This is a genomic window from Candidatus Accumulibacter sp. ACC012, assembly GCF_907163155.1.
Taxonomy (GTDB): Bacteria; Pseudomonadota; Gammaproteobacteria; order Burkholderiales; family Rhodocyclaceae; genus Accumulibacter; species Accumulibacter delftensis.
Genome location: NZ_CAJQUC010000012.1, coordinates 56,755 through 114,425 on the forward strand (window position 1 = coordinate 56,755; position 57,671 = coordinate 114,425).

Genomic DNA, 57,671 nt, shown 5'->3' on the forward strand with positions numbered 1-57,671 from the left:
TTCGACGATCCTGGTTCGCTTCCGCGAGATCTCCGAGCGCAATTTCGACAAGCGGATGAACGACCTGCGTCGCGAAATCCAGAACAAGGCCAAGTCCGAGCTGCCACCCGAGGCCAAGGATCCGCTGGTCATGGAGATCACCACTTCTAACGGTTTTCCGACGGCGTCGATTCTGCTTGTCGGTCAGGCCGACGACGAGACGCTACGTTTGAACGCGCGGCGCATCAAGAGCGATCTGGAGCGCATGAGCGGCGTCGACTCGGTCATCGCTTCCGGGTTGCGCGACCCGGAGCTGCTCATCAGTGCCAATCCACAGGCCCTGGCGGCGCGCGGCCTGACCAGCACCGACATCGCCGACAGCGTGCGCGACTGGTATCGCGATGTTTCCGGCGGCACCTTGAAAGGGCAGGGCAGCGCCTGGTCGGTTGGCATCAAGGGCGTGCTCACCGATCCCGAGTCGCTGGCGACACTGCCGGTGATGTCGTCGTCCCGACCGCGTATTTCGGCGCGGCTCGACGAGGTGGCGCGCATCGAAAGAGCGCGCGCGCCGGCGACGCAATACTCGTCGACCGACGGCCGCGACGCGATTTCGCTGGCCATCAACAAGAAGGCCGGCAGCAACACGCTCGAACTCGTCGACCGTCTGCGCAGCTTCATTGCCGAAGAAAACGCGGTGCTAGCTGCCAGCGGCCTGAAAATGACTCTCGCCGACGACCAGACGATTCCCACCCGCGAAGCGATTCAGGTCATGCAGACCAACGCCTTGTACGGGGTGATCATGGTGCTCGCGGTGTGCTGGCTGTTCCTCGGCGCCAAGATCGGCGTGCTGGTTTCGCTGGGCATTCCGTTTTCCCTGCTCGGCACTTTCGCCTTGCTGGCGGCCATGGGGCACACGGTGAACGTCTCGGTGCTGCTCGGCGTGGTCATCGCGCTCGGCCTGCTGGTCGATGACGCGGTGGTCATCGTCGAAGCGACCTACTACCGCATCGAGCGCGGCCAGCAGGCGCTGCAGGCCAGCCTCGACGCCATCGGCGAAGTCTGGGCGCCGGTGCTGGCGTCGGTGGCGACGACCATGGCCGCCTTCCTGCCACTGATGTTGCTGCCGGGAATCGTCGGCAAGTTCATGTTCATTATCCCGTTCGTGGTCACCCTGGCCTTGCTGATCTCGCTGCTCGAAGCCTTCTGGATGATGCCGGTGCACATCGTCGCCAGCAAGCTGCGTCTCGACCGGCTGTCGCGCCTGCAAGTCTGGCGCAACCGTTTCAATCGCCGCATTCGCCTGCGCTACGGGCAGGCGCTGGCGTACACCCTGCGCCGGCCGAAGCGCTTTGCAGCGCTGACCCTGGCCGCGGTCCTTGCCGCCGCGGCGTTGCTTGCCTCCGGTGTGATTCGTGTGCAGTTCTTCGCTTTCGATCCGATACGGATTATTTACGTGAACGTCGACCTGCCGGCGACGGCGACGCTCGAAGACACGCTGGCCGAAACCAGGTCCGTCGAGCAGGTGGTGCGCAGCCAGCTGGATGGCATCGGGCCGGGTGGCGAGGCACGCTCGGTCCATGCCAATGCCGGGGTCAAGTTCACCGATAACGAGCCACTGTATGGCGACCCCTACGGGCAGGTGATCGTTTCGCTCAACCCGCTGCGCAAGGGCGCGCGCGATGTTGGCGCGACGGTCGAGGCGATGCGCGCCAGCGTCGAAGCGGTACCCGGTCTCGGGCGCAAGAGCTTTACCGTAATCTCGGGCGGTCCCCCCGCCGGCAAGGCAATCAGCGTCAAGGTGCGCGGCGATGATTTCGCGCAACTGCAGGCCGCCGCCGACGCGCTCAAGGCGATCACCGCCAGGATCCCCGGCGCGCGCGACGTGCAGGACGACAACGTTCCCGGCCGCCCGCAACTGAGCCTGCGTCTCGACCGCGACGCCCTGCGCAAGGCCGGGCTGAACGCCGCGCAACTGGCCCGGCAGGTACGCATTGCCGTCGACGGCGAGGTGGTTGCTTTTACGCGTGACGAAGGCGACAAGATCGAGGTGCGCGTGCGTTCCGAGCGTACCCGACGCCTCGACCCGGCAACTTTCCTGAACGAGCCGATCGCCTTGCCCGATGGCCAGATCAGCCGCCTCGGCGCGCTCGTCGAAGAAGAAATCACGCCGGGCCGCGGCTTCATCCGCCACTACAACCTGCGCCGAACGATTACCGTTGAAGCCAGCCTCGACAAGACCCTCACCGATACCGCCGCGGCCAACGCCCTCATCGCCAGTGAGTGGGACACGATCCGCGCCGCGCATCCTGGCGTCAGCCTCGATTTTTCCGGCGAGCTGGAGGACATCGAGGAGAGTCTCGATGCGATGAAGATCCTCTTCCTCCTCGGTATTGGCCTGATCTATCTGATTCTCGCCGCGCAGTTTGCCAGCTACTGGCAACCGCTGATGATCCTGGTGACCGTGCCGCTGGCCTTCACCGGTGTCGCGTTCGGGCTGGCGCTGTCGGGCAACCCGCTGTCGCTATATACGCTCTACGGAGTGATCGCGCTGACCGGTATCGGCGTCAACTCGGCCATCGTCCTGATCGACGCTGCCAACGACCGGACAAAGCGTATGGGCGGCATGCACGCCCTGGTCCAGGCGGGTCGGCGGCGCGTGGTGCCGATCCTGATCACCACCACGACGACCATCGGCGGCCTGTTCTCGCTGGCTTTCGGCATCGGCGGCAAGAGCTTGTTGTGGGGGCCCGTCGCTTCGAGCATTGTCTGGGGGCTGCTGTTCTCGACGGCGCTGACCCTGTTCGCCGTGCCGCTGCTCTACCTGGCATTCATGCGCGAACGCAAGACCCGCCCGGGAGGCTCGCTGCTGCGCCGACTGCTGGCACGCGGGCGGAGTGCAGTCAGTTAGCTGCACGTAACCGCAAGTACCTCTGCGCCCGGATTGCTGAACGCCGTCGGTTCGGTCTATAGTCACAGCCTCGCCCTTTGCTTGCCGAGGTTCTCGTGGTCAACAGTGTCGCTGCTGCGCAAGCTTCCGTTCTGCGGACGGTCTTATCGCCCGAGCAGAGAGCGGCCCGTGTCGCCGAGCACCAGAAAGCGACGCCGGCTGAACAGCCGGCGCTTGTGCAGACCGGGCGACCAGCCGAAACGGGTGAGACAACCGCGACCGGTTTTACGGCCGTAACCGAGAGCGTGACGGCAAAAGCCAGTGCCATGGCGAGCGCCGCGAGTGGTCTTTCCGCGGAAGACCTGCGCCTGATCGATCAGCTCAGTGCAACCGACCGTCAGGTGCGTACGCATGAACTGGCGCATATGGCGGCGGGCGCCGGTTTGGCCGGTGGCGCCACCTTCACCTACCAGGTCGGGCCGGACAACCAGCGCTATGCCGTCGCGGGCGAAGTGAGCATCGACACCTCTCCCGGTGGCGACCCCGAGGAAACCATCGCCAAGGCGCAACAGATTCGCGCCGCGGCACTGGCACCGGCCGATCCCTCGTCGCAGGACCAGAAAGTGGCGGCCATGGCGACACAGATGGCCAGCGTAGCGCGCCTGGAACTGGCCGCCCAGGAACGCGCGCAGAAGCAGCCGCCAGCTCAGGAAAGCGTGGCCCGCGGCAGCGCAGCGAGCGCTGCCTATCAGGCTGTGGCGGCGGTGGGTGATGGCTCTGCCCTGGCTGGATCCGGCTCCGCAGGATTCAGCTCCGCAGGATTCCGCGCAGTCGCCTGACCGGCACGCGAGTCCGCTGGCCACCATCAGTACGAATGAAAAGCAGCCGCCCGCGAATTAATGTGAAAGTCGCGCACGCGACTCACAAACCTCCCTTCTCCCCTCGCGGGAGAAGGGTCGGGGAAGAGGGGAAACGGTCATGAATTTCATCATCCGGGGTATCTCGACTGTCATGACCGTTAGTATCCAGCCACCGTGCACAGCGTCTGTGCAAGCAAAGGAGAACTCAATTGGCTTACAAGCATGGTGCCCTGTTCGGCGCGAGCGTAGTGGCCGCCTTGGCCTTTCTGTCGGCGCTGCCCGCGCTGGCAGACAGTGCGGCGGACCAGGCGCGTGCCCAGCAAATCGTCGTCGAACGTTGCTCGCTTTGTCACGGCAAGGAGGGCGAAGCGGCGAGCGTCGTTTTCCCGCGCCTCGCCGGGCAGCATGCCGAATACGTCGCCAAGCAACTCGCCGATTTCAAGAGCGGCAAGCGCAAGAGCGAGACCATGAAGCCGCAGGCCGCGGAGTTGACGCCGGCCGAGATGCAGGCGCTGGGTGTCTTTTTCGAAAGCAAGAGCGTGCCCGCGAAAAAATCGCGCGATGCGGCGCTGCTCGGCGTCGGCCTGTATATCTTCAGCCAGGGAAACTCCTTCTCGGGCCTGCCTGCCTGCGCCAGTTGCCACGGCGAGCAGGGGCACGGCACGCCGCAACTGCCGCGCCTGGCCGGGCAACATCCGCGCTACATCGAGGACCAGCTCAAGCAGTTCAACACGCGCGAGCGCACCAACGACAATGCCGTGATGCACACCGTTGCCGCGAAGCTCACGGAGCTGGAAGCGCACGCGGTTGCCGAGTACATCGCGACCTTGCCGTAAGCCTTTCAGCCTGCGTTTGCTGACCACGGCCTATGACGCAACGGGGAGGGAGGCGTCGCACGCGGCGTCGACTTGCCTTCGTGCATCCGTGCATGGCGCGGCACCAGTATCTCCGGCGAGTACGGACTGCTGCCCTTGATCTTGCCGCGTTCGAGCGCGGCTGGGTGAAATGATCACCGCTGCGTGATCATTCGATGAGGACTCGGGGAGACTGGCTGCCTATCATCGTTCGTGCGAGTTCGGGTTTTCCGGCTCGTTTCCCATGCGCTTCTTTCCTCGAGGAGAACTCAGATGCACGAACGCCTTTCCATTCCTTTCCGCCTGGCTGCCGGCACCGCCGCGCTGGCCTTTTGCGCCAGTGCCGGCGCTGCACAGATTAAGGTGACCATTGAAAACCGCGTTCCGACCAGCGGTATCAGTTTTGCACCCTTGCATGTCGGTTTCGGCAGCGGCAGTTTCGATTCTTTCAACATTGGCCAGGCGGCCGGCGCCGAGATTATTTCCGTCGCCGAACTCGGTGGCGGTAGCGAATGGCAGGCGGCGTTCGCTGCCGCCGAACCGAATGCGACCCGTGGCACGATCGGTGGCGCCTTGCTGCCCGGTGCGAGCAGTAGTGCGACTTTCATGATCGACGCCACCAGCAATCCTTTCTTCACCTTTGCCGCCATGGTCTTGCCGAGCAACGATCACTTCATCGGCAATGATTCGCCGATGCAATACCGGCTGTTCAACGCTGCCGGCCAGCTGGCGATCACCTCGATCGTTCAGTACGCTGGCGACATCTGGGACGCCGGATCGGAAGTTTCCGATCCCAAGGCGGCGGCCTTCGTTGTCGGCAGCGTCGCGACCAACCGTACCGCGGAGAACGGTGTCGTCCGTTTCGATTTCGCCGGGCTGGAGTCGGCTTTCAACGGGCAAACTACCGCTGCCGGCTACATGCTCAACAGCGCCCTCAGCGCGGGCAGCGAAATCTATCGCATCAGTTTCCAGGCAGTGCCCGAGCCCGAAAGCCTGGCACTGATGCTGCCAGGACTGCTCGCGATCGGTTGGGTCGGCCACCGACGCCGCAAACAGAGCGCCGATTCGGCTCTCTCACCCGTGTGAAAGCGAGCGCCGGCCCTCTTCCCGTCGTCCTCCGGCGTCGGCGCCAGCAGCGCGCCGCGCCGCTAGTCGCATGAACGAGCAGCTGCTGCTCGTCGAGGACGACGATGCCATCGCCGGCGCCTTGCGCCTGCATCTCGAAGAGGCCGGCTATCGCCTGCATCGGGAGTCCGACGGACTGCGCGCGATGGCGGCCATCGACCGCCAGCGCTGGGACATGGTGCTGCTCGACCTGATGCTCCCCGGCGCTGACGGCTGGGATGTCTGCCGCCATCTGCGCGCTCGCCATGCCGACGTGCCGGTGATCATGCTCAGCGCGCGTTCGGCCGAGGCGCACCGCGTTCTCGGTCTCGAACTCGGCGCCGACGATTATCTCGCCAAGCCGTTTTCGATGCTCGAGCTGGTTGCCCGGGTGCGCGCCCTGCTGCGCCGCATCGAGCAATTGCGCGCCTCGCCGGCGCTGGCGTCGGAGTTACGCTTCGGCCCTTTCCGCCTCGACACCGTGCGTCGCGAACTGCTGCGCGGCGACGCCGCCGTGCCGCTGACCCTGCGCGAGTTCGATCTGCTGCACTTCCTGGCCCGTCACCCGGGCCGCGCCTTCAGCCGCGGCGAACTGCTGCAGCGCGTCTGGGGCGCCGGTTTCGACGGCTACGAGCACACGGTCAACTCGCACATCAACCGCCTGCGCACCAAGATCGAAGACGACCCGCGCGACCCGCGGCGCATCGTCACCGTCTGGGGTGTCGGCTACCGTTTCGAAGCGACTTCGCCATGAGCGGGGGAAACAGCGTGAGCGGCGACGCTGCCCGCTCGGCGCGGCGGACGCCACGTACGGAACGCTTGCGGCGGTCATTTTCGTCGCGCCTGACGATGACCATGGCCTTGCTCCTGCTCGCCTACGGGGCGCTGGTCGGCGTCCTTGGCTGGCACGTCGCCGCCGAGGACGAGCAGGAGTCGCTGCAACGCCTGTCGCACGGGCTGGCCCGGCACATCGTCGAACACTGGCCCGAGATTACCGTGAGCGACCGCGACCAGGCCGACCGCGCGGCGCGCGACGCGCTGCTGTCGATGCTGATGGTGGTTAACCCCGGCATCCAGGTTTACGTGCTTGACGCCGACGGTCGCGTCCAGGCCTACATCGGCGACCCCGGCATGGTGCAGCAGGAGCAGGTCGACCTGCGGCCGGTGCGCGCCTTCCTGGGTGGCGCCGCCTTGCCCTTGCGGGGCAGCGACCCGATGGGTTCGGGCCTGGCGCGCATCTTCAGCGCGGCGATGTTCCCGCCGCGTGCCGGCGACAGCCGCCCGCCGGGCTACCTGTACATCGTCCTCGACGGGCAGGCGCGCGAAGCGGTCAGCGGGCAACTTAGCCAGGGCCGCGTCTGGCAGAGTACCGCTCTGGTGGCCGGCCTGGGTCTGCTGGTGACCCTGGCGGTCGGCGCCTTTACCCTGCGTCGGCTGACGCAGCCGCTGCATCGTCTCGCCCGGCGCATGCGCGACTACAGCCTGCACACCCTGCATGCCGCCGCAGCCGGGCACAGTTCGTCGCCGAGCGCTGGCGATGAAGTGCAGGCCATTGGCGCCGCTTTCGACGAAATGACCGAACGCATCGAATCCCAGGCCGCGCGCGAGCAGCAACAGGCGAGCGCACATCGCGAGACCATGGCCAGCGTCGCGCACGATCTGCGCACGCCGCTGACCGCCCTGCACGGCCACCTCGAAGCCCTGGCCGGCAAGGCGCTTGCGGAGCCCGAGCAGGGCCAGCGCGTCATCGTCGCGGCGCTGGCGCAGAGCGACAAGGTGCGGCGCCTGTCGCAGCAGCTCTTCGAACTGGCGGCACTGCAATCGAGCGACCAGTTGCTGCATCGCGAGCGCTTCCGGCTCGACGAGTTGGTGACCGACGCGGTGCAGAAATTCGCAGTCAACGGCGGGCCGCCGCCGGTGACCCTGGCTGGCGAACCGCCGGGGAGCCTTGAACTGGATGGCGACCTGCAGCTCGTCGAGCGCGCGCTCACCAACCTGATCGACAACGCCCTGCGCCATGCCCCTGGCACTGCGCCGGTGCGCGTCAGCCTCAGCCACGACAAGGGGCTGGCGCGGATCACCGTCGAGGACGGCGGCGGCGGTTTGCCCGAAGAAGTATGGCTGCGCCTGGAACATGGCCAGTCGCTGCGCGACCCCCCGCTCCGGCGCAGCAGTGGCGGCATCGGCGGCCTCGGCCTGGCCATCGCCCAGCGTGTCGCCGCGCTGCACGGCGGCAGCCTGCGACCGCTGCCGTCGCCGGATGGCGGCACGCGCCTTTGCCTGGCGTTGCCGCTGGCGTAGGCGCAGGCGATTTAGGGTGTCGTCAGCCGCAGCTCCCCCTCTCCCCTGACCACTCTCCCACGAGGGGCGAGGGGCGATCAGCGGATGGCCCTGGATTACCGGCTTGGCGCTGCGGCAGTCGTGCGCGCGGCTGCGGTCACGACGGGAACGGCTCGAAAGCGAAGCCGACGCCGTAGATCGATCGGATCGGCTCCTCGTCGGGAAAGGCCGGGGCAAGTTTCCTGCGCAGGTTTTTCAGGTGGCTATCGATGGCACGTTCGGAGACTTCGAGGTTGTCTGCATAGAGGGCGTCGAGCAGTTGTGCGCGCGAGAAGACGCGTCCCGGTTTGCCGGCCAGGGTCTGCAGCAGCCTGAATTCCTTGGGGGTCAGGTCGAGGTTCTTGCCGGCGACGCGTGCCTGCATGGTGTCGGCGTCGATTTCGAGCGGTGATCCACTTGCGCTTGCGCTGCCGCTGGCAGCGCTTGTCGGCTGGGCGCGGCGCAGGACGGTCTTGACGCGGGCGACGACTTCGCGTGGTGAGTAGGGTTTGCAGATGTAGTCGTCGGCGCCGAGTTCGAGCCCGAGCAGGCGGTCGATTTCTTCCGTGCGCGCGGTGACCATGATCACCGGCAGCTCGGAGGTCTTGCGCAGTTCGCGCAGGATGGAAATGCCGTTCATGCCGGGCAGCATCAGGTCCAGGAGCAGCAGGTCGGGCGGCGCCTGGCGCAGCGCGGCCATCGCCATCAGGCCATCGGCGATGGTGGTGGCGACGAAACCGTCGCGCTGCAGGTATTCGGCGAGGATCTGGGCGAGGTCGGTTTCATCCTCGACGATCAGGATGCGTTTGCTCATGGTTTTTCCAGGGGGAGTTCGATGCAGATTTTCAGGCCGCCGAGCGCCGATGGGGTGGCGCTGATCTGGCCGCCGTGCGCTTCGACCAGGGTTCGGCAGATCGCCAGGCCCAGGCCCGAGCCGCCGAAAGCCCGGCTGCGTGAGGGTTCGGCGCGGAAGAAGCGCTCGAACAGGCGCGGCAGGGCGGCCGCGGGCGGTGCCGGCGCACTGTCGTCAAATTCGAGAAGCAGTTGTTGCTTGCTGGCGCGCGCGCCAATCCTCAGCTGACCGCCGGCATGGGTATAGCGCAAGCTGTTTTCGAGCAGGTTGCCGAATACCTGCAGCAGGCGCCCGGCGTCGCCGCGCATCTGCCAGCCGGCATCGACCAGCTGCGCGCTGTCGAGCCGGATATTGGCCGCGTCGTAACGCTCACGAAAAGTTTCGATGGCCTCTTCGAGGACTGCCACCGGAGCTACCCAGGCCAGCAACTCACGTTCCATGGCCCCCTCGGCGGGTTCGCGATCGAGGGTCAGGCGCAGGTCGTCGACCAGCTTCGTCAGCTGCTGCACCTGCTTGTGCAGACGGGCCAGCGTTGCCGCATTGGGCGTGCGCACGCCGTCCTGCATGGCCTCGATCTCGGCGCGCAGGACGGCCAGTGGCGTACGCAGCTCGTGCGAACTTTCCGAGATCCAGGCCCGGCGCGATTCTTCGACGCGGCCGAGGCGCTCGGCCATGTCATTGAAATCGGCTGCCAGCTGGCCCAGTTCGTCTTCGCTGCGCACCTGGATGCGGGTATCAAGTGCGCCGCCGGCGATCTGGCGCGCAGCGCGTGCCAGATCGCTGATCGGCGCCAGCAGATGGCGCGCCAGCAGCCAGGCCGCGAGCAGCGAGAAGCCCAGTGCCGCCAGGCCGGAAAAGAGCATGTTCTCGGTCTGACTGGCCAGGAAGGCGGCGTCGAGTTCGTCGCCGGAGGACTGCGCCGCCTGCAAGCTCAGCTGACCGACGACGCTGCCCTGATAGACGATCGGCCGGGTCGCGCCGACGCCGCCTGTCGCGGCGCTTCCCGCCAGCCACTTGGCCTCGGCATCGACGAGCGCCAGGCGCGGGCCAACGCGCAGAACGTCGAACGGCGGGCGAGCGTTGGGCCGACCCTGCCGCGGCCCCGTGCCGAGGTTTCCGCTGTCCTGCGGCGGGCCTGCCGTTGCTGGCCGTGGCGGTCCTTCGCCGCGGGCTGCGGGTCCCGGACCTTGCTCCTGCCCCGGCCCGAACGGCGGCGGCTGCCGCTCCGGTGGAAAGTCCGCTGGAAAGCCCGCTGCGCGCTCGGGCCCTTGACGATCGGGGCCGCTCTCCCTCTGTGGGCGCGACAAGCGCAGCCAGACCTGCTCCGGCGCCGCGCGCAGGAAATCCCAGTTGCCGTGCCGGGCGTATTCGGCTTCGATGTTGCTGATCGTGCCGTCGAGGCGTGCCAGCTCGGCGGCGCTCGTGTAACGCGCGAAACCGTCGCCGAGATTCCAGCGCATGAGCAGGGTCAGCAGCAGGGCCATGGCTGTCGCCAGGGCAAAGGTGGCCAGGAAAACCTTGCGTTGTATGGTCAGGCGGATCATGAGGCGGATGTCTTCAGAAGGGCGGCCGACCAGGCCGGGACACCATGATCGCCACGATTGCCGTAGCCGACAAGCACTGCTTTGGCGAGCGTGTGCCCGGCGATCACCAGCGAGAAGGCTACCGGACCGCGCGTTGCGGAGATCCAGCCAAAGCTCTCGGCTTCGATTTCACCGCTGGCGGTCCTCAGCCGGTGCCGTGAATGCTGACGCCAGAGTTGGCGAGTGGCATCCCAGCGGCGTTCGCAGTGGCTGTCGAGATTCGCGCCAAAGGGGTGGCGCAAGCGCCGCGCAAGGCGCAGCGAGAGCGGCAGCGGCAACAGCGATGCGTCGGCCGCATCGCGCCAGCGCAGCGCTTGTGCTGCAAAAGGCGTCATTCCGAAGGCCAGGATGAAAGCATCCAGCAGCATATCCGGCGAGCCGCGCCGCTGATGCAGCGCGAGCAGGCTGCGGGCGCTGCTGGCCAGTACGCTGCCACCGGCGGAGGAGACCAGGCGGGTGTCACCGAGCAGGCCGGTTTCGGCGGCCAGCCGCCACTCCTTGGCGCCGGATTTGAACAACCATTCGCGCCCAGGTCGGGGCGCGAAGGCTGTTGACAGGGCGTCGTTACCGGTCAGCGCCTCGACCGTCTGACCTTCGCGAGGCTGGCCGTCGAGCGCATATTCCCGGCCGTTGATCAGGCAGTGCGCGAGATGAAAGGGGACGGTTGGCGAGCCCAGCCGCGCGCCCCGCTGGACGTGCATGTGCAGATGCGGCTGTGGCGATCGGCCGGAATTTCCGCAGCGACCGAGCAGCACACCGGGCGTCACGTTATCTCCCGGAGAAAGCTTGATGCTGCCCCGACGCAGATGCGCCAGCAGCACGTAGAGTCCGCCACCGATGTCGATGAGGACGTGATTGCCCCAGTTCTCGACCAGATTCATCTCTCCAGGCGGGTTATCGGCGATGTCGTTGCGAATGGCTGCCACGTGGCCGCGGACAGGGGACAGCACCGGCAGGTTGAAGGCATGAAAATCGCTTAGCCTGGAACCCGCACGGCAATAGCTCTGAGCGTCGACCAGTACCACGAAGTCGAGTGCGTAGCGCCAGGCGCCCTGATGCGTATGGGCGCCGTCGACCGCCTGCGAGACACTCATCCGGCCGGCGAATGGCGGCAGCAGTGCGGTGCTGCCGCTGGCCAGTCCGCGGGCGCTGGCCAGGCGCGCGTTGACCAGGCTCTCCTCGGGGCACGCCGGCAGCGCCAGCCAGAAGCGCCCCCAGCTGGCGCTGCTTTCGGCACGCAGTGCCGCGCTGGCCAGCCACACGGTAAGCACGAACGGCGCCGATAAAGGCGGCACGCCGACGCCTGCGGATAGCGCCAGCATGCCGGCCGATAGCGCGCTGGCGACCAGTACGGCGCCAGCGGCAAGCAGCAGCGTCCGTCGCGTCGGCACGGCGAGCAGGCCACCGACAAAGAGGGCGACCAGGGCGCCATTGTAGGTGACCAGTAGCGCCAGACCCGGCACCGGCGTCGTGCTGAACTGGGCGAGCAGCAGATTCGCCAGAAGGGCGCCAGCGACGGCGAGCAGGGCCAGGATGCGTGAGGCGACGAGGAGCGCGGTCATGACCAGGATGCCGGCCAGTGGATTGGCGACAAAGAACAAGGCGCCGATGCTGGACAGTGCCGAGAAAGCGGCCGCGGCGGCTTCGCCTGGGATCCAGTCGGGGAGCAGCGGCCAGGCCGGCCAAACGGTGCGCAGGGGCAGGGCGATGCCCTTGGCTACCGCCAGCAGGGTCCAGGCGGTGCACAGAAAAGGCGCCCCGAGTAGCGGCAGGCTGCGGGCGCCGAAGGGGCCGGCGAGTATTTGGCGCAGCGCGCTGGCCAGTGGCACGCCGAGCAGTCCGCCGAAGGCGGCGAGAGCAAACAGGCGCGGCTCGCTGGCGTAGAAGGCGCCCAGGGCGAGGCCGGCGTAGATGGCGTTGAGGATCTCGGCCTCGCCAGGCAGGGCCGGCAAAAGCAGCAGGCGGCGCGTAAGCAGCGCGGCGACGCCGGCGGCGAGACCGCAGAGGCCGGTTGCCAGGTCGCACAGGGTTGCCGCCAGGACCAGCGCACCAACCAGGCGCTGGCGCGCCAGGAACAGCGCGCCATAGGCGTCCAGCAAGCTGCGCAGTGCATCACTCAGGGCGCGCATTTCAGCCTCCCGTCATGCGCAGCGGAACGACGCGGGCGACGCTTGCCGCGGCGGTTTGCGCCAGATGCGCTGGTAGTCGTTCCGCGGCGCAGACGATCTCGAGATCTTCCGCTGCACGGATGAGGCTGACTTCACGGTCGCCGTGGATCAGGACCACCGCCGGACGGTATTCGATGAACTGCATCGACTGGGTGGTGTTGTAGGCGCCGACCGGTGCGATCAGCAGCAGGTCGCCAACCGCCAGCGGCGGCAGTTGCACCGAGTGCCGTAGCACGTCGATGTTCATGCACAGCGGTCCGTAGAGCACGGTATCGCGCGGCTGGCCGCGTGCTGGCGAAGCGAGCTTGACCGGGTGGTCGTACCACAGCGCGGTAAAAAGGGCATTCAGGCCGGCGTCGAGAATGGCGGCCGGGCGGCCGTCGGCGGTTTCCTTGCGACCAACCACCGAGGTAATCAGGCTCTGCGCGTCGTCGATGACCGCGCGGCCACTTTCGAAAATCAGTGTCGGGCGCTGTTCACCGCGCTCGAGTCGGTAGCTTGTTCCTGCCAGGAAAGCACTGCAGATGGCTTCGGCATATTCCTCGATAGCCGGCGTGGCCTGCTCGGGCGGCAGGTAGATGCCTTGCAGGGCATTGCCGGACGGCAGTCCGCCGCCAATATCGAGGTAGCTCAGGCGTGTGCCGTCGGCTTCGATCTCCTCGGCCAGCGTGCAAAGCGTCGTTACCGCCGCAGCGTAGGCGCGTGGATCGAGGATGAAAGTGCCGATGTGGCAATGCAGGCCGTTCATGCGCAAATGCGCGCTCGTCTTGACCTGGTTGATCGCGGCGCGGGCCGCGCCGCTTTCGAGATTGAAGCCGAAGCGGCTCCAGGATTCGCTGTAACCGGTTTCGAAATTGAGGCGCAGCGTCACCGGCACGCGCTTGCGGCGTTCTTCGCCGATGCTTTCGATCAGCGCCAGTTCGTCAGCATGGTCGACGTGGATCAACGCGCCTTCGGCAGTCGCCCGTTCGAGAATCGGGCGTTGCTTGTTCGGGCCATTGAAGATGATGTGTTCTCCCGGCACGCCAAGCGCGCGTGCCTTCTCGTACTCGAAGCGCGACACCACTTCGGCCCAGGAGCCTTCCTGGTGGAGGATGGAGCAGACCGCGCCGTTGTAGTTGGTCTTGTACGACCAGCCGTGGATCACTTTCGCGTAGCGCGCGGTAAAAGCCTGGCGGATGCGCCGGATATTTGCGCGCAGGCGCTGCTCGGAAGTGACATAGAGTGGCGAGCCGTAGCGCTCGACCAGCGTCGCCAGCGGCACGCCATCGATTTCCGACTGGCTGTCGGCACGGCTGCGGCGGCGGCCGAAGCTGTTCAGCGATTGCAGTTCCACGGGCGCCATGCGCGGCGTTTCCCAGGTCATCTTGTGCATTCTTTTTTCCTTGTCGGGTTCAGGCGGCGAGGCTGGCGGGGGCACACGCACGCAGGGTGCTGCCGCTTGCCGCAAGGGTGGCGATTTCATCGAGGCTGACGATCGTTTCCTGGGCGTGACGGATGAAGCTGGTGCCCGGCCGTGGCGGCGCCAGATCGAGCTGTTCGGGCCGTGCGCCATTCATCAAGGCGAGCAGAGCGGCCGGCAGGTTGCGGCCAACGCCGTGGCTGAGATAGATCCAGGCCGGAAAGCGCGGATTGATTTCGATCAACTGCAGAGTGCCGGCGGCTTCGCGAAGCATTTCGAGTTCGAGCGGACCGCGCCACTTGAGGCTGTGGAACAAGCGACGCCCGGCCTCCTGCAGTTCCGGATCGTCGATGGCGACGCCGGCCCAGGCCTTGCCTTTGTCGGTGACCGCCTGCTTGCGGATCATCACTTCGCCGATCATTGCGCCGCTGCCGTCGCCCAGGGCGGTGAGATTGACCTCGTCGCCGTGGACATATTTCTGGATCAGCACCGGGTAGCCCCAGGTGGCGACGACCTGCCGGTAGCGCTGGCGGGCTTCGGGCGCTGAATGAACAATCCAGGCGTCGTAGAAAACGCTCTTGATCAGCAGCGGAAAAGGCCATCCATCGGCCCCGCAATGGTCGAAGAAGCGTTCGTCGGTGAGGCGACGAACGGCCGGCGTGGCGACACCGGCGTCGGCACAAAGAGCGGGCAGGCGGTCCTTGTCGCGGCGGCGAAGTTGCGCCCGCTGGGGCAGCAGGAGGCGGATGCCGCGCTGCTTGAGCGGCTCTTCGATGGCCATGAAGTTGGGAAGTTCGGCGTCGAGGCAGGGCAGCAGGGCGTCGATGCGATCCCGGCACAGCACTTCGTCGAGTCGTTCGAGCAAGGCCGTCGAGCCGCTTGCCGGGTAGGGCAGCAGATGCCCGCTGTCGCAGCTTTCGCGCAGGTAGAGCCCGGCATCGAGCGTCGCGTAGGCGAGGCCGACGATGCGGCCGCGAAAGCCGGCCGTGTGGCGCAGGCAGCGGGCGACCGCACAGCCCGGGCCGGGACTGTCGGGGCGGGCGTTGATGCCGGTGATGGCCACATTCCAGCCCAGCCAGTGCTGCTGCTCGGCGGGGTGGCTCATGATAGGTAGCTCGCCATCTGCTTGTAAAAGCCATCGACACCGCTTTCGACGACGGCGCTCGGCTGCTCGCAAAGAGCGACCAGTGCGGCGATGATCGCCGGCCGCGACTTGCCGTCCTGCATCATCAGCAGGGTGACCTGGGCGGGCGGATTGAGGCGGTAGCTTCTTCCCGTCCGGGTATCGAAGGCGTGGCCGTCGGCGTTCAGGACAAGCGCCTTGAGGTGGCTGATTCTTGTTGCCGGGGTTTCCATTTTGTTCTCCTCGGATGAGTGCTGGCCTTGTTCGCCAGCCGTGGAAGCCATTCTGAAAAGCGATCTGGTAAGCGCCGGGGAGAAATCTGGGAGGAAGCTGGGATGAGTTGCTGGTGCTGCGGGCAAGGCCGGAGCGCTCAAGATCCCGGCACATTCTGCCGTGATGTGCACTTATGCGCATTGACGCGGCGGCGGCGCTGCTAAGCTGGAATCGAATCAAAGAGCAGCGGATGTTGCGGTGCGGTAGAAAAAGCCTGCTTGCCCGCATCGCCTTGCACGGGGAAGTCTGCCCCGCTTTGCATCAACTGTGTTGGATTCGGACCACAACGGGAGCTTCATCCGATGGCTTGAGAGAGACATTTAGAAGAAACCCTCAACTTTCTGCTGGGGGAATTGCTTTATAATGATGCTGCGTTGCAACATGGCCGATCTCATAAGGTTTCGGTCACAAGCTGACAGCGCCTGGCATCCCCAGATTCTCAGGAGCAAGACCATGAAAGCACCAAAAATCCTACCGTGGGTCGCCCACAAGACGGGTATCAGCGAGGTTCTCGCGCTCAAACTGTGGCGCCGCGCCGCCGGAGAAGCCGAGGAAATGACCGGCCGCTGCGACAGTTCGGATTACTACCGCCTGGCCGTGGAACGTTTTATTGATCTTTCCGAAGCCGAGGGGAATTCCGTTCTGGTGCGCGAGACGCCCAGCGTGAACTGTGTCTTCTGGCTGTGGCGCCACCAGAGCCGCATGTCGAGCATGCACCTGCTCGCCGTACAGAACGTCACCAGGCTCTTTCAGTCAGGAATCAACAGGATGCTGCGCATCCAGGGTCCGGCCGTCTAAATGGCTTGAGTGGCGCTACGCCACTCGCCCTTCTCGAAAGTCTTTCCTTCCCCAGTAGTGTTCAGTGCCGCGACAATCTCGGCGAAGTCGACTGTAGCGTCCGCGCTACGCCTACAGCGAGTGCGGCGGCGTCGCTCTACGTCGCCGGCTTCGTAACCACTACGGCATAATGATGGCCGCCACAGGTGGCGGCTGGCGGTCTGGTCAGCGCGAGCGCCGTCGTACAAGGCCAGCGCCGCCGACACGCGCTGTCCACGATCGCCGGCTCCCGAGACTAGCGCCGATTGCGCGTCGTGTCGCCTTTGCCAATCGTGATGCGGGGAGTGTCCGGCAGACGCAGCTTCGCTCAGCGTTGGTGTCGCCTCCCTTGCAGGCCAGATAGCAGTGCAAGCGTCTTCTGTGGTGGGCGCATTCGCAACGCAAGGTGCGAACGTGAACAGGTGCCGCAAGGGGGCTCCCTGCAATAGACTACTGACCATGGCAGAGCTCCCTTCTCTCTACGACACTTGGTTTCACAAGCTAACCGGTCAAGGAGCCTTCCCAGCGCAAGCCGCGATCACGGTGATCCATCGCTATCTTGACGGTAAATCCGGCGCGAAAACGTCACCGGTCGAAATCGACGCAGCCTTCTGGTCAAGCGTTTTTTGGCAGAACTGCCCGGACGAGGTGTTTCGTAGCGAATGCTTTGTCCTGGCTTTCGCGAAGTATCTCGGACGGGACGGGGAGCAGCGGTTTTCGGAGATCCCGCGAGCTCTTGCGGTGGCCCCCGATGCCTGCAAGCGAGCACTACGCTATTCAAGGGTCTTCCTCTCCCCGGAATCCGGGAGGTGGAGAGATCTGCAGGGTCTGATCAGTCAACATGGCCGCGGCTACAAGAACTTCATCAAGGAATGCCGGGAGATGTGGCGTCGGTACGAGCAACGCCGACAACAAGCGGACGCTGCCTATGGTCAACTTTCCGACCTGTCGATCCTCGACCTCCTGGTCTATGCCAGCATCTCCGCCTTTAAGACTGAACTACCCCTGTTGTTTGATCTCCAGCCGCCCAACGCGCTGATCCCGCTTCCAGGGTTCCGCTATACGATGTTTACGGAAGCAGTCGGTCGCTTGCTGGCTCGCCGGCTTGGGCACTGTGGTAAGGACGAACTCGATATTTCCGAGGAGAGCATTCGCGTCTGTTTCCGCAAGCGGATGTACCCCCTACTCCTTGCGCGGCATTTCGATGGTGGAACGAGCGCCGCCGTGCTCAAGCGTTTCGAAGGATTCATCGATGCCCAGATTCGCCTCGATCATTGTCGTCATACGGAGATCGGCAGCTTCTGTTTCGATGGCGCAGTCTCTGGACAAGCGTCTTGTGACCTTTCCATCGAGCTCGTCGCCCACTTTGAACCGTGGATGAGAAGCTGCCTGCGAGGACACGAGTTGCATCAGTACTGGCAGCTGCGCAGTCTGGCGGGGTTGGATGAAAGCGCTGGCGATGACGAAGAACACCTCACGCGGATGGCTCAGGAGGGACACCTGAAGCCCTCCATAAGGATCCTGGCGGACATGCTAATGCTGCATGATTTGTTTGGGGTCGACGAGGAGATAGACGTTGGCAATGGGGTCACGGTGAACCTTCAGCGTGCCTGCCTGGCGCTCGAACTTGCCAAGGCGAACTTTGAGGACACCTTGCTGGCACCGTTCTTGGAAGCAATGCGGCGGCACGGAGACTGGGCGTCCGCGCTGGTCGAGGTTATCGAGTCCGGAATGCGCGACGGCGGCCAACAGCGCTACCCGGTGCTTTTTGCCCGGACCGCCGAAAAACTGCAGATACTCCGACAGTTCACGGTTAGCGAGGCCAGCCCGTCCGGAAGCGAGGAAGCCGCCGCTGCCCTGCTTGCATTCTTCGGCAACGACCTCAAGGCGGTTAGAGATCACATTCACCAGTCGGGGAAGCAACTGAAAGGGAACTTCGCCGAGCAACCTTTCTTGAAGCTTGGTGATTACGTCTTCACCCTGCCTTGGGTTCTCACCACGCAGAACAACGCGACGGCCCTGGTCAACAACTTGCGGCGGGTCCGTTCCGTCCGCCCCAGCGTTGCGAAGGAAACCAAGCGCATCGAAGAGCGACTCGCCGAGCAGATGCAGCAGCGGGGATTCCGTACGCTCGTCGGCTACGAGCCACCAGATGGTGAAGGCGAACCGGCCGGCGAAGTCGATCTTCTTGCCTCGCGTGACGGTCACCTCTTCGTCTTCGAGATAAAGTCCGGATATGTGCGCCAGACCCTGGAAGCGGCGTGGCTTCATCGGACCAACACGCTACGCAAAGCTGGGCGGCAACTGGCGCGGAAACTCGCCGCGCTGGTCGATGTTCTCCCTGGGGAGGGTATTCTGCGGGACTCGCTTCAGCTTGAGGTAATCCCGTCGGCCGATCAGGTGCACTCATGGATCGTCGACACCTCGATCGACTTTGACCGGCAGAGATTTTCCGGGCACCTAAAAGTCAGCATGACCGAGGTGCTGATCGTGCTGAGGGACGAAGCCGGGTTTCTCGCCGAGGATGAGTCTTTCGACACCCTGTATCCCGATGGCTTCTCCGCCTCGCGATTTGCCCAGGTAATCGAGCAAGAGGTTCTGTGGCGTGAACGACCAAACACCGCCCCACTGGCCTGACCGCGGTGAGGAGGCGCGCTGTGCCGCGAGTGGACTAATAAACATCAAAACAGCATACTTCCTCTATTCAACCCTCATTCCTTCGTCAGTTCACATTGCCTCCCAGATCAGCCGCTCCAATCGGCAACTTTGGCTTCCTGTCGGATCACGATCCTTTGCTCCTGCGCCTCTGCGTCGGAGCCGAGCGCAACTACCATGACGATCCGAACACGACGGTCATCAAGCTCAGGCAGTTCGGAGAGGCCGTGGTCAAGCATCTGGCGGCGGTGTTCAACATCACCGCGTACGCGGAGCAGTCGCAGGCCGAACTACTCAAGACCTTGCAGATTCGGCGCCTCATCGACCGCAACGTCGCTGATCTGCTGCACTTCCTGCGCAAGGAGGGCAACCTTGCGGCGCACCAGTTCGAAACGACACCGGCGCAGGCCAAATCAGCGCTGAAGATCGCTCGCGAACTGGCGCTGTGGTTTCACCGCAGCTTCGGTACGGTCGAGCAAAGGTCATTCAAGGCAGGTGCCTTTCAGGAACCTGTCGCTGTCGACCTTCAGGCCAGACTGGTGGAACTGTCATCGGCGCTGAATCTGAAAGTGGCCGAAGCGCGCGCGGCCTATGACGTGGCGGAAGCGGAGCGACAACGGCGTGTCGATGCCGAATCGAGGGCGCACGCGAATGCCGAAGAGAAGGCGCTGTGGGAGCAGCTGGCACAGGAAGAGGAGCAGGAACGTCTGGGCCTCACCAGGGACTTCGAAGCCAAGCTGGCGGCGATCCAGGCGCAGGCAACGCAGCGCAGCTCTGCCGAATCGTCAACCATCGCGGCGGCGATCGCGGGTGCGTCACAGGCGATCGCGCTTGATGAGGCGGAAACGCGCGCGATTATCGACGCCCAGCTCATTGCTGCCGGATGGCTGGCAGACAGCGAAACCCTGAGATTCGCCAAGGGGACGCGGGCGGACGCCGGCAAAGACCAGGCCATCGCCGAGTGGCCGACAGCCGAGGGGCCTGCGGATTACGTACTCTTCAACGGCCTGACCCCTCTGGCCATCGTCGAAGCGAAGAAGTACGGCTCCGATGTCTCCGGGGTCATCGCTCAGGCGGAGCGCTACAGTGAGCACTACCAGATCCAGGCCGATGAGACCTTGCCGCAACCACTCGGTGTGGCGCCGCCCTTCCCCGGCTGGTTCCACGGCCAGGACCAGGACGGCACGCAGCACTACTACCGGATTCCCTTCGTTTATGCGACGAACGGCCGCCCGTTTCTTCAGCAGCTCCAGACCAAGAGCGGCATCTGGTTCCGCGATGTTCGGCAGGCAAGCCATCATGCCCGGGCCTTGCTCGGCTGGCATTCCCCTGACGCGCTGATAAAGCTCCTTGAAGCCGATACCACTCGATCGGAACAGAAACTCCAGGCGGAACCGTTCTCGTACTTGCCGTTGCGCGACTACCAGGTGCGCGCCGTGCAGACCATCGAAGCGAGCATCGCCGATGGCCAGCGTGAATGCCTGGTCGCCATGGCGACGGGCACAGGCAAGACACGGACCGTCATCGGGCTGATCTACCGGTTGCTGAAGTCCAAACGCTTCAGCCGCATCCTTTTCCTTGTCGACCGTACCTCGCTCGGCGAACAGGCACAGAACGCCTTCAAGGACATGCGCCTGGAGCAGAATCAGGTGTTCACCGAGATCTACGACGTCAAGGAACTTGGCGACATCACGCCCGACACCGCCACCAAGGTCCATGTGGCCACCGTACAAGGCATGGTGAGGCGGATTTTCGGTGACGCTGGCGACATTCCGATTGACCGCTACGACTTCATCGTCGTCGACGAGGCGCATCGCGGCTACATCCTCGACCGCGAAATGGGCGAGGGCGAGCTGGAAATCCGATCGGAAGCCGACTACATCTCGTCTTACCGGCGGGTGCTCGATCACTTCGACGCCGTGAAGGTCGCGCTGACCGCAACGCCCGCCCAGCACACGGTCGACATCTTCGGTCGTCCGGTCTACACCTACAGCTACCGCGAAGCGGTGATCGATGGCTGGCTGGTAGACCACGAACCGCCAGTCCGTCTCATCACCCTGCTTGCCAAACAAGGCATCCACTTCGACAAGGGCGAACAGGTTCAGGTCGTCAAGACCGCGACCGGCACGGTGGACACCGCCACTCTGCCCGACGAACTTGATTTCGAAATCGACGCCTTCAACCGTCTGGTCATCACGCCCGCCTTCAACCGCGTCGTCTGCGACGAACTGGCCAAGCAGATCGACCCCACTGGCGAACAGAAAACCTTGATCTTCTGCGCCAACGACCATCACGCCGATCTGGTCGTGAAGCTGCTGAAGGAAGCGCTGGAGAAGGTCTGGGGAGTGCTCGACGACAAAACGGTGATGAAGATCACCGGCCGGACCGACAAACCGAACAAGGCCATCCTGCGTTACAAGAACGAACGCCTTCCCTGCATCGCAGTGACCGTCGATCTGCTCACCACCGGCATCGATGTGCCGAAGATCGCTAACCTCGTTTTTCTGCGCCGTGTGCGTAGCCGCATCCTCTACGAGCAAATGCTCGGCCGGGCGACGCGGCTGTGTCCGGAGATCGAGAAGGAGGTGTTCCGTATCTTCGACGCGGTCGACCTCTATACAGCGCTCGATCCGGTGAACACGATGAAACCGGTTGTTCAGTCGGTCAGTATTCCGCTGGCGCAACTGTTCGATGAAATCACGGACGAGAAATCGCACCAGACGCCTGGCAGCAGCGAAGACCGCAGCCACGCCGACGACGTCAAGGACCAGATCGTCGTTCGCATCCGCGGCCTGCTTCGCCGGGCGCTCAAGCACCTCAAGGACCGCCCCGAGCTCAAGGACGCGCTCGACCTGCTCGAACCGATCGCCGGCGTCTCGCTGAAAGACTGGCCGGAAGCGCTGAAGAAGGCCGACACCGCCGAGATCACTGCCCTGATCAAGGCGACGCCGCAACTCATCAAGCTGCTGCAAGGTCTGCAGCTTGGCGGCAGTGGCGGCTTTGGTCAGGTCATTTCGACGCACGACGACGAACTGGTCAGCGTCGAATCCGGTTACGGAAAGGCCAGGAAGCCGGAAGACTATCTCGATGCCTTCCGCCAGTTCATTGCCGACAACAGCAACAAGATTGCGGCGCTCAAGATTGCGGTCACCCGCCCGATGGAGCTGACGCGCGAACATCTCAAGCAGCTCAAGCTGGCCTTGGCCGAACACGAGTTCAACGAGGCTGCCGTCCGCACCGCCTGGCGTGAGGCAAAGAACGAGGACATCGCCGCCAGCATCATCGGCTATGTGCGCCAGATGGCCCTGGGGTCGCCGCTGATCCCCTTCGAGGCGCGCGTCGATCGGGCACTGAAGAAGATTCTCGCCAGCCGCAACTGGCCGCTACCGCAAACGAAGTGGCTGGAACGGATCGCCAAGTCGGTGAAGAACGACCTCGTCCTCGACGCCGAAACCTTCGAGCAGCCTGCGTTCAGGAACGAGGGCGGATTCAAGCGCCTGCAGTACATCTTCGACGGCCAGGCCCAGACGGTACTCGACGAGTTCGAGAACGCGGTCTGGGACGACGCCGCCTGATCACCCCGCTCAACTGGAGACGGCCATGCCCCTGCAGAACCGCATCAACCCCGAAGGCGAAATCTGTACTTCCCCGGCACGCGGCACGCTAATGGGCAACCGCGGTTGCCTGCACGACGACGCTCGCCAGATCGTTTCGCGTTCGAAGCGCGATGCCTGGGTCACCTGCCTGCTCACGTTCAAGAACCGCAAGCGCCCAGTGATGAGTCCCCGCAAATACACCGAACTCTTTTTCCTCGACGAGGCAACCGCCCTGGCCGCCGGACACCGCCCCTGCGCCACCTGTCGGCGCGATCGCTACGATGCCTTCTTCGCCGCCTGGGGCGTGGGCAATCGCAACGGTGCCAAGGTCCTGGCCGCAGAAGTCGACAAGCAGATGAAGCTGGATCGCGCCGCCAGCCAGCGTCTCGAGACCGCGTCGCTCGCGGATCTGCCCGATGGCGTGATCGTCAAGCACAAAGGCACCGGCACCTGCTATCTGCTGCGTAGCGCCAAGCTTCATCCCTGGTCGTTCGCCGGCTATGGCCGAGCCCAGGCGATGAGCACGGTCAGTGGGCCGTTCGTCATCCTGACCCCGGCCAGCACCGTCAAAGCCCTGCAGCACGGCTACCGGGCGCAACTTCACGGCAGCGCCACCTGATCCTTCCCCGACAGATTGAGGCCCCACGCTTGAACACCCAGAATATCGTCCAGAAGCTCTGGAGCCTATGCGACATCCTTCGCGATGACGGCATCACCTATCACCAGTACGTCACCGAACTGACGCTCCTGCTCTTCCTCAAAATGGCGCAGGAGACCGCCACCGAGCACCGCCTCCCCGCAGGCAGGCGCTGGGCCGATGTCAAGAGCAGGAACGGCGTCGCGCAACATGTCTTCTATCGCGAACTGCTGATCGAACTCGGCGTGGCGCCCGACCCGCTGGTCGCAGCCATCTACGCCAACGCCGGCACCAGCATCAAGGAACCGCGCCACCTTGCGCAACTGATCGCCGACATCGACGGCCTCGACTGGTATTCGGCGCGCCAGGACGGCCTCGGCGATCTCTACGAGGGGCTGCTCGAAAAGAACGCCGGCGAACTCAAGAGCGGTGCCGGCCAGTACTTCACCCCACGCGCATTGATCAAGGCGATGGTGCAAGTGATCAAGCCGCAGGCCGGCGAGCTGATCCAGGATCCCGCCGCGGGCACCGGCGGCTTCCTGATCGTCGCCGACCGCTATATCAAGGACCATACCGACGAGCTCTTCGACCTCGACAGCGCGCAACAGACTTTTCAGAAGAGGTGGGCGCTGGTCGGTATGGAACTGGTCGCCGACGCGCAGCGCCTGGCGCTGATGAACTGCATGCTGCACGACATCGAAGGCGGCGCCGCCGGCCCGGTCTGGCTCGGTAGCACGCTGTCCGCGGAAGGACTGCGCTTGCCAAAGGCCGACGTGATCCTCACCAATCCACCCTTCGGCACCAAGAAGGGGGGCGGCCTGCCAACGCGCGACGACTTCACCTATCCCACCAGCAACAAGCAGCTTGCCTTCCTGCAGCACATCTACCGCAGCCTCAAGCCCGGTGGTCGGGCCGCGGTGGTGCTGCCCGACAACGTGCTCTTCGAGGAGGGAGTCGGCCGGCAGGTCCGCGCCGACCTGATGGACAAATGCAATCTGCACACCGTCCTGCGCCTGCCGATCGGCATCTTCTACGCGCAAGGGGTAAAGACCAACGTCTTGTTCTTCACCAAGGGCAAGACCAGGGACACCGGCAACACGCAGGCGGTCTGGTTTTACGACCTGCGCAGCAACATGCCCAAGTTCGGCAAGCGCACGCCGTTTACCGTCGATCACCTGCAGCCGTTTGTCGCGGCCTACGGCGGCGATGCCCATGGGGGCAGTCCACGTACAGATCAGGGTCAGACCGGCCGCCTCCGTCGTTTCCCGCGCGAAGAGATCGCGGCGCGTCGCGACAGCCTCGACATCTCGTGGCTCAAGGACGAAAACGCCGACCACACCGAAGATTTGCCGGAGCCGGAGGAATTACTGGCCGAGATTCGCAACTTGTTTGAAGAGGCGATGGGGGAGTTGGAAGAACTTGAGACGCTTCTGCCAGCAAAAATAGGGCTGAATGTATGAGTGACATTCCTGCTGCTTGGACGACTGAGCCACTTGGCCAACTTTGCGACATCAATCCAAAGCACTTGCTCAATATCTCCGACAACGCGTCCGTGTCGTTTGTACCAATGAGTGCTATTGACCGCGTTGATGGTCGAATCACGGTGCGCGAAGCTCGTCTCTACGCCCACGTCAAAAAAAAAGGTTACACCCATTTCTCGGATAACGATGTCCTGTTCGCAAAGATCACTCCGTGCATGGAAAACGGCAACTGTGCCGTGGCGGGAGAACTCGAGGGCGGCATTGCCTTTGGCTCTACGGAATTTTTTGTTTTCCGCTCTACGGGAGTCATCGACCCGGGTTATCTCTACCGTTTTTTGCGACAGGTCTCGTTTCGCAGATTGGCACGCAGAGCCATGACTGGAGCCGTTGGGCAGGCACGTGTTCCCAAAGCTTTCATGGAAACAGCAGCAATTCCCCTTCCCCCTCTCAACGAACAGCGCCGCATTGCCGCCAAGCTCGACGTGCTGTTCGAGAAAAGTCGCACAATTCGCGACAAACTCGACCGCGTGCCACGCCTGCTGGCCAACTTGCAAAAATCCATCCTGAACGCCGCCTTTCGCGGGGATTTGACGCGCGAATGGCGCGCGCAGCACCCGGACGTTGAACCCGCCAGCAAACGCGTCGAACAGCTTCGCACTGAACGACGAGCCAAGTGGGAAGCTGACCTAATCGCCAAGGGGAGAGATCCGAAGAGAGCGGAATACGTCGAGCCGGAGCCGGCGGATACCGATGCACTAGCGGAATTGCCGAAGGGGTGGTGCTGGATGAGGATTGGTGATTTCGGTTTCGTGAAAGGTGGAAAGCGACTGCCGGCAGGCCACGATTATGCCGATCAGAAAACAGACAGTCCGTATGTCCGCGTTACCGATATGCACGGAGGTTCGATCAAGACCGAGCAACTCAAATACCTTCCTAGCAACACAGCGAACGCGCTATCAAATTACGTCATTTCGGCTGACGACGTATACATTTCGATTGCTGGGTCCATTGGGTTGGTAGGGAGAATTCCGAGACAAATCGATGGCGCGAACCTGACGGAGAACGCGGCGAAGATCGTCTTGGCGAGGTCGGTTTCACCAGACTACTTGTGGACCTTCTTGGCGTCGGACGTTGCGCAGGAACAGATTCGTGACCTGACAATCTCCACGACTCAGCCGAAGCTTGCGTTGTTCAGAATCGAGCAGGTACTTGTTCCGGTACCTCCGCTAGTAGAACAAGAGGCTATCGCTGAAATCGCAATCAGCGTGCGAGAACGGCTTGAGAGCATTCGGTCACAATTCAGGGAAATTGAAAAAAAACGGGCCCTTGCGGACCGCCAAATACTCGAAAGAGCCTTCCACGGCGAACTCGTCCCTCAAGACCCCAACGATGAACCCGCAAGTGTCCTGCTCGAACGGATTCGTGCCGAACGCGCCGCCACCGGCCCATCCAGGCGAACACGAACAAGGAAGCTTACCAGCGCCACCTAGCCGCGGCTGCTTTCCCCCGGCTCTTGCCACTGAACACCAACAATAATTATCTGGGAGTCGTTACAAGTGAGCCTTCTGCCCCAGTACTGGCACATCGCCCTCATCTCCACCGTCCTTGGCCTGATCGCACTCGGTTTTGTCTTCAATTTCATCTTGCCGGGTCTCAAGCTCGGGCGTCAGCAGAAGGCAGCCATCGCGACACTCCGAGGCCTGAAGCCGGAGATTGGCACACACCTGACCGACCTTGATCGCATCGCCCAGGAAGCGATGGGCAGCGAACGCTTGCTGCACTGCTGGAACGAGTACACCGAAACCCTGCACCCGCAAACCCGGACCAATGAAGTCGGGCAGGAGGATGTCGTGCGCTGGCGGGCGACGGCGATGGCGGAATCCTTCTTCACCGAACATGCACTCGTCGATACGCCGCTCAAGACTGAGTTCTACAAGCACTTGCCGGGCATTCTGACCGGCATCGGCATCATCGGTACCTTCTCCGGACTGATTCTCGGACTGATCGACTTCGAAGTGTCGACGGATGCCGACCAGGTCCGCCGAAGTCTGGCCGGCCTGATCCAGAACGTCGGCCACGCCTTCATCGTCTCGGCGAGCGCGATCGCCCTGGCGATGCTCTTCATCTGGATCGAAAAGTCGGTGGTGACGCGGCGCTATCGCGAGGTGGAAACCCTGTGCAGCCTCATCGACAGCCAGTTCGATGCCGGCGCCGGTGAAGAGTATCTGGCGCGTCTGGTGCAGGCCTCCGAGACCTCGGCGACGCAGGCGGCGCAGATCAAGGATTCGCTGGTTACCGATCTCAAGGAGGTGCTGTCCGAACTCACACGCCAGCAGATCGAGGCCGCCGCCCACAACAATCAGCACCTGTCCGAGACGCTCGTGCAGACCTTTTCGGACAGCTTGAAGGAACCGATCGAGCGCATTTCACAAGCCGTCGAGCGTGTCTCGGGCAATCAGGGGGATGCCGTGAGCCAGCTCCTGACCGACGTGCTGTCGAGTTTCAGCAGTCAGATGCAGGACATGTTTGGTGGCCAGATGAAGGGGATGAACGAGGCCTTGCAGCAGACCGCCCTGACCATCCAGGGCGCAGCCGGAAAGTTCGACGAGTTGGCGGCAAACCTGCAGAATGCGGGACGTGGCGCCGCCGACGCGATGGCCGAGCGACTGGAGCAGGTGATCCAAACGGCCGAGGCGCGACAGGAGGCGATGAACGCCAGGATGAGCGAATTTGCCGAGGAGATCCGGTCAGCCGTCAGCTGCTCGCAGTCAGAAACCTCCGAGCGCATGCAGAGCCTGCTCGCCGAAATGGGCGAAAAGGTTGCCGCGGTGGTTGCGCAGCTCGACACCCAGTCGCGCGACGCCGCCGAAGGTCAGCAGGCACAACAGCTCCGCTTGGGCGAGGCGCTGGCGGGCATGATCGGGTCGCTCCAGGAGCAGGGGAAGCAGGCAGCCGAGACGCACGCGACACAACAGGCCGAGTTCGCCATGCACACGGAAGCGACAGTGACACAGATGGCCGCCCAGGTCGGCGAGCTGAGCGGCGCCGTCCGTGCCGCCACCCAGGAGATGCGCGGCGCGACTGCGCAGTTGGCGGACACGACGCGGGACAGCCTGGAGCGCATGAACAAGGGGGCGGAAACGCTGCAGGTGGCGGTCGTAAGCTTCTCGCGCACGGTCGACGGGCTGTCGGACGTGTCCGACCGGATCTCGGGCAGCACCAACAAACTCAATCTGGCGGCCAACGCGCTCAACGGCGCGACGCAGGCGTCGATGCAGGTGATCAATGACTACCGCGTGACGCGCGATACCTTCGCCACGATCGTCGAGAATCTGAAGTCCACGATCGAGAATGCGCGCAAGGAAGCTTCGCTGACGTCCGAACTGGTCAACCGCCTGAGCTCCGCTGCAGGCACGCTCAGCGCAGCACAGAAAGACGCCGAGGAATACCTCCAGGGGGTCACCGAAGTTCTCGCCGAGGCGCACAAGGCGTTCGCCGAGAGCGTCGAGAGAACGCTGCGCAAGGGCAACGCCGATTTTCACAAGGAGCTTGCCGAGGCGGTGAACCTGCTCAAGGGAGCCATTCAGGATCTCGGCAACACCCTCGATGCGGCGACAACCCGGAGGTAATGCACCATGCTCGGGATGAAGACGGCCCAACACCGCAGAGCGCGGGAAGACGGCGAGAGGCCCTTCTGGATTTCCTTCTCCGACCTGATGTCGGCGCTGATGGTGCTGTTCCTCGTGGCGATGACCGTGGCTCTGCTGGCAGTCACCAACGAGATCTCGGAAGCCGAGAGAGAGAAGACGGAACGCGACCGGGAAATCGAGGAACTTCTTGCCAGAATCCGCGAGGCCACCAGGGATTTTCCCGGCATCACGTTGCGTGGACGTACGGTGGATTTTGGCGATCGTGCGCACTTCGATACCAACAGCCACAAGCTTACAAAGGATCAGGCGCACCTCCTGCGTGCGGTGATCCCGAAGCTGCTCGATGTCGCGCGCGACCCTCTGGGGCAGAAGTGGATCAAACGAGCGATCGTGGAAGGCTTCGCCGACGAGCGCGGAACCTACCTGCATAACCTGAATTTGAGTCTGCAGCGGTCTGAACGCGTCCTGTGCGTCCTGCTGGCAGCTCCCGACGCGGGTGAGGCACCGCTCTCGCAAGAGGATCGCCTGCTGATCAGGGAACTGTTTCTGGTGGGTGGGTCGTCGTTCAACTCCCTCAAGGAGAGCCTGGACGAGAGCCGGCGAATTGAACTCAAACTCGAATTCCTGGACATTGGCGAACGTCGACCTGTCGCACGCGATTTGCCGCTTGCCCACGACCCTCGCTGCCCGATCGATCGATGAGCCCTCATCTCGATCAACTGCGGCAGCAAGTTCAGAGCTCCTTCGGCGACAGCCTGCGTTCACCGGAATGGGGCGCACCGGTGCTGATGACGCAGGCGCTCCAGGCCGTCAAAGCGCAGTTCGACTCGTCGAGCGTTAGTACGGATCCGCGCTCGATCGCGAAGACCCTTCTCGCATTCCGCAATACACGCTCGCTGACGAACTTCATCGATCTCAAATACGCCTGCTTCGGCGTCTCGCAGCGCGTCGGCCGCGACGGGTGGAGCCTGATCGAAGATGAAGCGCTTTTTGAACTCCTGCTCGGATCCATCAAGGACTTGAATGAGTTTCCGCGGCGCTTGAGGAAGTGCTACCAGGGCCTGATGCACAGCTACTTCAACTATGCGATTCTCGATGAAGAAGCGGCAGCGGGCGTTGGCAATTGGCTCCTCCTCAGAAAATTCCTTGTCGACCATCTGAGTGTCGCACTCTCGGTCGAGCCGCAGGCAAGTTGGCTGCGCACCTTGGGCGAGCATCGGAATCTGCTGGCCGACAATCCTTGTGACCGATACGCGCCACAACTGATGAACGGGGACGCCAGCGAACTGGTTGCCGCCAGCGAGAGCATCGGACTGGCCACCAGTTCCTGGGTCTGGCAGGAAGCGATCACTTCGCATACCCAGCAGGTCTGCAAGCTAAAATCGGACAAGAAATTTCGCGAGTATCTGGATGTGCTGCTCGATCTCCTTGATGGGAAAGGCGGTGTACAACTCAGTAGAAGTATCGCCGTCGACTGCATCGCGCTGATCCTGATTCGCTACGTCAAGGGAAAGGATCTGCCGGAGCACCCACACTTGCGCGATCTCGCTGTTGAGCAGATCGGCAATCCCTGGCTCAAACGTACGGCTTGGGACGCCCACGTTAAGAACGACGAGGCGAGGAAGATGGTCGACGGATGGCTCAAGCGCCGCCTGATCACCGATTTCTTTGCCCTGCTGTCGGAGGACGGTGCCGCCGACCAGCGCCGCCTCAACTACTGGCTGCGATTCGAGCCCGTGATTGAGGACATGTGGTTTGCCCTCGGTCCCCATGCAGGGAGCACGAACACCTCCAATTTCAGGGACATGCGCAAGCGTATGGAGGGACGCCTCCATTATCTCGACGGCCAGGGTTCGCCTTACAACAACGCCTTCATCATGAAGATAGGTTCCTTCATGGTGGTGGAGTTCGGTATCACCGGCAACGCGACGTTTATCTACAACGCCCAGGATCTCAATCTCGATTCCATGCGGCGGCACGTTGCTATCCATACGCTCAAGGCACGCAACCGTGTCGCGAGATTGATTCACATGGCGAACTGGGAAGGCAACTTCGACGCCTGGCTCCTGCCGCGCATCGGATGGAGCCCTCAGATAGGGGCGGCGGGAAGTTCGCGTAGTGTTGACGCATACCTACGACCCGCTGCGGAAGCGACCGTGCCCGAGCCTCGGCACGCTCCCGCAACGCCGAGGCCACCGCCAACCATGGTGGCGGTGAATGAGGTGATCTATGCGCATAACCTTAAGTTCGACGATCGACGATCCAAGAATGGAGCGTTCTGGATTCTCCACGATGACTCCAACCCGACGGTTAACGCAAAGCTGCAGAGATTGGGCTTCAGGTACAAGGCCCCACGGGGCTGGTGGAAGGAGTAGAGGATGTTCGGAAAGTTGTTAAGGCGTGGCGCGGACAAGAGCACACGGCCACAACCAAAGACCACGCGCACCCTGCGTCAAGACGGGATCGCCTACACGGTCGACCAGCTGCCGGTGGAAGAGTGGCTCGCCGCTCCCTTCGACCATCCCTCAGTTTCTGAACTCGGCGCCCTCCTCGGCCAAATTTCCTCCGAAGGCTACGGTGCGACGCACGAGAATTCGTTCGTGCTGGGCTGGGAAGACCTCTACAGGCTTCGTGCGCTGGAGGACTACGCAGGTGCCTTGCCGCTGCTCGACCTCCCGCCACTTTCCGGGCTTCGCCCAATACTGAACAGCAAGGGCAGCCTGCAGGACCGTGATTTTTCAATCGTCCTGTCGGGATGGGCTGATGCGCAACGGACACCATTGCGCGTTGCGCCCAGGCTTGTCGGCGCGATAGCAATCCACGAAGGCCGCGAGCAGTTGTTGCCCGAGCCCGCGTGGAAATTGTTGGGACAGATCGCCGACTTTCATCGGCGGCCCGACGATGAGCGAACTCCCGATGGCAATCGCATGCATTGGGGCCGAATACGCAAGGGCGCCTTGGCTGCTGGTGGCGTCCTGTCGAACTTCCTGCAGAAGACCATCGTCCTGACCCCCGAGCGGCTGCAACTTTCATTGCGCAAAGCCGGAGAGGGGGAAAGCAAGACGGTGGAGGTCACTCCCGAATTCGAGGACGCGCCGGCACGCTGGATCGAGATCTTCGATCGCTTGCGGAGCGTGCAGGAGCGCTACGAAATACCGGACGGCGAGGAACTGACACACGTCATCGTCACCCCGGAAGTCCAGACGGTCCTGCGTGAAATCAAGCGCATGCCCGGCCGGCGCGTCGCGGGAAGTAGAGCCGAGGCGTTCGTCCGGAATCCGTTCGCACTCCTGGGACCGGACGCTGAAACCGTGGTCAGCGCGGAGGCCTTCGAGGCCGAGCGCGAGAAGGCCGGGCTGAGCTTCGAGCGCTTTACGCCCTTCGTCGAGCGCGACGAACAGGGTACTTTGTCGCGAGTCGGTCTGCGTGTCGAGGAAGCCGACGGGGAGTCGATCTCGACGACTGAAGTCGAACTCGCCAGCGCGACAGTTCTGGCGGCATTCATCAAGAAACTTGGCGAACGCATCGCCCAGGAAGCGCAGTGCTGCTTCTGGGAGGGGTACGAACTCGAGATTCTTGGAGAGACGCCGCAGCACCATGCGACCTTGAAGCAGGTACTCGCCGAGTGGAGTGCTCCCAGTCAAGTTTCTCTGGCCGAGATCTTCGATCTGTCGCATTACTCCGAGCGCATCGAGGGCATCGGCCAGGAAAAGCAGTACTGCTCGCCATTTATCGCGCGCAAGCAGGACGACGCCGGCTGGGTACCGGAAAACATTCTGTTTGGTTTCGATTTCCTGCCGGAGGGTGCCTCACAACCGATTACCGTGCCGATGAACGACGAGCGCGTCGCCGAACTAAGGTCTCTGGTAGAAGACGCGAAGCATACCGGCAGGCGCGAAGTGACGCTGCCCGGCTGTCCGGCACCGATTCCAGTCGCTGAAGCTCAGCGTATGGTCGCGACGTTCGCTGCTGCCGCGGAAGACGCCAAGTCCGGCACACTCTCGGAGGCGATAGGAAAGAAACAACCCTCGATCGAACGTAAGCAACTCATCGTCAAGGCCAATATCGATACTGTCGACTATGCGGAGCAGCGTGCCGACTTGCTGGCGCTGGCGCATGAAGTCAAGCCACAGCTTCCAACGGCGCTACGGCCAGATGTTTCGTTGAAGGAGCATCAACAGTACGGCGTCGCCTGGATGCAGCACTTGTGGCGGTTATCGCCGTCGAGTTGTCGTGGCGCACTCCTCGCCGACGACATGGGTTTGGGCAAGACAATCCAGTTGCTGACCTTCATTGCCGCATGCCTCGAAAGCGATCCAGGAATGGACCCTGTATTGGTCGTTGCCCCGGTGGCCCTGCTGGAGAATTGGCAGGAAGAAATCGAAAAATTCTTTTTGCCCGGCACCCTGCCAGTTCTGACGCTGTACGGGGCAGTCCTGTCGAGCAAACAGATCCCGAAAGTTCTGCTCGACGCGGAACTGGCATCCGAGGGAATCACCAGGCTATTGAAGAAGGGCTGGGTCGGCGATGCCAAGGTCGTGCTGACCACTTACGAAACACTGCGCGGCCTGGAGTTTTCGCTGGCGGCACAACGATGGTCGATCATGATTTGCGATGAAGCGCAGAAGATCAAGAATCCAAACGCGATGGTGACAAGAGCGGCCAAAAAGCAGAACGTCCGCTTTCGGATCGCCTGCACGGGCACGCCGGTCGAGAACACTCTGACTGACATTTGGTGCCTCTTCGACTTCATCCAGGCTGGGTTGCTGGGAGCGCTCAGCGAGTTCGGGCGCCGATATCGGAAGCCAATCGAGGCGGAAACCGATGAAGAAAAGGAACGGGTCGAAGAGTTGCGCGGAATCATCAAGCCGCAGTTGCTGCGGCGTGAAAAGAAGGACGTTGCCAAGGACCTGCCGGCAAAGACTACCGACCAGGCATGCCGTCGCCTGCCGATGTCCCAGCATCAACGCACACTCTACGCCAGGGGAATAGCCAGGTATCGCAAGGAGGCGGCGACCAATCCGGCTGCGCAACTGGGCGTGATTCATTTCCTGCGACGGATTTGCTCGGACCCATTGGTTGAAGAGCCCTACCAGGCAGATCGCTCGTCAGTTGAAGAAATCCTTCAGGCTTCCCCAAAAATGGCCTGGTTGATGCAGGCGTTGCACCAGATCAGGCAACGCCAGGAAAAGGTGATCGTCTTTTGCGAGTTTCGCGACTTGCAGCGAACTCTGCAACGGTGCATCGCTGACAGACTCGATGTTCATCCGGACATCATCAACGGCGATACGTCTGCCTCATCCAGTCACGCCGACAGTCGTCAGAAGCGGCTCAAGGCATTCCAGTCGAAACCGGGATTCGGGGTCATTGTGTTGTCCCCGCTGGCAGTAGGTTTTGGCGTCAACATTCAGGCAGCCAACCACGTGATTCACTTCACGCGCACCTGGAACCCCGCCAAGGAGGACCAGGCGACCGATCGCGCCTACCGCATCGGGCAGGAGCGCGAGGTCTTCGTCTATTACCCGGTGGTGGTCGCCGATGACTTCGTGAGCTTTGACGAGAAACTGGACAAGCTGCTCGACTGGAAGCGTGCGCTTTCCGCCGATATGCTCAATGGTTCCGGGGAAATCAGCGTTGCCGAGCTTCTGGATATTGCGGAGTAGTACTTGATTCTGCAGATCACCGTTAAGCGAAGATTCCGACCACGCTGGGGTGTGGCTCGCCTTTTCAACACCATCAAGACTTCCGCCAGTTGTTGCTGCAGCATTGCTTCGAACAAGCGCCGGGCGATTTCTCCGGAATCGGTCGAATTCTCGACGCCGGCTAGTCCGGTGTTTCCGGAAGACAGTCGATCAGGCGCTCAAGCGGCCGAGTAAGCTCGGGAATGGCAGCGCGCCTCCGCTGCAGCGACTCGTCAAAGGAGGAGCTGCGCATCTACTACAACAGTCGCGGCAACCTCCTCGCGCATGGCGTCATTTCATCGCCCACGCCGCGCTGGACTCCGGATCCGTTTCCTGGGCGCTTCGTTCTCGATCGGCTCAGCTAAACGAGCGGTTGAGTAAGCGGCTATAACGCTTCAGAGCGTCAGCGAGAGCGGAGCAGGGCCAAGCGCCTATGCGTATAATTCGCGCTTCAGCCTATTTCCGGACCCCTACTGGCCATGCAGGAAAAGTATCAGCCCGCGGACGTTGAACTCGCCGCTCAGCAATTCTGGAACGACAGCGGCGCGGCACGTGCCATCGAGGATCCGAGCCGGCAGAAGTACTATTGCCTGTCGATGTTCCCCTATCCGTCCGGCAAGTTGCACATGGGGCACGTGCGCAATTACACCATCGGAGACGTCCTGGCGCGCTTCCACGGCATGCTCGGCTACAACGTTCTGCAACCAATGGGCTGGGATGCTTTCGGGATGCCCGCCGAGAACGCGGCGATCCAGAACAATGTCCCGCCGGTGCAATGGACCTACGCCAACATCGACTACATGCGGACCCAACTCAAGCGGCTGGGTTTCGCCATCGACTGGCAGCGCGAGATTGCCACGTGCACGCCCGAGTATTACCGCTGGGAGCAGTGGCTGTTCACCCGTCTCTACGAGAAAGGTCTGATCTACCAGCGCCTGGGAACGGTCAACTGGGACCCGGTCGACCAGACCGTGCTCGCCAACGAGCAGGTCATCGACGGGCGTGGCTGGCGCTCGGGGGCGCTGATCGAAAAGCGCGAAATCCCGATGTACTACATGAAGATCACCGCCTACGCGGAGGAACTTCTCGCCGATCTCGAGCAGCTCGAAGGCTGGCCCGAGCAGGTGCGCCTGATGCAGAAGAACTGGATCGGCAAGAGCACCGGCGTGCGCTTCGCCTTTCCCTACGAGCTGGACGGCGAGCCCGGGCAGTTGTGGGTGTTCACCACCCGCGCCGACACCATCATGGGAGTCACCTTCTGTGCCGTCGCCGCCGAGCATCCCTTGGCCAGCTACGCGGCGGCGCGCGATCCGCAGATCGCCGCTTTCGTCGAGGAATGCAAGCGTGGTGGCGTTGCTGAAGCCGACCTGGCGACGATGGACAAGAAGGGCATGCCGACCGGCATCTACGTCACCCATCCGCTGAGCGGCGAACAGGTCGAAGTGTGGATCGGCAACTACGTGCTGATGAGTTACGGCGACGGCGCAGTGATGGCCGTTCCGGCGCACGACGAACGAGACTTCGCTTTTGCCCGGAAGTATGGCCTGGCGATTAAACAGGTAATCGCCACAGGCAGAGAAGATGGCTTTGGCGACGGAAGCGGATACGGCGGTGGCACAGGCGCCGGCGCGGGCAACGATGATGGCTCTGGCTCTGAGTCCTCCCAAACTGATTTTTCGCTATCTGCTTGGCAAGATTGGTATGGCAGCAAGTATGTTGGGGTTTGTATTAACTCGGGTAAATATGACGGCCTAGGTCACGCGGCCGCGACCGACGCCATCGCCGCCGATCTGGCGGCCAAGGGCCTGGGCGCGAAGAAAGTCCAGTTTCGGCTGCGTGACTGGGGAATTTCGCGGCAGCGTTACTGGGGCTGCCCGATCCCGATCATTCACTGCCCCAACTGCGGCGATGTGCCGGTTCCCGATGCCGACCTGCCGGTGGTACTGCCGGAAAACGTGACCATCACCGGCGCCGGCTCGCCCTTGAGTGCGATGCCCGAGTTTCACGCCTGCAGCTGCCCGAAATGTGGTCAGCCGGCGCGGCGCGAAACCGACACCATGGACACTTTTGTCGAGTCCTCGTGGTACTTCCTGCGCTATTGTTGTCCGGACAACGATCAGGCGATGGTCGACGAGCGCGTCGCCTACTGGTGCCAGGGTGGCATCGACCAGTACATCGGTGGCATCGAACACGCCATTCTGCACCTGCTCTACGCGCGCTTCTGGACCAAGCTGATGCGCGACGTCGGGCTGTTCGGCGAGGCCTCGTCGGGCACGGACTTGCTCGGTGAGCCTTTTGCCCATCTCCTGACTCAGGGCATGGTCGTCGCGCCGACGTTCTACCGCGAGGACGGCAACGGCAAGAAACAGTGGATCAACCCCGCCGAGGTCGACGCCGCGCATGACGAACGTGGTCGCGCCAGCGGCGCCACGCTGCGCGCCGACGGCCTGCCGGTGAGCGTCGGGGGCATCGAGAAAATGTCCAAGTCGAAGAACAATGGCGTCGATCCGCAGTCGCTGATCGAACAGTTCGGCGCCGATACGGCGCGCCTGTTCATCATGTTCGCCAGCCCGCCTGACCAGTCGCTGGAGTGGTCGGATGCCGGCGTCGAGGGTGGCTTCCGTTTTCTCAAGCGCTTGTGGCGAATCGTCTTCGAGCATGTCTCGGCGGGCCCTGTTCTGCCGATCGACGCTGCGCAACGCGGCGAAATGTCGCCGGAACTGAAGGCCTTGCGTCGCCAGTTGCATCAGACGATCGGCAAGGTTGCCGACGATTATGGTCGCCGCAAACAGTTCAATACCGCGATTGCGGCGGTGATGGAGTTGCTCAACGGCTATAACCGGGTGAGCGGCGAAACGGTCGGTGAAACGGTCGGCGAAACGGTCGGAGAACCCGCCGGAAAATCGGCCGTCGTGCGCGCCGTCAGGCAGGAAACGCTGGAAGCGGTGGTGCTGATGCTCAACCCGATCGTGCCGCACGTCTGCGAGGCGCTGTTTGCGGCGCTGCGGCCCGGCTGCACGGCCAGCTCGCAAGCTTTTCCGAAGCCCGACGCAGAGGCCCTGGTGCAGGACGAAATCGAGCTCATGCTGCAGATCAACGGCAAGCTGCGCGGCAGCCTGCGGGTGCCGGCGGGTGCCGACCGGGCGAGCATTGAAGCCGCCGCGCTGGCCAGCGAAGCGGCCGCCAAATATTTGGCCGGTGCCGCGCCGAAAAAGCTGATCGTCGTTCCCGGTCGCCTGGTCAACATCGTCGCTTGAAAGCTTGAGGGAGACTCCGATGCGCCTGGCGCTGCCGCCCACTTTGCGGGCCCCTGCTCGTGTCGCCACGCGTGCGCTCTTCCTGGCGATGATTACCCTGCTTGCCGCTTGCGGTTTCCAGTTGCGCGGCTCCTACTCTTTGCCTTACGAAAGCATTTACCTGGCGATGCCCGAATATTCGGTGGTCGGCGCCGATCTGCGGCGCGCCATTCGTTCCTCCGCGACGACGCGTCTGGCACTGGTCGCGAAAGACGCGCAGGCCACTTTCCAGCCCGGCTCCGAGTATCGTGATCGCATCATCCTCTCGGTTTCCGGCACCGGCCGGGTCAGCGAACTGCGCTTGCGCTACCTGTATCCCTACCGCGTGGTCGACGCCAAGGGCCGCGATCTGGTCGCGCCAGGGAGCATCGAACTGATCCGCGACCTGACCTACGACGACTACAACGTGCTCGCCAAACAGCAGGAAGAGGTGCTGCTCTGGCGCGACATGGAGAACGACCTGGTGCATCAGTTGATGCGCCGCCTGGCGGCAGGCAAACCGGTGCCGGCGGTCGAGCCGGGCACTCCAGCGCAGCCAGGGGAAGCGGCCGCGCTGGTCAAGCCGGTGGATGCGAATGCGGTGGATGCGGTGGATGCGGTGGATGGGGCCACGCCCGCCAAGCCAGCACTAGCCAGGTAGCGGCGAGCCCGATGCAGCTCAAGGGCGAACATCTCGCGGCGCAGCTCCAGCGCGAGCTCAAGCCGGTCTATCTGGTCTATGGCGACGAGCCTCTGCTGGTCATCGAAGCGGCCGGCGCGATCCGCGCCGCGGCGCGGCAGGCGGGCTTCGACGAACGCGAAGTGCTGGTTGCCGGCAGCGCTTTCAACTGGAACGATCTCTACCACGCCGCCGGCAGCATGTCCTTGTTCGCCGGGCGCAAGCTGATCGATCTGCGTCTGCCGGCCGGCAAGCCGGGGCGCGACGGCGGTGCCGCGCTCCAGGCCTACTGCGCGCGTCCGTCGCCGGATGCGCTGCTGCTGGTGACCATGACCGGCGCCGACTGGCGCGAGGAAAAGGCCGCCTGGGTCGGCGCCGTGGCTGCCGCCGGAGCGGTCGTCAAACTGATCCCGCCCGGGCTTGGCGAGCTGCCGGCCTGGCTCGCTGCTCGTCTCGCTCGTCAGCAGCAAAGCGCGGATGCGGCCGGCCTGCGCTTCATTGCCGAGCGCGTCGAAGGCAATTTGCTGGCCGCGCATCAGGAAATTCTCAAACTCGAAATCCTTTACCCGTCGGGTGCGCTGCGCCTCGAGCAGATTCGCGAGGCGGTGCTCAACGTCGCCCGCTACGACCTCGACGGCCTGCGTGAAGCGATGCTGGCGGGTGATGTGCTGCGCCTGACGCGCACCATCGATGGTCTGCAGCAGGAGGGCGAGGCGCCGCCGCTGGTGCTTTGGGCAATGACCGAGGAGGTGCGCGCCCTGGCCCAGATCAACGCCGGTCTCGAGGCGCGTCAGCCGCTGCCCGAGCTGTTGAAGGAGGCCCGCGTCTGGGGCGCTCGCCAGGGGCAGATCAGAAAGGCATTGCAGCGCGTGAATGGCGGGCGGGCGAGGGCGGCCCTGGCGCAGGCGGCACGCATCGACCGCATCATCAAGGGCCTGACCAGTGGCGACGTGTGGGACGAGTTCCTGCGCCTTGGTCTGAACATCGCTGTTGCCTGAACTCTTCGGCCCGAGAGACGGACTCCCTCGCCATTTCAGGCGGCGCTGCCGCCTTCACGCTCGCCGGGGGCGACTTCGTCCGGCGCCAGGTGCTCCCAGAGGCAATCCTGGCTTTCTGCGCTGGCCTCGGTGAGGCTGGGCGAAGCTTTGCTCTGCACCAGACACTCGCCGACGCAGCTTTCGCTGACGACGACCAGCTGCATTTCGGTATCGACCTTGCGCTCTCCATCCCAGTAGCTGCAGGTGGCGCAAACTTTCACTTCCGTTGGCAAAATGAGTTTTCGTTTCATGATCGACGCAGGTAGTTGAGAGGGAGGAATAGCCCTCTGAGTGTAATTCTTTGCGGTGGTTCCCTTGACCCTGGCGCACCGTCGATGCCTATAATCGCAACTTGACCGCAAACGGCAGGTGACCGACTTCGCGCTGGCCTTCGCGCTGGCCTGCATTGTCCTCGCTGCACTGCAACAGTGCCAGCCTTTTCGCTCCGCATGGTCTTGTCGGCGGGGTGGCAGAGGCCAGCTTCCGCGGCCTGGTGTACGTTTCCAAGTTTCTGCGTTGCCAGCTTCCTGGCGCGCTTTTTGAACGTTGATTGAGCACTTATCGGCTCCTCTGCAATTCTGGAAAGCCTCATGAGCATAGAGCAGTATATCCATAGCGTTGGCCAGCAGGCGCGCGCGGCTTCGCGGGCCATGGCGCGTGCCGACAGCAACGCCAAGAACGGCGCACTGCGCGCGATCGCCGCGGCCATTCGCCGCGAGGCCAGTGTTCTGGTCGCCGCCAATCGCGAGGATCTGGCCGCCGCCATCGCTGCCGGCCTCGAACCCGCGCTGCTCGACCGCCTGACCCTTTCGGAAAAAGGCATTGCGGCGATGGCCGAAGGCGTCGAGCAGGTCGCTGCGCTGGACGACCCGGTCGGCGAGGTCAGTGGCCTCAGGTTCCGCCCGAGTGGCATCCAGGTGGGCCGTATGCGGGTACCGCTGGGCGTTGTCGGCATCATCTACGAGGCCCGCCCGAACGTCACCGCCGACGCCGCCGCGCTGTGCCTGAAGTCGGGAAACGCGGCGATCCTGCGCGGTGGCTCGGAAGCCATCCGCAGTAACCGGGCAATTGCCGCCCTGGTTCATGAAGGGCTGGCCAGCGCCGGGCTGCCGTCAAGCGCCGTTCAGGTGATAGACACCACCGACCGTGCCGCCGTTGGTCATCTGATCACTATGCGCGAGTACGTGGATGTCATCGTCCCGCGTGGCGGCAAGGGGCTGATCTCGCGCTTGCTGGCTGAGTCGCGGGTGCCGATGATCCAGCACCTGGACGGCAATTGCCACGTCTATGTCGATGATCAAGCCGATCCGGAGAAGGCGTTGCAGATCATCGAAAACGCCAAGACGCAGCGCTACGGTACCTGCAACACCGCCGAGTCGCTGCTGCTGGCGCGTTCCGTTGCCGCCGATCTGTTGCCACTGATTGGCGCCATGTTGACCGAGCGCGGTGTCGAGCTTCGCGGTTGCCCGGAAACGCTGGCCATCGTCACCACGGCATGGCCGGCGAGCGAGGAAGATTACGCCAGCGAATACCTGGCGCCGATCATCTCGGTCAAGGTGGTCGCCGGACTCGACGAAGCCATCGAACATATCAATGCCTACGGTTCACATCACACCGACGCCATCGTCAGCGAAAACTACACGGCGGCGATGCGTTTCCTGCGCGAAGTCGATTCGGCGTCGGTGATGGTCAATGCGTCGACGCGCTTCGCGGATGGCTTCGAATACGGTCTCGGTGCCGAAATCGGCATTTCGACCGACAAAATCCACGCGCGCGGTCCGGTCGGCCTGGAAGGGTTGACCTGCCAGAAGTGGATTGTTCTCGGCAATGGCGAGGTGCGTGCCTGACCGAGGTCACGGAGAATCTCAAGCGCTAATGGCAAGGAGGATGAGGTGATGAAAAAACTGCTGCTGGCGGCGATGGCCGCCCTGTTCTGCCAATTCTCCCAATTGGCGACCGCCGTCGAAGTAGCCGGCGTCAAGTTCGACGATCAAACCAAGGTCGGCAACGGCGAGTTGCTGGTCAATGGTGCCGGCCTGCGCAAGAAGGCCTTCTTTCAGATCTATGCAATGGCGCTCTATTTGCCCGAGAAAAGCGGCGACAGCGAGGCGGTTCTGGCGGCCAAGGGGGGCAAGCGGATTGCCATTACGCTGTTGCGCGACCTCACCGCCCAGCAGTTCGTCGAGGCCCTGCAGGAAGGCATGGCCAAGAACCATTCCGAAGCCGAAATGGCCGGCCTCAAGGACCGCTTGAAGCAGCTTTCCGACCTCATGCTGGCGATCGGCGAAGCGAAGACCGGGACCAGTATCCTGATCGACTGGCTGCCGGCGAGCGGTACCCGCCTGACGGTCAACGGGCAGGCGCAAGGAAAGGATATTGCCGGCGAGGATTTCTATCGGGCGCTGCTCAGGATCTGGCTGGGCAACAAGCCGGTACAGGACGATTTGAAACAGGCGCTACTCGGCAAGGCCTCCTGAGTGACGGCCATTGCTGCGCGCGTGTCGGGTGATGGCCCTGACTATCAGGCGCTGATCGCCGCGCCCGGATTCTGCCTGGGTGTGCGCTGCGACGACGACGAAGTGCAGCGCATTGTTTTCCTGCTGCCGAGCCCTGAAGTGGCGCCGAAAAACGCGCTGGCTGCCGAGACCGTGCGCCAGCTCACCGCCTACCTGGGCGATGCGGAGTTCGTTTTCGGTCTGCCCTTGCGCCCCTCGGGGACAGTTTTCCAGCGTCGTGTCTGGCAACAGATCGCGGCCATCCCGACGCACCAGACGCGTGCCTACGGCGAGATTGCCAAGGCGCTGCACAACGCGCCACGGGCTGTTGGCCAGGCTTGCGGCGCCAACCCCTTTCCGGTGATCGTTCCCTGCCATCGCGTGCTCGCGGCGAGCGGCGGGCTGGGCGGTTTCGCGCGCCAGAATGGCGGTTTCCTGCTCGACGTCAAGCGCTGGCTGCTGGCGCATGAAGGCTGCTGACGCCGAGCCTGCCGATCTCGCCGAGATCGAAGCTTTCTGCGACACGCTGTGGCTTGAAGACGGTTTGGCCAAGGCTTCGCTGGCCAGCTATCGCAGCGATCTCCTGCAACTCGCCGCCTGGCTTGCCGAGCAGCGTCTAGGCAGTCTGTGCGCGATCGACGAGGCGACCCTGATGCGCTTCGTCGCCACCCTCTCGCAAACGCTGCGTGCGTCTTCGCAGGCGCGCTACCTGTCCACCTTGCGCCGCTTCTATCGCCACCTCCTCGCGCGTGGTCTGCGCAGCAGCGATCCGACGCTGAAGATCGCCATGCCGGTGCAGCCGTCGCGGCTGCCAAAAGTGCTTTCCGAGCTGCAGGTCGATCGCCTGCTCGCCGCGCCGCCGACCGAGAGCCTGCTCGGCGAGCGCGATCGGGCGATGCTCGAAACCCTCTATGCGACCGGCCTGCGCGTCTCCGAGCTGGTCGGCTTGAAGGTGTACGAAGTCAATCTCGACATGGGCGTGCTGCGCGTCTTCGGTAAGGGCAGCAAGGAACGCATCGTGCCGCTTGGCGAAGTGGCCGGCGACTGGCTGCGCCGCCATCTGGCCAATGGCCGGCCGGCGCTGCTCAATGGACGGCGGAGTGACGACCTCTTCCTTACCAGCCGTGGTGCGGCGATGAGCCGGCAGGCGTTCTGGCAACTGATCAAGCGCTACGCGCTGCACGCCGGCATGGATCCGGCGCGGCTGTCGCCACACGTGCTCCGCCACGCCTTCGCCACGCACCTGCTCAATCACGGCGCCGATCTGCGTGTCGTGCAGTTGCTGCTCGGTCATTCCGATATCTCGACGACACAAATCTATACCCATGTCGCCCGCGAAAGGCTGAAGAGCCTGCACGCGCAGCACCACCCGCGCGGTTGAGCGGCGGTCTGACGACGAAGGGTGCGCGGTGGACGCGGTTGACCAAGGCGCGGCGGAGTCCGGAGTCCGGGGGGCCAGGAGCCGCGAGGCGACAGCTTTGTGGCGTTGCTCGGTGAAGCCGAAGGCTTGGCCTCCGCCGGCCGGCCACGCGATCGGCGCTGACGCGTGCAAGAGGCTCCCGGCAGGCTACAGCGGAAGCGCTGGCCGGACGTGGTGTTGCTCGACATCTAGACGCCGCGAATGGACGGCGTGGCCTTCGACCGAATCGGCGCCTCGCCGGGAGTTTCGGGAAGCTGCGGGGGACTGCTCGACGATGCCGGCAATGTCGGGAAGTTTTACAGGCTCGACTTGCCGCTGTTTTCTAAATCAAACCGTCGATCTGATATAACACGGATAGTCATCAAGACTTTAGCCTTGGCATGGAAAGTGCTTTACGTCCATCGCTGGCACGCATGGGCGCGCCAAATTTTTCGGAAAGAAGGACCATGAAAACCAATATCATCGCCGCGGCATTGTTCGTAGCCACCGCTTGCAGCGGCGCCAACGCCGCGCTCACCGTGCAGACCACCGACTTCCTCGCCGGCTACACCAACTACAACGGTTTCGAAGGCATGGGATCGACTAGCTCCTTTACCGGGCCGTACACCGAGGGGGGCATCACCGTCGAATATATCGGCACAGCTTCCATCTGGAGTGACTCGCAAGCGGCCGAAGGCAACTACAGTTGGTACCCAAATGGTGGCGGCACCGGCTACACCAGAATTACCTTCGGCGGCCCCATCAACGCAGTCGAATTCCAGGCGGGCTCGGGCTGGTTCGGCACTGCCGATTCGCTGCAATATGACGTGCTGCTCGGCGCGGTCAGTGTCGGTAGCGGGCAGATTGCCGGGCTGTCAAACTATACCGGCTTCAAGTTCTATGGCTTTTCGGGCACCAGTTTCGACGAGGTCCGCCTGCAGGCCCAGCAATTCAGCGTCCCAGGCTTCGATGCAATTGCATATGAGGCCGGTGCCTATGACGCTATCAACTTCGGTGGCAGCACCTCCGCAGTCCCCGAACCCGCTGGCCTGGCGCTGATGATCACCGGTTTCGCGATCGGTGCCATCGCTCGCCGTCGCAAGGCACTCGCCGTCGCCTGAGCACTGACAACGTCGTCACGTTTGCCTACCAGGTCGCCAGTTCGGCCTGGTAGGCCTAGCTGCTGCCAGCCATCGATGTGGCGAGGTGGATCAAGGCCAAGCGCAGGTCGCGTGCGGTGAGGATCTTCAGGGGCTGTGCCTGCGGTAGCTGGGCGGATCGCTAGCGCCGTCCGGCGAGTTCGAGTGAGGCCTTGAGCTTCTGCGCGCGTTCGATCTACACCGCGAGCGCGTCGCGGGTCGTGTGCTTGGCGATCAGCGTGTCGCGTATCGCTGTCTCGCTGCTCTGCCCATGGTCCGAAATGACTTCCAATCTAGCCAACTCGAGCATTCGTGGCGCCATCGCGGCTTCCGAACCGCATACGGCCGAAGCCGGCGCACAGATCTTGCGGTAAGGCCGTCTACGCGATGGTCGCCGCCAAGCTGACGGCGACCGTCACCGAACTGCCGCGGACGTCGTTCGGCGGCGGTGCCTGCGTCGGGCTGCGCCGCCATCTGGCCAATGGCCGGCCGGCGCTGCTCAATCGCCGGCAGAGCGACGACCTCTTCCTTACTCGCCGTGGCGCGGCGATGAGTCGGCAGGCGTTCTGGCAACTGATCAAGCGCTACGCGCTGCACGCCGGCATGGATCCGGCGCGGCTGTCGCCACACGTGCTCCGCCACGCCTTCGCCACGCACCTGCGCAACCATGGCGCCGATCTGCGTGTCGTGCAGCTGCTGCTCGGCCATTCCGACATCTCGACGACGCAGATCTATACCGATGTCGCCCGCGAACGGTTGAAGAGCCTGCACGCGCAGCACCACCCGCGCGCTTGAGCGGCGGTCTGACGACGCCGCACGGCTGCTGCCGCTCAGTGGTTGAGGTAGCACAGTTGCGCGGCCATCGCCGGCTCTTGTGTTGCCTCTCCGTGCCAGTCTCCCGCCCGCTGAAGGCCTGCCGGGGCATCGATCTCGAGCAGTGAGATACTGCCAAAGGCAAGCGGCAACTGGCTCCATTGGTCGATTGGCAGTTGCAGCCAGTAGCCGAGCGCGGCACGGATGGCGCCGGCGTGCGTGACCAGCGCCAGGCGCTTTCCAGGCTCCGCGCACAGGCTGTCCACGCAGTCGACGACGCGCGCCTGCAGCAGCGCTGCCGATTCGCCGCCGGGCGGGGCGAAGTGCAAGACATTGGCGGCCCACTGGTCAAGCAACTGGCGGTCGATGTCGCTCCAGCGCTGGCCTTCCCATTCGCCGAAGTCGACCTCCATCAGCCGCGCATCGACCCGCGCTTGCGTATTCAGGGCTTTGGCGAGGCCAAGGGCGCGCTGCAGAGGGCTGGCGATGACTGGCGTATCGGCCGGCAGAAATGCGCGCAAGCGCCTGGCCAGCGGCAGTGGATCTTCGGCTTCGACGTCGAGTTGGCCATAGCACACGCCGCTCTCGAGCAGGGGGCGCGGATGGCGGATCAGGAAAATCTGCACAGCAGCCCGGCGTAGAAGGCGACTTCGGCGAGTTGCTGCGTGGCACCGAGGCAATCGCCGGTGTAGCCGCCGATCTGGCGCCGGAACATGCGCGCCAGCCAGAGCGTCGCCAGGGCCGCGAAGAGGCAGCCAAGGAAAGCCTCGAAGGGCGGCAGGAAGAACAGCGGCAGCAGCGCGGTGAGTGCCGCGAAGCCCAGCTCGCGCCAGCCGATGCGCGTTGCCAGCGGCTTCGCCTTGCCCTCGTCGCGAACGTAGTCGAGGGCGCGCAAGAGCGTCGTCGAGGCAAAGCGGGAGAGCGTGTGACCGGCCAGCAATACCATCGGAATGATCAGCGGGTCGAACTCGACCAGCGCCAGAAAGCGGGCCAGCAGCAGCACGACCAGGGCGACAGCACCAAAGCTGCCGATCCGTGAGTCCTTCATGATGCTCAGGATCTGCGCTTTCTCCCAGCCGCCGCCAAAACCGTCGACCATATCGCTCCAGCCGTCTTCGTGAAACGCGCCGGTCAGATAGATGCTGCTGGCGATTGCCGCCAGCACCGCCAGGGTCATTGGCCAGATCTGGCTGGCGACGATGAACACCAGCGCGGCGATGGCGCCGACCAGCAGCCCCACGGCCGGAAAATAGCGCGCCGCGCGATCGAGGGCTTCGCTGCTGTGACCGACCCATTTCGGTACCGGCAGGCGCGTGAAGAAGCGCAGTGCGGCGAAGAAATACTCCAACTCGCGCCTCAGGCTGAAGCGCTGTTTCACAGTGGCGGGGAGGTTCTCTTCGTTGTCTGGCATGGGTCGTCGATCGGTCGGTTAATGTGAAAGTCGCGCAAGCGACTCACGAAACCCCCTTCTCCCATTGCGGGAGAAGGGGCAGGGCAAGGGGGGCGGTCATGACTTTCATGATCAGGGGTGTCTCGGCATGTCATGACCGTTAACGCGGTGCCCGATGTTATACCGATATGCTCGGGTCAAGCCAATGCTCTAGCCTTCTCTGCCTGCCGATGAGGGCGTGATGAAGCGGAAACTGTCCGCTTCGGCTGCTCGCATTCGTGCATTCGTGCATTCGTGCATTCGCGCCCTCCGCGGCAGGCCTTGCGCGCGTCAGCTTGATGGCATAATGCCTGGCCGGCGTCCTGGTCTGCGAATCTTGCACCGGGCAGCGCAAATGGATGTTGCGAAGATCGATCGCCATTCGCTGCGGAATCGACTATAAGGAGGGGATCGGAATGGAATGGATGGAAACGCTGCTGACAGTCGTTTTCCTGTCGGTACTGGCATACGTCGGGGTCTCGATGCTTGGCGCCGCACGCTGGGCTTTTCTGACCCGCGCGCTGCAGTCACGGCTGGTCGCCGGCCGGCAAACCGTGCTGCCGGCACGCTTCGAGCTGCGCGAGCTGAGCGGCTTGCCTGATCCCGTGCAGCGCTATTTTCGCGTCGCCTTGACGGCCGGTCAGCCGATGCTCGGCGCGGTCAGAATCGAGCATGCGGGCAGCTTCAATGTCGCCGATAGCGGTGCTTACCGGTGGAAGCCGTTTACTTCCGGCGAGCGAGTGATTGCACGTCCACCGGGCTTCGTCTGGGATGGGCGGGTGACCCTCGTGCCGGGGCTGACGGTGCATGTGCACGACGCCTACGTGGCGGGCGAAGGAACTCTTCACCCGGCCTTGTTCGGGCTGACCTCACTGGCCAGGCGGCAGGGGAAGGGCGATATCGCGCAGGACGAGTTGATGCGCTTTCTGGCCGAAGCCGCCTGCTATCCGACCGCCCTCTTGCCCAGCCAGGGCGTGCAGTGGCAGGCGGTCGACCAACACTCCGCCACGGCGACCTTGAAAGATGGCGAGGTCAGCGCCAGCCTGTTGTTTGCCTTCAACGAAGAAGGACTGATTGAATCGGTTCGCGCTGAGGCGCGTGGTCGTACGCTGAACGGCAAGCTCGTGGTGTCGCCGTGGGAGGGGCTGTGGTCCGACTACCAACAGCGCGAGGGGATGACCATCCCGATGAGCGGCGAGGCGCGCTGGCTGACGCCAGAAGGGCCGCGCCCTTACTGGCGGGGCCGCATCGGACGGATCGACTACGAGTTTGTGTAAGCAATCCGCAGCATGCGCCATCCGGGGCTGAGGGCGCGCGGTTCAGGACTGGCGCGGCAAGCCCGGCGCGCCGAGCAAGACGGTGCCGGCGTCACACAAGCTTTTGATCGCGTCGGCGGCGTAGCCGAGTTGCTGCAGCGTCTCCTCGGTATGCTCGCCGAGTGCGGGTCCCAGCCACTCGGTATTTCCCGGCGTCGCCGACAGTTTCGGAACGATGCCCGGCATCTTGAACGACTTGCCGCCCGGCAGGAGGGCTGTTTCGATCATTTGCCGGGCCAGGTACTGCGGGTCGGCAACGATGTCGGCGGCTGAGTATACGCGTGAGGCGGGCACTTCCGCGGCGGCCAGCGCGTCCAGCACGCTGGCTTCGTCGTGCGCCGCCACCCAGCTATCAATGGCCGCGTACAGTTCGTCGCGGCGCGCGTCGCGACCAGCGTTGTCCGCCAGTTCATCGTCCTCGGCCAGATCGTCACGGCCGATGGCCCGCATCAGTCGTTTGAAGATCGCATCACCATTGGCGCCGATGGCGACGTGTTTGCCGTCCTGCGTCGAGTGTGTGTTCGACGGCGTGATGCCGGGCATGATGTTGCCAGTCCGTTCGCGGACGAAACCGAAGACGTCGAACTCGGGCAGCAGCGACTCCATCATCGCGAAGACCGCCTCATAGAGAGCGACATCGACGACCTGCCCCTGCCCTCCGTTCTCCTTGTGACGCAGGGCCATCAGGGTACCGATCACGCCCCACAGCGCGGCGATCGAGTCGCCAATAGAAATGCCCGTCTTGACCGGTGGACGATCAGGGAAGCCGGTGACGTAGCGCAAGCCACCCATCGACTCGCCGATGGCGCCGAAGCCGGGCTGTTGCGCCAGAGGTCCGCTCTGGCCAAAGCCCGAGAGACGCAGCATGACCAGGCCCGGGTTGATGGCCGAGAGCGTTTCCCAGCCCAGGCCGAGTTTTTCGAGGACGCCGGGGCGGAAGTTCTCGACGACGATATCGGCCTCGGCGACCAGTTTATGAACGATTTCGCGGCCAGCGGGATGCTTGAGATTGATGCTCACCGATTTCTTGTTGCGCGACTGCACGTACCACCACAGCGAGGTGCCTTCGTAGAGCTTGCGCCACTTGCGCAAGGGGTCGCCGCCAGCGGGCGATTCGATCTTGATCACCTCGGCGCCGAACTCGGCCATGATCCGTGCCGCGAAGGGCCCGGCGATCAGGCTGCCGAGTTCGATGACCTTCAGGCCGCTCAGGGGTTTGGGCGATGTTGTCATGCGTTTGAGGCTCCTCCTTGTGCGCTGTGCTCGACAAAAGTCCGCTCAGCTTTCCTCGAATACCAGGGTGCGCTGCTCAACGCTCAACGGCAGCGATCGGGCGGTCACGAAATCTCCTTCAGCTATAATCGCCCTTATTTTGATCAGGAAAGCCAGCATGGGCAATCGCCTCTCAAAAATCGTTACCCGCACCGGCGACGCCGGCACCACCGGTCTCGGCGACGGTAGCCGGGTCGCCAAGGACAGCTTGCGAATCGAGACCATGGGCCAGGTCGACGAGCTCAACTCGGTCATCGGCCTGCTCTTGACCGAAGATATGCCGGACGCCATCCGGCAGGCCTTGACCCGCATCCAGCACGACCTCTTCGATCTCGGCGGCGAATTGTGCATTCCGGGAGTGAGCATGATCGGCGAGGCGCAGATCACTCGACTCGAAGCACTGGTCGAGCAGTTCAACGATGATCTCTCGCCGCTCAAGGACTTCATCCTGCCGGGTGGGACACGGGCCGCTGCTTTCGCGCATCTGGCGCGCACCGTCTGTCGTCGCGCCGAGCGTCAGATTGTTCATCTGGCGGCCACCGAGCAGGTCTCCGACTTTGCGCGCAAGTATTTGAATCGCCTGTCAGATCTGATGTTCGTCCTGGGCCGTGCGCTGAACAAGGCGGCCGGTAGCAGCGACGTGCTGTGGGTGCAGGGCAGGAATCGCAGCGGCGACTGAACGCCGGCATTCACTTATTCGAGGGGGGAGGGCGACATGGCGATCGGGATTACAGTCATCACAACGGCCAACAGTGCGCGGCGCTTTTTGCAGACTGACGAGGCCGCTATCGAGCAGACTCTCGATAGCCTCAGACGCAGCAGCCAGATGTTCGCCGGGAAACCGCTGATCGTCGGCTCGGAAGCGCAGACCGAGGTCTTCGCGCGGGCGTCGATCGCCTGCCTTGAATTTGCAGCAGCGAAAGACCTGAGCGCCTACGTGGCGAGTCCGCTCAACCTGCAGCTCACCGTGTTGACACCCGAGCAACTCGCGGAGCCATTTAGTGGCTGGTTCGAAGGTGAGCGCTTCAAGGTACGCATCGATTTCTTCTTCACCGGTGGGCACGTCCTGCATACGCTTGCCGAAGGCGTGCGCAAGGCAGCGCTCGCCGAGCGCCTGATGAATCTGACCAGCTTCCTCGACCGTCCGGTGATGAACTACCGGCTGGCGCAAGGCGGCGTCGGACTGATGAATCCGGCCACCATCATGCGCTTCGTGATTTTCCCGGGGACTGACGATCTGCCGCGCGATGCCTGGCTGGCGGAGCCGGCGTAAGGCGGCAGGGCAGTACACCAGAGCGGCGAGAAAAGAGCGCTCCCCGGGCAGATCGATTGCTTCGCCGGGATTCGGTAGTACACTCCGCAGCTCGATACGCTAGGGCGGCAGGCTTTCTTCCGGCGTTCTTTTTTTTGCCCCGGCCGGGGGAGCTGGCAGGCTGCCGCCAGCGCCGGCCACAGAACCTGCTGCGACGCAGGCTTGCGCACCCGAACAAACGTCCCTGACCGCCCGCGCCCCACGCGCCGGGGCGGCCTGCTGGAGAAATCACTGTAATGAGCTACACCGCAGAATCGATCGCCGTTCTCAAGGGGCTGGAGCCGGTGCGCCATCGTCCCGGGATGTATACGCGCATCGATTGCCCCCTGCACATCATCCAGGAAGCGATCGACAATGCCGCCGACGAGGCGCTGGGCGGCTTCTGCAAACGCATCACGGTGACCCTGCACAGCGACCAATCGGTCAGTGTCGAGGACGACGGGCGCGGTATTCCGGTCGAGATTCATCCGCTCGAACAGGTGCCGACGGTCGAGGTGGTGTTCACCCGGCTGCACGCGGGCGGCAAGTTCAACAAGGATGAGCGCGAATCGGCGTATCGCTTCTCGGGTGGCTTGCACGGGGTGGGCGTTTCGGTGACCAACGCGCTGTCGACGCGGCTCGAAGTCGAGGTGGTGCGCGACGGCGGGCGGCATCGCATGGCTTTCGCTGGCGGTAACGTGATCGAGCCGCTGCAGCGGGTCGGCGATGCGCCCAAAAGAACCAGCGGCACGCGTCTGCGCGCCTGGCCGGACGCGAGTTTCTTCGATTCGCCGCTGATCCCGCTGCCGCAGCTCGAACGCCTGCTGCGCAGCAAGGCGCTGCTGCTGCCGGGTCTGCAGGTTGCACTGAGCGTCGAGGGCGGCGCGAGTACTGAATGGTGTTTCGCCGATGGCATGCTGCAGTACCTGAGCGAGCAGATCGACGGCGAAATGGTCGCGCCGGTTTTCAGCGGCGAGAAGTATGCCGCCAAGGGCGACGAGAACTTTCCGGTCGGTTCGGGCGCGGCCTGGGCGATCTGCTGGACAGCCGACGGCAGCCTGGCGCGCGAATCCTACGTCAACCTGATTCCGACACCCTCCGGCGGTACGCACGAGGCCGGTCTGCGGCAGGCGACGCTGGACGCGGTGAAGAGTTTTGCCGATCACCATGCGCTGCTGCCCAAGGGCGTCAAACTGGCGGCCGAAGACGTCTTTTCACGCGCCAGCTTCGTGCTCGCGGTGCGCATGCTCGATCCCTCGTTTCAGGGACAGACCAAGGAGCGCCTGAATTCGCGCGACGCGGTGGCGCTGGTGGCGCGCATGCTGCGTGACCCCCTGGAATTGTGGCTCAACGAACATCCGGATGCGGCCAAGAAGATCACCGATCTGGCCATCCGTGCCGCGCAGGCGCGTTCGCGTGCCGGCCAGAAAGTCGAGAAACGCAAGCAGTCGGGAGTGGCCATTCTGCCGGGCAAGCTTTCCGATTGCCAGAGCGAGGACACGCGCCGCAACGAGATCTTTCTCGTCGAAGGCGATTCCGCCGGCGGTTCGGCGAAATCCGGGCGCGACAAGGAGCTGCAGGCGATCCTGCCGCTGCGCGGCAAGGTGCTGAATACCTGGGAGGTCGATGCGGGCAGCCTGTTCGCCAACCGCGAGGTGCATGACATTGCGGTTGCCCTGGGCATCGATCCGCATCCGGCGAGCGCGCCCGACGCGGTATTGAACAATCTGCGTTACGGCAAGGTGGTGATCATGACCGATGCCGACGTCGATGGCTCGCACATCCGCGTCCTGCTGTGCACGCTTTTCTACCGTCATTTCCCGAAGCTGATTGCCAGCGGGCATTTGTACTTTGCGCAACCGCCGCTGTTTCGCCTCGACGTTCCCGGCCAGGGCAAGAATCGCCCGCCACGCAAGTTGTACGCACTCGATAGCGACGAACGCGCGGCGACCCTCGATCGGCTGCGACTCGAAGGCATCAAGCCGGATGCGGTTGGTATCTCGCGCTTCAAGGGCCTGGGCGAAATGAATTCCGAGCAACTCTGGGAGACCACCATGTCGCCCGACACGCGGCGCCTGATGCGCATCCGCATGCCGGGCAGCGCGGAGGCGAAGCCGGTGATGCACATGTTGATGGGCAAGAGCGAGTCCGCGGGTCGGCGGGCGTGGATGGAAGACAATGGCGCGCTGATCGGTGCCGACATTTGAGGGGTAAGCCGAACGTGATCAAGGACGACTCGACGCCAGACCTGTTTGCCGAAACACCGCCGACGCAAGCGTCGCCGCCGTTGCCGCCAGGTGCTGGCGCACCGCCGGCGGCAGTTGATGGCGATGGCGGCGATGGTGACGACAGCATCCTGCTGCACGACTCGGCGGCGCGCGACTACCTCGAGTACGCGATTGCCGTTGTCAAGGGCCGTGCGCTGCCGGACGTCAAGGACGGGCTGAAGCCGGTGCAGCGCCGGGTGCTGTTTGCGATGCGCGAACTCGGGCTGTCGGCGACCGCCAAGCCGGTCAAGTCGGCGCGTGTCGTTGGCGACGTCATCGGCAAGTACCACCCGCATGGTGATACCTCGGCCTACGACGCGATGGTGCGCGTCGCGCAGCCGTTCATGCTGCGCTATCCGCTGGTCGACGGGCAGGGCAATTTCGGTTCGCGCGATGGCGACAACGCGGCAGCGATGCGCTACACCGAAGCGCGCCTGACGCCGATCGCCGAGCTGCTGCTTGGCGAACTGGGCGAAGGCACGGTCGACTTCCTGCCCAACTACGACGGCTCTTTCGAAGAACCGGCCTTCCTGCCGGCGCGCCTGCCTTTCCTGTTGCTCAACGGTGCGTCGGGAATCGCCGTCGGCATGGCCACCGAAATGCCGGCGCACAACCTGCGCGAGGTCGCCGCGGCGGCCATCTACAAGATCGAGCATCCGGCGGCTGGCGTCGACGAACTCCTGGAACGGGTGCCTGGACCCGATTATCCGGGTGGCGGCCAGATCATTTCTCCGCCCGCCGATATTGCCGCTGCTTATCGCAGTGGCCGCGGCAGCCTGCGCGTGCGGGCGCGCTACGTGATCGAAGAAATGGCGCGCGGCGCCTGGCAACTGGTGTTCACCGAGCTGCCACCGGGCGTCTCATCGGCCAAGGTGCTCTCCGAAATCGGCGTTCTGCTCAACCCGCAGCCGCGGCCGGGAAAGAAGGCCGTCGAGCAGTCGGTGGCGCAGCTGAAGACGCTGATGGCCTCGCAGCTCGACCGCGCACGCGACGAGTCGGGCAAGGATGACGACATCCGGCTGGTTTTCGAACCGAGCAGTTCGCGCATCGACCGCCAGGACTTCGTGGCCATGCTGCTCGCGCATACCAGCCTCGAAACCTCGGCGCCAATCAACCTGGTGGCGGTCGGCATCGATGGCCGGCCGTGCCAGAAATCGCTGGTCGACCTGATCGGTGAGTGGTGTACTTTCCGTCTGCGGACGGTCTACCGGCGCACCGAGTTCCGCTTGCATAAAGCCGACGACCGTATCCATATTCTCGAAGGCCGGCACATCGTCTTCCTGAACATCGACGAAGTGATCCGCATCATCCGCGAATCCGACGACCCGAAGGCAGCGCTGATCGCGCGCTTCATCCTCTCGGATCGGCAGGCCGAGGATATCCTCGAAATCCGCCTGCGCCAGTTGGCGCGACTCGAGGGAATCCGCATCGAGCAGGAGCTGGCCAAGCTGCGCGGTGAACGCGAGGGCTTGCTGAAGCTGCTCGGCAGTGACACGCTGCTGCGCCGGCAGGTGATCCGGGAAATCAAGGCCGATGCCGAGAAGCACGGCGACGCGCGGCGGACGATCATCGAAACCGCGGTCACCGCTTCGCGCGCGGAAGCGGCGGCCGTCGCCGACGAGCCGGTGACGGTGATCATTTCCGAGAAAGGCTGGGCACGGGTTCGCCAGGGGCACGGCCTGGACCTCTCGGGGGTGCTGTTCAAGGACGGCGACCGTGCCGGTTCGGCGCAGGAGTGTCGTTCGGTCGACTCGCTGGTGATCCTCTCCACCGAGGGCCGCGCCTTCACTGTTGCCGTGGCCAGCCTGCCCGATGGCCGTGGCATGGGGGCGCCCCTGTCGTCCTTCGTCGAGCTGGGTAGCGGCAGGATTGCGCATGTGATCACTGGCCGCCCCGACGAGCAATTGCTGATCGCCAAGACTTCGGGCTATGGCTTCATCTGCAAGTATGGCGATCTGCTCTCGCGCCAGAAAGCCGGCAAGGCTTTCCTCGCCGTCGAAGACGGGGCGACGATTCTGCCGCTGCTGCGGATCAGGAGCCAGGATCATCTGGCGGCACTTTCGGAAGACGGCCGCCTGCTGATTTTCCCGCTCGAACAGATGAAGCGCCTGAGCAGCGGCAAGGGCGTCCAGATCATCGGCCTGCACGGCGACGAATCGCTGCGCGCGGTGGTGCTCACCCTGGGAGTTCGGGTGACGATCAGGGGAACGGCGCGCAGCCGGGCCAAGACGCTGCTTTCCGAAGATCGCCACATCAGCCAGCGCGCCCGCCGTGGTTCGCCGGTGGGGCAGATCACTAACGTGACGCTGGAGGCCTATCCGGAGTGATTGATGGCCAAGGAGACAGAATGATGAAGCGAACAGCAGTCTTGACCAGGGCGAGCGTGCTTGGCGTAATGGCCTTGTCGAGTGCCTTGGTGCTTGCCGAAGAGCTTGCTTGCGTGACCACCGAGTGGAAGCTGATCGGCGCCAATCACAAGATTTGTGTCGATAGCTTTTCCGACCGGCAGGTGCCGGGAGTGACCTGCCACGTCAGTCAGGCGAAAACCGGTGGTGTCAGCGGCAGCTTTGGTCTGGCGCAGGATCCGTCGCAGTTTTCGCTCGCCTGCCGGCAGACCGGCCCGATCACGCTGCCGGCCAAACTGCCGAAACAGCAGGTGGTGTTCTCCGAAGATACCTCGATCATGTTCAAGGAAACGCGCGTCATCAGAATGTGGGACGCGGCCAACAATACCCTGGTGTACCTGGCGATCAGCCGCAAGTTGATCGACGGCGCGCCGGCGAACAGCATTTCGACCGTTCCGGTAATGCCCTGGGGCGAACGTTGATGCGGGTCGTGCTGGCGACCGGGGGTGGCTGGTGGCAGTGATGTCGCCTGCGCAGCCCGACTACGATGTCAGCGCTCTGGGGCAGGTGTTCACTCCGCCGGCGATAGTCGAGGCGATGCTGGCGCTGGTCCGCAACCGCGGCCGGGTGCTCGATCCGGCCTGTGGCGACGGTGCTTTCCTGCAGCATTTTCCCTTTGCCGTGGGCATCGAGATCGATGCCCGGCATGCGCCCCCCGGGGCGCGGGTAATGGACTTCTTTGCGCTGCCGGAGAACGAGGCTTTCGCCACCATCATCGGCAACCCACCCTACGTGCGCTATCAGGACATTGCTGCCGAGACGCGCGCTTTTTTGAACAGCCATAGCGTGCTCGATGGGCGCGCCAATCTTTATCTGTTCTTCATCGAGAAGTGCCTGCGGCATCTGGCGCCGGGCGGTGAACTGGTATTCATCACGCCACGTGATCTGCTCAAGGCGACTTCGGCGGTGCCGCTCAATCGCTTGCTGCATGCGGCCGGAACGATCACCGACTTCGTCGACCTGGGCGACTCGCGCCTTTTTGCCGAGGTCACACCCAACTGCGCGATCTGGCGTTTTGAACGCGACAATTTTTCGCGCAGTACGCGCTACGCCGCGCAGGGTGTCGCCGACGGACTGGCCGGCCTGGGAAGACTGCAGTGGGAGGAGCGTCACTTCGTCGAAAGCGGCGGGCACCTGCTGTTTACGCGCGGTGACTACGCTTTGCACCTGAGCGACATCGCCTTCGTCAAGGTTGGTGCGGTGTCTGCTGCCGACGATCTGTACGCCAGCGAGGCCTACGGTAACCGCAGCTTTGTCTGCTCGGCGACGGTGGCCACTGGCGCCACCCGGCGGATGCTGTGGTGCCAACCCGGTGCGCCGCCGCCCGCGGCGCTGCTGGCGCACAAGGAGCGTCTGATCGCGCGCCGAATCAGGTCCTTCGATGAGTCCAACTGGTGGCAGTGGGGGCGTGGCTATCATCAGTCGCCGCAGGAACGGGTCTATGTAAACAACAAGACGCGTCGTCCGCAGCCGTTCTTCGTGCATCGCTGCAAGCACTACGATGGCTCGGTACTGGCGATTTTCCCACGTCATCCGGGCGTCGACGTGGTGGCGCTGGCGGCGGCCTTGAACAGCGTCGATTGGGCCGACCTCGGCTTCGTCTGCGACGGTCGCTTTCTGTTTACCCAGCGCAGCCTCGAACAGACGCCGCTTCCCGAGTCCTTCCGTACCTTCCTGAGTGGCTGCGGTGTAAGATCGCGGATCGAAGCCTAGCGTTGCTTGCGGCAGGCGCGCCGAATCGTGTCTACGCCGACGGGGTCGTCGCCCGGCTGGCAAAACTCGCCGCTGTGTTCGAGTTCGAACAAACGGCACCCCTGGAGGAGCAACTCTCATGCGTTTAGCATTCGTCGTCGATCCCTTGCCCTCGCTGAAGGCGTACAAAGACACCAGCATCGCCTTGATGCGTGCCGCGCAGGCCGCCGGACACGCGGTGTGGGCAGTACAGCAGTCAGCGATCCACTGGTCGGCGCTGCACGGGGTGTGTGCCGAGGCGGTGCATCTGGAAATGCTCGCCGACGACGATGACTGGTTCGTCGAGGTTGATCGCCATGTCGTTGCGCTGCGCGATTTCGCCGCCGTGCTGATGCGCAAGGATCCGCCCTTCGACGCCGAGTACGTGACCAGTACCTGGTTGCTGGAGCGCGCCGAGGCCGAGGGGGCGCGCGTTTTCAATCGGCCGCGCGCGCTGCGCGATCATTCCGAGAAGTTGTCGGTGGCCGAGTTTTCGCAGTTTGCGGTCCCCGGCGTGGTGGCGCGTCTGCCGGCGCTGATCCAGGCGTTTGTCGACCTCGAGCGGGATACGATCATCAAGCCGCTCGATGGCATGGGCGGCAGCGAGGTTTTTCGTGTGCGTCACGATGACCCGAATCGCAACGTGATCATCGAGACCCTGACCCACCATGGTGCGCGTACGATCATGGCGCAGCGCTATATTCCGGAGATCAGCGACGGTGACAAGCGCATCCTGATCGTCGGTGGCGAAGTCGTTCCCTATTGCCTGGCGCGCATTCCCAAGCCCGGCGAGACGCGCGGCAATCTGGCCGTCGGCGGCCGTGGCGTGGCGCGCGAACTGAGTGCGCGCGACCGCGAAATCGCGACCACGCTGGCGCCAGTGCTGGCGGCGCGCGGTTTGTTTTTCGTCGGTCTCGACGTCATCGGCGACTGGCTGACCGAGATCAACATCACCAGCCCGACGTGCATCGTCGAAATCGCCGAGCAGACCGGCTTTGACGCGGCCGAATTGTTCGTGGCGGCGCTGGAACGTGAGTGCGCAGCTGCCGCCTAGTTCTCCTTTTCGCGCTGGCTTGCCTTCTTGCTGCCTGCGCGCGGGCGCCGCTGCACCAGCAGCAGGCTTTCGTTTTCGGTACCCGTGTCGAGATTTTGATTGCCGGTCTTCCCGAGGCCGCGGCACGTCCGGCGGCGGCCGCCGTGCT

At 63.6% G+C, this 57,671-nt stretch carries 45 protein-coding genes and 1 pseudogene (2 of these 46 only partly in view); 35 read left to right on the top strand and 11 right to left on the bottom strand.

Features of this window, described 5'->3' with window-relative positions:
* From QZ648_RS13485 to QZ648_RS13510, 6 genes are all read left to right on the top strand, one after another.
* A protein-coding gene (locus QZ648_RS13485) for an efflux RND transporter permease subunit (protein WP_291997382.1) crosses the window boundary here: on the top strand, positions 1 to 2,887 show its 3' portion. It extends 263 nt beyond the left edge of the window; the window shows 2,887 of its 3,150 coding nt (coding positions 264-3,150); the start codon falls outside the window, past its left edge; the stop codon is at positions 2,885 to 2,887.
* A gap of 95 nt (positions 2,888 to 2,982) precedes the next feature.
* Positions 2,983 to 3,705 carry a putative metalloprotease CJM1_0395 family protein gene (locus QZ648_RS13490; protein WP_336511675.1) on the top strand — a complete coding sequence of 241 codons (723 nt, stop codon included), beginning with the start codon at positions 2,983 to 2,985 and terminating at the stop codon, positions 3,703 to 3,705.
* Between the two features lie 230 nt (positions 3,706 to 3,935).
* Entirely contained in the window at positions 3,936 to 4,562 is a 627-nt protein-coding gene (locus tag QZ648_RS13495) for a c-type cytochrome (RefSeq protein ID WP_336511718.1), read from the top strand.
* Between the two features lie 291 nt (positions 4,563 to 4,853).
* Positions 4,854 to 5,666 carry a spondin domain-containing protein gene (locus QZ648_RS13500; RefSeq protein ID WP_169067640.1) on the top strand — a complete coding sequence of 271 codons (813 nt, stop codon included), beginning with the start codon at positions 4,854 to 4,856 and terminating at the stop codon, positions 5,664 to 5,666.
* Positions 5,667 to 5,736: 70 nt separating this feature from the next.
* Entirely contained in the window at positions 5,737 to 6,438 is a 702-nt protein-coding gene (locus QZ648_RS13505) for a response regulator transcription factor (RefSeq protein WP_169067639.1), read from the top strand.
* Positions 6,435 to 7,985 carry a HAMP domain-containing sensor histidine kinase gene (locus QZ648_RS13510; protein WP_291997383.1) on the top strand — a complete coding sequence of 517 codons (1,551 nt, stop codon included), beginning with the start codon at positions 6,435 to 6,437 and terminating at the stop codon, positions 7,983 to 7,985. The genes QZ648_RS13505 and QZ648_RS13510 overlap by 4 nt, the downstream gene beginning before the upstream one ends.
* Positions 7,986 to 8,121: 136 nt before the next feature.
* Here QZ648_RS13510 and QZ648_RS13515 read toward each other — a convergent pair whose 3' ends face one another.
* Genes QZ648_RS13515 through QZ648_RS13540 form a run of 6 tightly spaced genes read right to left on the bottom strand, consistent with a single transcriptional unit; the run spans position 8,122 to position 15,365 of the window.
* The gene (locus QZ648_RS13515; protein ID WP_291997384.1) at positions 8,122 to 8,817 is read right to left on the bottom strand and encodes a response regulator; all 696 of its coding nucleotides are present in this window, start codon (positions 8,815 to 8,817) and stop codon (positions 8,122 to 8,124) included.
* Entirely contained in the window at positions 8,814 to 10,400 is a 1,587-nt protein-coding gene (locus tag QZ648_RS13520; RefSeq protein ID WP_291997385.1) for an ATP-binding protein, read from the bottom strand. The genes QZ648_RS13515 and QZ648_RS13520 overlap by 4 nt, the downstream gene beginning before the upstream one ends.
* The gene (locus tag QZ648_RS13525) at positions 10,397 to 12,568 is read right to left on the bottom strand and encodes an urea transporter (RefSeq protein ID WP_291997386.1); all 2,172 of its coding nucleotides are present in this window, start codon (positions 12,566 to 12,568) and stop codon (positions 10,397 to 10,399) included. Before QZ648_RS13525 ends, QZ648_RS13520 begins: the two co-directional genes overlap by 4 nt.
* Position 12,569: 1 nt before the next feature.
* Positions 12,570 to 13,982 carry an alanine racemase gene (locus tag QZ648_RS13530; protein ID WP_291997387.1) on the bottom strand — a complete coding sequence of 471 codons (1,413 nt, stop codon included), beginning with the start codon at positions 13,980 to 13,982 and terminating at the stop codon, positions 12,570 to 12,572.
* A gap of 19 nt (positions 13,983 to 14,001) precedes the next feature.
* Positions 14,002 to 15,114, bottom strand: coding sequence for an ATP-grasp domain-containing protein (locus QZ648_RS13535; protein ID WP_291997388.1), 1,113 nt, complete (start codon positions 15,112 to 15,114; stop codon positions 14,002 to 14,004).
* The gene (locus QZ648_RS13540; RefSeq protein WP_291997389.1) at positions 15,111 to 15,365 is read right to left on the bottom strand and encodes a hypothetical protein; all 255 of its coding nucleotides are present in this window, start codon (positions 15,363 to 15,365) and stop codon (positions 15,111 to 15,113) included. The genes QZ648_RS13535 and QZ648_RS13540 overlap by 4 nt, the downstream gene beginning before the upstream one ends.
* A gap of 493 nt (positions 15,366 to 15,858) precedes the next feature.
* Here QZ648_RS13540 and QZ648_RS13545 point away from each other — a divergent pair, with 493 nt between their 5' ends.
* The 14 genes from QZ648_RS13545 (at position 15,859) to holA (ending at position 38,873) form a co-directional block, all read left to right on the top strand.
* Positions 15,859 to 16,203 (top strand): hypothetical protein, encoded by a 345-nt coding sequence (locus QZ648_RS13545; protein ID WP_291997390.1) that lies wholly within the window; start codon positions 15,859 to 15,861, stop codon positions 16,201 to 16,203.
* 477 nt (positions 16,204 to 16,680) lie between these two features.
* Complete coding sequence (locus QZ648_RS13550; RefSeq protein WP_291997391.1) at positions 16,681 to 18,858, top strand: hypothetical protein; 2,178 nt, start codon at positions 16,681 to 16,683, stop codon at positions 18,856 to 18,858.
* A gap of 95 nt (positions 18,859 to 18,953) precedes the next feature.
* The gene (gene hsdR / locus QZ648_RS13555; RefSeq protein ID WP_291997392.1) at positions 18,954 to 22,451 is read left to right on the top strand and encodes a type I restriction-modification system endonuclease; all 3,498 of its coding nucleotides are present in this window, start codon (positions 18,954 to 18,956) and stop codon (positions 22,449 to 22,451) included.
* Between the two features lie 25 nt (positions 22,452 to 22,476).
* On the top strand, positions 22,477 to 23,091 hold the full coding sequence (locus QZ648_RS13560) for a hypothetical protein (protein WP_291997393.1): 615 nt from the start codon (positions 22,477 to 22,479) through the stop codon (positions 23,089 to 23,091).
* 29 nt (positions 23,092 to 23,120) lie between these two features.
* On the top strand, positions 23,121 to 24,569 hold the full coding sequence (locus QZ648_RS13565; RefSeq protein WP_291997394.1) for an N-6 DNA methylase: 1,449 nt from the start codon (positions 23,121 to 23,123) through the stop codon (positions 24,567 to 24,569).
* Positions 24,566 to 26,080, top strand: coding sequence for a restriction endonuclease subunit S (locus tag QZ648_RS13570; protein ID WP_291997395.1), 1,515 nt, complete (start codon positions 24,566 to 24,568; stop codon positions 26,078 to 26,080). Before QZ648_RS13565 ends, QZ648_RS13570 begins: the two co-directional genes overlap by 4 nt.
* Positions 26,081 to 26,146: 66 nt before the next feature.
* The gene (gene zorA, locus QZ648_RS13575) at positions 26,147 to 28,219 is read left to right on the top strand and encodes an anti-phage ZorAB system protein ZorA (RefSeq protein ID WP_291997396.1); all 2,073 of its coding nucleotides are present in this window, start codon (positions 26,147 to 26,149) and stop codon (positions 28,217 to 28,219) included.
* A gap of 6 nt (positions 28,220 to 28,225) precedes the next feature.
* Positions 28,226 to 28,942 carry a flagellar motor protein MotB gene (locus QZ648_RS13580; protein WP_291997397.1) on the top strand — a complete coding sequence of 239 codons (717 nt, stop codon included), beginning with the start codon at positions 28,226 to 28,228 and terminating at the stop codon, positions 28,940 to 28,942.
* Complete coding sequence (locus QZ648_RS13585) at positions 28,939 to 30,615, top strand: EH signature domain-containing protein (protein ID WP_291997398.1); 1,677 nt, start codon at positions 28,939 to 28,941, stop codon at positions 30,613 to 30,615. The genes QZ648_RS13580 and QZ648_RS13585 overlap by 4 nt, the downstream gene beginning before the upstream one ends.
* A gap of 3 nt (positions 30,616 to 30,618) precedes the next feature.
* Positions 30,619 to 33,903, top strand: a complete 3,285-nt coding sequence (locus tag QZ648_RS13590; RefSeq protein WP_291997399.1) for a DEAD/DEAH box helicase — start codon at positions 30,619 to 30,621, stop codon at positions 33,901 to 33,903.
* Positions 33,904 to 34,124: 221 nt separating this feature from the next.
* Entirely contained in the window at positions 34,125 to 34,286 is a 162-nt protein-coding gene (locus QZ648_RS13595; protein ID WP_291997400.1) for a hypothetical protein, read from the top strand.
* A gap of 114 nt (positions 34,287 to 34,400) precedes the next feature.
* Complete coding sequence (locus tag QZ648_RS13600) at positions 34,401 to 37,178, top strand: class I tRNA ligase family protein (RefSeq protein WP_291997401.1); 2,778 nt, start codon at positions 34,401 to 34,403, stop codon at positions 37,176 to 37,178.
* Between the two features lie 19 nt (positions 37,179 to 37,197).
* Positions 37,198 to 37,857: an LPS assembly lipoprotein LptE gene (gene lptE / locus QZ648_RS13605; protein WP_291997402.1), complete on the top strand. Its 660-nt coding sequence runs from the start codon at positions 37,198 to 37,200 to the stop codon at positions 37,855 to 37,857.
* An 11-nt stretch (positions 37,858 to 37,868) separates the two neighbouring features.
* Positions 37,869 to 38,873 (top strand): DNA polymerase III subunit delta, encoded by a 1,005-nt coding sequence (gene holA / locus QZ648_RS13610; RefSeq protein ID WP_291997403.1) that lies wholly within the window; start codon positions 37,869 to 37,871, stop codon positions 38,871 to 38,873.
* Positions 38,874 to 38,908: 35 nt separating this feature from the next.
* Here holA and QZ648_RS13615 read toward each other — a convergent pair whose 3' ends face one another.
* Positions 38,909 to 39,163: a hypothetical protein gene (locus QZ648_RS13615; RefSeq protein WP_169067631.1), complete on the bottom strand. Its 255-nt coding sequence runs from the start codon at positions 39,161 to 39,163 to the stop codon at positions 38,909 to 38,911.
* A 339-nt stretch (positions 39,164 to 39,502) separates the two neighbouring features.
* Between QZ648_RS13615 and QZ648_RS13620 the strand changes: the two genes are divergently transcribed.
* From QZ648_RS13620 to QZ648_RS13640, 5 genes are all read left to right on the top strand, one after another.
* Entirely contained in the window at positions 39,503 to 40,759 is a 1,257-nt protein-coding gene (locus QZ648_RS13620) for a glutamate-5-semialdehyde dehydrogenase (RefSeq protein WP_291997404.1), read from the top strand.
* Positions 40,760 to 40,807: 48 nt separating this feature from the next.
* On the top strand, positions 40,808 to 41,389 hold the full coding sequence (locus QZ648_RS13625) for a chalcone isomerase family protein (protein ID WP_291997405.1): 582 nt from the start codon (positions 40,808 to 40,810) through the stop codon (positions 41,387 to 41,389).
* Entirely contained in the window at positions 41,390 to 41,887 is a 498-nt protein-coding gene (locus tag QZ648_RS13630; protein WP_291997406.1) for a methylated-DNA--[protein]-cysteine S-methyltransferase, read from the top strand. It abuts the gene before it with no gap.
* On the top strand, positions 41,874 to 42,788 hold the full coding sequence (xerD, locus tag QZ648_RS13635) for a site-specific tyrosine recombinase XerD (protein ID WP_291997407.1): 915 nt from the start codon (positions 41,874 to 41,876) through the stop codon (positions 42,786 to 42,788). The genes QZ648_RS13630 and xerD overlap by 14 nt, the downstream gene beginning before the upstream one ends.
* 485 nt (positions 42,789 to 43,273) lie before the next feature.
* A complete protein-coding gene (locus QZ648_RS13640) occupies positions 43,274 to 43,927 on the top strand; it encodes a PEP-CTERM sorting domain-containing protein (protein WP_291997408.1) in 654 nt (217 codons plus the stop codon).
* Between the two features lie 214 nt (positions 43,928 to 44,141).
* Here the strand turns inward: QZ648_RS13640 and QZ648_RS13645 are convergent, their stop codons facing one another.
* Positions 44,142 to 44,267: a hypothetical protein gene (locus QZ648_RS13645; RefSeq protein WP_291997409.1), complete on the bottom strand. Its 126-nt coding sequence runs from the start codon at positions 44,265 to 44,267 to the stop codon at positions 44,142 to 44,144.
* A 140-nt stretch (positions 44,268 to 44,407) separates the two neighbouring features.
* On the opposite strand from QZ648_RS13645, the pseudogene QZ648_RS13650 reads away from it, so the two are divergent.
* A pseudogene (locus tag QZ648_RS13650) lies at positions 44,408 to 44,740 on the top strand (tyrosine-type recombinase/integrase); the annotation flags it as partial.
* Between the two features lie 35 nt (positions 44,741 to 44,775).
* Here QZ648_RS13650 and QZ648_RS13655 read toward each other — a convergent pair.
* Complete coding sequence (locus QZ648_RS13655; RefSeq protein ID WP_291997410.1) at positions 44,776 to 45,384, bottom strand: histidine phosphatase family protein; 609 nt, start codon at positions 45,382 to 45,384, stop codon at positions 44,776 to 44,778.
* Positions 45,369 to 46,169, bottom strand: a complete 801-nt coding sequence (locus QZ648_RS13660; RefSeq protein ID WP_169066817.1) for an adenosylcobinamide-GDP ribazoletransferase — start codon at positions 46,167 to 46,169, stop codon at positions 45,369 to 45,371. Before QZ648_RS13660 ends, QZ648_RS13655 begins: the two co-directional genes overlap by 16 nt.
* A gap of 434 nt (positions 46,170 to 46,603) precedes the next feature.
* On the opposite strand from QZ648_RS13660, the gene QZ648_RS13665 reads away from it, so the two are divergent.
* Positions 46,604 to 47,464: a DUF6544 family protein gene (locus QZ648_RS13665; RefSeq protein WP_291997411.1), complete on the top strand. Its 861-nt coding sequence runs from the start codon at positions 46,604 to 46,606 to the stop codon at positions 47,462 to 47,464.
* A gap of 42 nt (positions 47,465 to 47,506) precedes the next feature.
* Here QZ648_RS13665 and QZ648_RS13670 read toward each other — a convergent pair whose 3' ends face one another.
* Positions 47,507 to 48,736: a CaiB/BaiF CoA-transferase family protein gene (locus QZ648_RS13670; protein ID WP_169066815.1), complete on the bottom strand. Its 1,230-nt coding sequence runs from the start codon at positions 48,734 to 48,736 to the stop codon at positions 47,507 to 47,509.
* A gap of 157 nt (positions 48,737 to 48,893) precedes the next feature.
* Between QZ648_RS13670 and QZ648_RS13675 the strand changes: the two genes are divergently transcribed.
* From QZ648_RS13675 to QZ648_RS13710, 8 genes are all read left to right on the top strand, one after another.
* Positions 48,894 to 49,454, top strand: coding sequence for a cob(I)yrinic acid a,c-diamide adenosyltransferase (locus QZ648_RS13675; RefSeq protein WP_291997412.1), 561 nt, complete (start codon positions 48,894 to 48,896; stop codon positions 49,452 to 49,454).
* 36 nt (positions 49,455 to 49,490) lie between these two features.
* The gene (locus QZ648_RS13680) at positions 49,491 to 50,048 is read left to right on the top strand and encodes a hypothetical protein (RefSeq protein ID WP_169066813.1); all 558 of its coding nucleotides are present in this window, start codon (positions 49,491 to 49,493) and stop codon (positions 50,046 to 50,048) included.
* Positions 50,049 to 50,323: 275 nt separating this feature from the next.
* Positions 50,324 to 52,273, top strand: a complete 1,950-nt coding sequence (locus QZ648_RS13685) for a DNA topoisomerase IV subunit B (protein WP_291997413.1) — start codon at positions 50,324 to 50,326, stop codon at positions 52,271 to 52,273.
* 146 nt (positions 52,274 to 52,419) lie between these two features.
* Positions 52,420 to 54,660, top strand: a complete 2,241-nt coding sequence (gene parC / locus QZ648_RS13690) for a DNA topoisomerase IV subunit A (protein ID WP_291997421.1) — start codon at positions 52,420 to 52,422, stop codon at positions 54,658 to 54,660.
* 68 nt (positions 54,661 to 54,728) lie between these two features.
* Entirely contained in the window at positions 54,729 to 55,160 is a 432-nt protein-coding gene (locus QZ648_RS13695) for a CreA family protein (protein ID WP_248595399.1), read from the top strand.
* A gap of 40 nt (positions 55,161 to 55,200) precedes the next feature.
* Positions 55,201 to 56,451, top strand: a complete 1,251-nt coding sequence (locus tag QZ648_RS13700) for a class I SAM-dependent methyltransferase (protein WP_291997414.1) — start codon at positions 55,201 to 55,203, stop codon at positions 56,449 to 56,451.
* A 118-nt stretch (positions 56,452 to 56,569) separates the two neighbouring features.
* Positions 56,570 to 57,523 carry a glutathione synthase gene (gene gshB, locus QZ648_RS13705; protein ID WP_291997415.1) on the top strand — a complete coding sequence of 318 codons (954 nt, stop codon included), beginning with the start codon at positions 56,570 to 56,572 and terminating at the stop codon, positions 57,521 to 57,523.
* Positions 57,505 to 57,671, top strand: partial view of an FAD:protein FMN transferase gene (locus QZ648_RS13710; protein WP_291997416.1) — the 5' portion only. Its footprint extends 871 nt past the window's final position; the window shows 167 of its 1,038 coding nt (coding positions 1-167); the start codon lies at positions 57,505 to 57,507; its stop codon lies off the right edge, out of view. The genes gshB and QZ648_RS13710 overlap by 19 nt, the downstream gene beginning before the upstream one ends.

Bases quoted from the DNA above. Each gene is read 5' to 3' on its own strand.
- xerD (WP_291997407.1), top strand. From the start codon at position 41,874: ATGAAGGCTGCTGACGCCGAGCCTGCCGATCTCGCCGAGATCGAAGCT.
- QZ648_RS13675 (WP_291997412.1), top strand. From the start codon at position 48,894: ATGGGCAATCGCCTCTCAAAAATCGTTACCCGCACCGGCGACGCCGGC.
- QZ648_RS13680 (WP_169066813.1), top strand. From the start codon at position 49,491: ATGGCGATCGGGATTACAGTCATCACAACGGCCAACAGTGCGCGGCGC.
- QZ648_RS13550 (WP_291997391.1), top strand. From the start codon at position 16,681: ATGGCAGAGCTCCCTTCTCTCTACGACACTTGGTTTCACAAGCTAACC.
- QZ648_RS13560 (WP_291997393.1), top strand. From the start codon at position 22,477: ATGCCCCTGCAGAACCGCATCAACCCCGAAGGCGAAATCTGTACTTCC.
- QZ648_RS13615 (WP_169067631.1), bottom strand. From the start codon at position 39,163: ATGAAACGAAAACTCATTTTGCCAACGGAAGTGAAAGTTTGCGCCACC.
- gshB (WP_291997415.1), top strand. From the start codon at position 56,570: ATGCGTTTAGCATTCGTCGTCGATCCCTTGCCCTCGCTGAAGGCGTAC.
- QZ648_RS13695 (WP_248595399.1), top strand. From the start codon at position 54,729: ATGGCCTTGTCGAGTGCCTTGGTGCTTGCCGAAGAGCTTGCTTGCGTG.
- QZ648_RS13660 (WP_169066817.1), bottom strand. From the start codon at position 46,169: ATGCCAGACAACGAAGAGAACCTCCCCGCCACTGTGAAACAGCGCTTC.
- QZ648_RS13530 (WP_291997387.1), bottom strand. From the start codon at position 13,982: ATGCACAAGATGACCTGGGAAACGCCGCGCATGGCGCCCGTGGAACTG.
- QZ648_RS13545 (WP_291997390.1), top strand. From the start codon at position 15,859: ATGAAAGCACCAAAAATCCTACCGTGGGTCGCCCACAAGACGGGTATC.
- QZ648_RS13620 (WP_291997404.1), top strand. From the start codon at position 39,503: ATGAGCATAGAGCAGTATATCCATAGCGTTGGCCAGCAGGCGCGCGCG.
- QZ648_RS13665 (WP_291997411.1), top strand. From the start codon at position 46,604: ATGGAATGGATGGAAACGCTGCTGACAGTCGTTTTCCTGTCGGTACTG.
- QZ648_RS13670 (WP_169066815.1), bottom strand. From the start codon at position 48,736: ATGACAACATCGCCCAAACCCCTGAGCGGCCTGAAGGTCATCGAACTC.
- QZ648_RS13520 (WP_291997385.1), bottom strand. From the start codon at position 10,400: ATGATCCGCCTGACCATACAACGCAAGGTTTTCCTGGCCACCTTTGCC.
- QZ648_RS13600 (WP_291997401.1), top strand. From the start codon at position 34,401: ATGCAGGAAAAGTATCAGCCCGCGGACGTTGAACTCGCCGCTCAGCAA.
- QZ648_RS13580 (WP_291997397.1), top strand. From the start codon at position 28,226: ATGCTCGGGATGAAGACGGCCCAACACCGCAGAGCGCGGGAAGACGGC.
- lptE (WP_291997402.1), top strand. From the start codon at position 37,198: ATGCGCCTGGCGCTGCCGCCCACTTTGCGGGCCCCTGCTCGTGTCGCC.
- QZ648_RS13525 (WP_291997386.1), bottom strand. From the start codon at position 12,568: ATGCGCGCCCTGAGTGATGCACTGCGCAGCTTGCTGGACGCCTATGGC.
- QZ648_RS13535 (WP_291997388.1), bottom strand. From the start codon at position 15,114: ATGAGCCACCCCGCCGAGCAGCAGCACTGGCTGGGCTGGAATGTGGCC.
- QZ648_RS13585 (WP_291997398.1), top strand. From the start codon at position 28,939: ATGAGCCCTCATCTCGATCAACTGCGGCAGCAAGTTCAGAGCTCCTTC.
- QZ648_RS13590 (WP_291997399.1), top strand. From the start codon at position 30,619: ATGTTCGGAAAGTTGTTAAGGCGTGGCGCGGACAAGAGCACACGGCCA.
- QZ648_RS13570 (WP_291997395.1), top strand. From the start codon at position 24,566: ATGAGTGACATTCCTGCTGCTTGGACGACTGAGCCACTTGGCCAACTT.
- QZ648_RS13640 (WP_291997408.1), top strand. From the start codon at position 43,274: ATGAAAACCAATATCATCGCCGCGGCATTGTTCGTAGCCACCGCTTGC.
- QZ648_RS13515 (WP_291997384.1), bottom strand. From the start codon at position 8,817: ATGAGCAAACGCATCCTGATCGTCGAGGATGAAACCGACCTCGCCCAG.
- QZ648_RS13500 (WP_169067640.1), top strand. From the start codon at position 4,854: ATGCACGAACGCCTTTCCATTCCTTTCCGCCTGGCTGCCGGCACCGCC.
- QZ648_RS13510 (WP_291997383.1), top strand. From the start codon at position 6,435: ATGAGCGGGGGAAACAGCGTGAGCGGCGACGCTGCCCGCTCGGCGCGG.
- QZ648_RS13540 (WP_291997389.1), bottom strand. From the start codon at position 15,365: ATGGAAACCCCGGCAACAAGAATCAGCCACCTCAAGGCGCTTGTCCTG.
- QZ648_RS13625 (WP_291997405.1), top strand. From the start codon at position 40,808: ATGAAAAAACTGCTGCTGGCGGCGATGGCCGCCCTGTTCTGCCAATTC.
- QZ648_RS13700 (WP_291997414.1), top strand. From the start codon at position 55,201: ATGTCGCCTGCGCAGCCCGACTACGATGTCAGCGCTCTGGGGCAGGTG.
- QZ648_RS13505 (WP_169067639.1), top strand. From the start codon at position 5,737: ATGAACGAGCAGCTGCTGCTCGTCGAGGACGACGATGCCATCGCCGGC.
- QZ648_RS13685 (WP_291997413.1), top strand. From the start codon at position 50,324: ATGAGCTACACCGCAGAATCGATCGCCGTTCTCAAGGGGCTGGAGCCG.
- QZ648_RS13645 (WP_291997409.1), bottom strand. From the start codon at position 44,267: ATGGCGCCACGAATGCTCGAGTTGGCTAGATTGGAAGTCATTTCGGAC.
- holA (WP_291997403.1), top strand. From the start codon at position 37,869: ATGCAGCTCAAGGGCGAACATCTCGCGGCGCAGCTCCAGCGCGAGCTC.
- QZ648_RS13595 (WP_291997400.1), top strand. From the start codon at position 34,125: ATGGCAGCGCGCCTCCGCTGCAGCGACTCGTCAAAGGAGGAGCTGCGC.